The organism is Cupriavidus sp. H19C3 (genome assembly GCF_049393815.1).
GTDB lineage: Bacteria > Pseudomonadota > Gammaproteobacteria > Burkholderiales > Burkholderiaceae > Cupriavidus.
On sequence record NZ_CP184985.1, the window covers coordinates 3320001 to 3375314 of the forward strand.

The window sequence follows — 55314 nt, forward strand, 5'->3', positions numbered from 1 at the left end:
CATGGTTGGGGGGTCTATTGCTGATTACCCCGCCATAGCAAACTCCGAATACCGAAGAGTGCAATCACGGGAGACAGACATCGGGTGCTAACGTCCGGTGTCAAGAGGGAAACAACCCAGACCGCCAGCTAAGGTCCCCAAGATTGGCTAAGTGGGAAACGAAGTGGGAAGGCTAAAACAGTCAGGAGGTTGGCTTAGAAGCAGCCACCCTTTAAAGAAAGCGTAATAGCTCACTGATCGAGTCGTCCTGCGCGGAAGATGTAACGGGGCTAAGCCAGTCACCGAAGCTGCGGACGCAAGCAATTGCGTGGTAGGAGAGCGTTCTGTAAGCCTGTGAAGGTGTCTTGTAAAGGATGCTGGAGGTATCAGAAGTGCGAATGCTGACATGAGTAGCGATAAAGGGGGTGAAAGGCCCCCTCGCCGTAAGCCCAAGGTTTCCTACGCAACGTTCATCGGCGTAGGGTGAGTCGGCCCCTAAGGCGAGGCAGAGATGCGTAGCTGATGGGAAGCAGGTTAATATTCCTGCACCGTCGTATGATGCGATGGGGGGACGGATCGCGGAAGGTTGTCCGGGTGTTGGAAGTCCCGGTCCCTGCATTGGAGAAGGCGCTCAGGCAAATCCGGGCGCGGAATTCAAGGATGTGGGGCGAGCGGCTTTATGCTGCGAAGCAATCGGAAGTGGTTCCAAGAAAAGCCTCTAAGCTTCAGTCATACGAGACCGTACCGCAAACCGACACAGGTGGGCGAGATGAGTATTCTAAGGCGCTTGAGAGAACTCGGGAGAAGGAACTCGGCAAATTGGTACCGTAACTTCGGGATAAGGTACGCCCTGGTAGCTTGACTGGCCTGCGCCAGAAGGGTGAAGGGGTTGCAATAAAATGGTGGCTGCGACTGTTTAATAAAAACACAGCACTCTGCAAACACGAAAGTGGACGTATAGGGTGTGACGCCTGCCCGGTGCCGGAAGATTAAATGATGGGGTGCAAGCTCTTGATTGAAGTCCCGGTAAACGGCGGCCGTAACTATAACGGTCCTAAGGTAGCGAAATTCCTTGTCGGGTAAGTTCCGACCTGCACGAATGGCGTAACGATGGCCACACTGTCTCCTCCCGAGACTCAGCGAAGTTGAAGTGTTTGTGATGATGCAATCTCCCCGCGGCTAGACGGAAAGACCCCATGAACCTTTACTGTAGCTTTGCATTGGACTTTGAACCGGTCTGTGTAGGATAGGTGGGAGGCTTTGAAGCGAGGACGCTAGTTCTCGTGGAGCCGTCCTTGAAATACCACCCTGGTTTGTTTGAGGTTCTAACCTTGGCCCGTGAATCCGGGTCGGGGACAGTGCATGGTAGGCAGTTTGACTGGGGCGGTCTCCTCCCAAAGTGTAACGGAGGAGTTCGAAGGTACGCTTGGTACGGTCGGACATCGTACCTAAAGTGCAATGGCAAAAGCGTGCTTAACTGCGAGACCGACAAGTCGAGCAGGTGCGAAAGCAGGACATAGTGATCCGGTGGTTCTGAATGGAAGGGCCATCGCTCAACGGATAAAAGGTACTCTGGGGATAACAGGCTGATACCGCCCAAGAGTTCATATCGACGGCGGTGTTTGGCACCTCGATGTCGGCTCATCTCATCCTGGGGCTGTAGCCGGTCCCAAGGGTATGGCTGTTCGCCATTTAAAGAGGTACGTGAGCTGGGTTTAAAACGTCGTGAGACAGTTTGGTCCCTATCTGCCGTGGGCGTTGGAATCTTGACGGGGGCTGCTCCTAGTACGAGAGGACCGGAGTGGACGTACCGCTGGTGTACCTGTTGTCTCGCCAGAGGCATCGCAGGGTAGCTATGTACGGAAGAGATAACCGCTGAAAGCATCTAAGCGGGAAACTCGCCTGAAGATGAGGATTCCCTGGAGGCTTGACCTCCTTGAAGGGTCGTTCGAGACCAGGACGTTGATAGGCTGGGTGTGGAAGCGCAGTAATGCGTTAAGCTAACCAGTACTAATTGCCCGTAAGGCTTGATCCTATAACTGGTGTGTCTTGCCCAGTGACGAGTTCAGCTGTGCCGCCTTGGCCAGTACAAGCACAACCCCAATACACAAGCAGTACCCAACCTTTACTACACCCCGATTCGCCGCGCTGACCGCCTTCGCGTCAGCCCGGCAACCCCTCATGCCTGGTGACCATAGCGAGTTGGAACCACCCCTTCCCATCCCGAACAGGACCGTGAAACAACTCCGCGCCGATGATAGTGCGGACTACCCGTGTGAAAGTAGGTCATCGCCAGGCTCTTATCCTCAGAACCCCCCAGCTTTACCGCTGGGGGGTTTTGTCTTTTTGCGGCAACGATCAGCTCGAAGCGATCGTTGCGCATCAAGAGCGCGAAAAGGCGCGACCCCTATAGGTGAGAGCGTGATGTTTATCGCGCCGATTGTGGGCCGCTACCGCGCCGCTGGACAGTTCGGATCCAGTTCGGTGGCAAGCTCCCGGGGCCAGCCGCAAAGCCAATTCCCGCAAGGGAAAGCGCTTGACAGCCCTGACGAGCTCCACCATAATCGCAAGTTCTCTGCGGAGAGGTGCCCGAGTGGCTAAAGGGGGCAGACTGTAAATCTGTTGGCTTACGCCTACGCTGGTTCGAATCCAGCCCTCTCCACCAGAATGCAAGACAGCAACCCGGCAATGCCGGTGAAGCAGGAAGTAACCCGGGCGGGTGTAGCTCAATGGTAGAGCAGAAGCCTTCCAAGCTTACGACGAGGGTTCGATTCCCTTCACCCGCTCCAGTGTCGCGGTTGCCGTCAAGTAGTAGTCAAGTTTCGCCCATGTGGCTCAGTGGTAGAGCACTCCCTTGGTAAGGGAGAGGTCGGCAGTTCGATCCTGCCCATGGGCACCAAATACCCGCACTGGCAATTGCTACCGAGACAGGAGTCGCGAAATGGCAAAGGAAAAGTTCGAGCGGACCAAGCCGCACGTGAACGTTGGTACGATTGGTCACGTTGACCATGGCAAGACGACGCTGACGGCGGCGATCGCCACGGTGCTGGCTTCGAAGTTCGGCGGCTCGGCCAAGAAGTACGACGAAATCGACGCGGCGCCGGAAGAGAAGGCACGTGGTATCACGATCAACACGGCGCACGTGGAATACGAGACGGCGAACCGTCACTACGCGCACGTTGACTGCCCGGGCCACGCTGACTATGTGAAGAACATGATCACGGGTGCGGCGCAGATGGACGGCGCGATCCTGGTGTGCTCGGCCGCTGACGGCCCGATGCCGCAGACGCGTGAGCACATTCTGCTGGCGCGCCAGGTTGGTGTGCCGTACATCATCGTGTTCCTGAACAAGTGCGACATGGTGGACGACGCCGAGCTGCTCGAGCTGGTGGAAATGGAAGTGCGCGAGCTGCTGTCGAAGTACGAGTTCCCGGGCGACGACACGCCGATCATCAAGGGTTCGGCCAAGCTGGCGCTGGAAGGCGACAAGGGCGACCTGGGCGAAGAGGCGATCATGCGCCTGGCCGACGCGCTGGACACGTACATCCCGACGCCGGAGCGCGCGGTTGACGGTACGTTCCTGATGCCGGTGGAAGACGTGTTCTCGATCTCGGGCCGTGGCACGGTGGTGACGGGTCGTATCGAGCGTGGCGTGATCAAGGTCGGTGAGGAAATCGAAATCGTGGGTATCCGCCCGACGGTGAAGACGACCTGCACGGGCGTTGAAATGTTCCGCAAGCTGCTGGACCAGGGTCAGGCCGGTGACAACGTTGGCCTGCTGCTGCGCGGCACGAAGCGTGAAGACGTGGAGCGTGGTCAGGTTCTGTGCAAGCCGGGCTCGATCAAGCCGCACACGCACTTCACGGGCGAGGTGTACATTCTGTCGAAGGACGAAGGTGGCCGTCATACGCCGTTCTTCAACAACTACCGCCCGCAGTTCTATTTCCGTACGACCGACGTGACCGGCTCGATCGAGCTGCCGAAGGACAAGGAAATGGTGATGCCGGGTGACAACGTGTCGATCACGGTCAAGCTGATCGCCCCGATCGCCATGGAAGAAGGTCTGCGCTTCGCTATCCGCGAAGGCGGCCGTACCGTCGGCGCCGGCGTCGTGGCCAAGATCCTCGACTAAGCAGTAGCACTGGCGAGCGCGATACCAACCGGTCGCGTTCGTTTGCCAGAAGGGGTTGGCGGCAGCGCCGACCCCAAAGTTGTTTTAGGGGTATAGCTCAACTGGCAGAGCGTCGGTCTCCAAAACCGAAGGTTGGGGGTTCGATTCCCTCTGCCCCTGCCAAATCAATCAGCCGCGTCGCGAAGAGTAATCGTGACGCGGCTTAGTCTCGTTTGCGAAACATGGCCAATCCCAATGTCGAAACCGTAGGTGCCTCGAGCGGCAAGTGGCTGCTCGCGGTGGCGGTGCTCCTGGTGGTTGCCGGGGTCATCGGTTTCTACGTGCTGGCGCAGCAGCCTGCATACGTGCGCGGCGCAGCCCTGTTTGCCGGCCTGGCGGCCGGCGTCGTGGTGGCGCTGGTGTCCGCGCCCGGCAAGGACTTTGTCGGATTTGCCAAGGAATCGTATCGGGAAGTTCGCAAGGTCGTTTGGCCGACGCGCAAGGAAGCCGGACAGATGACGGGCCTCGTCTTTGCCTTTGTCGTCATCATGGCGCTGTTCCTGTGGTCGGCTGACAAGCTCATCGAGTGGGTCATCTTCTCGCTCGTACTGGGCTGGAAATAAGAGGTAGGACATGACGGATAACGCTCAGCAGGAAAACACCACCGCCGAATCGCCTTCGTCGAAGAAGCGCTGGTATGTCGTGCACGCTTATTCCGGCATGGAAAAGAGTGTGCAGCGCGCGCTGCAGGAGCGCATCGAACGCGCCGAGATGCAGGACAAGTTTGGCCGCATCCTGGTGCCTTCGGAAGAAGTCGTCGAGATCAAGGGCGGTCACAAGTCGGTAACCGAGCGTCGTTTCTTCCCGGGCTACGTGCTGGTGGAAATGGAAATGACCGACGAAACGTGGCACCTGGTGAAGAACACCAGCAAGGTGACCGGTTTCGTGGGCGGTGCGCGTAACCGACCAAGCCCGATTTCCCAGCGGGAAGTCGACAAGATCATGACCCAGATGCAGGAAGGGGTCGAGAAGCCGCGTCCCAAGACGCTGTTCGAAGTGGGCGAAATGGTGCGGGTCAAGGACGGCCCGTTCACCGACTTCAACGGCAACGTCGAGGAAGTGAACTACGAGAAGTCGCGCCTGCGCGTCTCGGTCACGATCTTCGGGCGCGCGACACCGGTCGAGCTTGAGTTCGGCCAGGTCGAGAAGGTGTAAGGAGCTTTGCCCGGCGCCTCCGCAAGGCGGGCGACGGGACGATCCGGACGATGATCCGGATCCAAAGAGGAGCGTGAGGTCACGCATGGCGTGGCGACAGCGCGTTACGACTCAACAGGATCTACCCCGAATCGGGAGATCCGTATGGAGTAAAGATGGCCAAGAAGATCGTTGGCTTTATCAAGCTGCAAATTCCGGCTGGTAAGGCAAATCCCTCCCCGCCCGTTGGTCCCGCACTGGGTCAGCGTGGTCTGAACATCATGGAGTTCTGCAAGGCGTTCAACGCCCAGACCCAGGGTATGGAACCCGGTCTGCCGGTGCCGGTGGTGATTACCGCCTTCGCCGACAAGAGCTTCACGTTCGTGATGAAGTCGCCCCCCGCGACCGTGCTGATCAAGAAGGCAGCCGGCGTGACCAAGGGCTCGCCGAAGCCGCACACCGACAAGGTGGGCAAGATCACCCGCGCCCAGGCTGAAGAAATCGCCAAGGCCAAGAATGCCGACCTGACCGCAGCCGACCTCGACGCCGCCGTGCGTACGATCGCCGGTTCGGCACGTTCGATGGGCATTACCGTGGAGGGTCTGTAAATGGCTAACGTTTCCAAGCGCGTCGCCGCCAACAAGGCGAAGATCGAGCGTACCAAGTTCTACCCGATCGACGAGGCCCTGGGCCTGGTGAAGGGTGCCGCCACTGCCAAGTTCGACGAATCGATCGACGTGGCCGTGCAGCTGGGCATCGACGCCAAGAAGTCGGACCAGGTGGTGCGTGGTTCCGTGGTGCTGCCGGCAGGTACCGGCAAGTCTGTGCGCGTGGCCGTGTTCGCCCAGGGCGACAAGGCTCAGGCGGCCAAGGACGCTGGCGCGGACGTGGTCGGCATGGAAGACCTGGCTGAACAGGTCAAGGCCGGCAACCTGAATTTCGACGTCGTGATCGCTTCGCCGGACACGATGCGTATCGTCGGTACGCTGGGCCAGATCCTCGGTCCGCGTGGCCTGATGCCGAACCCGAAGGTCGGTACCGTGACCCCCGATGTGGCCCAGGCCGTGAAGAACGCCAAGGCCGGTCAGGTTCAGTTCCGTGTCGACAAGGCCGGTATCATCCACGCCACTATCGGCCGCCGTTCGTTTGAGGACGCCGCGCTGAAGAGCAACCTGTCGGCACTGCTGGACGCGCTGGTCAAGGCCAAGCCGGCCTCGAGCAAGGGCGTGTACCTGCGCAAGATCGCCGTGTCGTCCACGATGGGCGTTGGTGTGCGCGTCGACCAGACTTCGCTGGCTGCCTGATCTTCGATCAGGCCTGACGGCTACAGGCTGACCGGATCCCGATAACACCGGTCGGACAGGAATTGATGGTCCCGCTTCAGGCGGGACCGGCTCCGGACCCACAGGGAAAGGAGTCAAGGCTTTGGGCAGTGGTGCTATTCGCCGATGCGATCGCGTCGGGGTGGCACCGCTGGTTATCAAAGACCGCTGGTGTCCGCGGGCGCAGTTGGCCACGCGGGCTTAATCGGAAGGTTGCGTACGGTGCGGTTCTGCCGACGTCGACCGCCCCGCCAGCGCAGATGGCGAACCCGAAGGGATTGAAGCATCCGGGTGACTGGGTGATTCGGGCCAATCGGACGCCGTTCGTTTGGACTGATGCCAGTGGCCGGCCTGATGGCCTGCCACCTGCATCGTTTTGGAGCTTAACCGTGCCACTCAATATTGAAGATAAGAAGGCCGTCGTTGCTGAGGTTTCGGCGCAAGTCGCCAACGCCCAGACCATCGTCGTCGCCGAATATCGCGGCATCACGGTTGGCGATCTGACCAAGCTGCGTTCCTCCGCTCGCCAGCAAGGCGTCTACCTGCGCGTTCTCAAGAACACGCTGGCCCGCCGCGCCGTCGAAGGTACGCCGTTTGCAGGCCTCGCGGAGCAAATGACCGGCCCGCTGATCTACGGTATTTCCGAAGATGCAGTGGCGGCGGCCAAGGTTCTGAACGACTTTGCCAAGACCAACGACAAGCTGGTCCTGCGCGCAGGGTCGTATGACGGCAAGGTGCTCGACGTCAACGCCGTCAAGGCGCTGGCAACGATCCCGAGCCGCGACGAACTGATTGCTCAGCTGCTTGGTGTCATGCAAGCGCCGGTGTCGGGCTTTGCCCGCCTGCTGGCCGCGCTGGCTGCCAAGAAGGAAGAAGGCGCTCCCGCGGAAGCGGCCTGAGCCTCGCGTCGTCTCGCATAGACAGATCGCATTACCGAATACCGAATCACATCTAGGAGTATTTCCATGGCAATCACCAAAGACGACATCCTCGAAGCCGTTGGCGCGATGTCCGTGATGGAGCTGAACGACCTGGTCAAGGCGTTCGAAGAGAAGTTTGGCGTGTCCGCCGCTGCGATGGCTGTTGCCGCCGCTCCGGGCGCTGGTGGTGGCGCTGCCGCTGCTGAAGAAAAGACCGAGTTCAACGTGATCCTGGCCGAAGTTGGCGCCAACAAGGTTGGCGTGATCAAGGCCGTGCGCGAAATCACCGGTCTGGGCCTGAAGGAAGCCAAGGACCTGGTCGATGGCGCACCGAAGCCCGTCAAGGAAGGCGTGGACAAGGCTGCTGCCGACGAAGCCAAGAAGAAGCTGGAAGACGCCGGCGCGAAGGTCGAAGTCAAGTAAGCTGTACGCGCGTGCCTCCGGGCACGCGAATGGGGCTGGCAAAGGGAAATTCCCGGCGCCAGCCTTTTTGCGCTTCTGTGGGGTGTGTTTGATGCGGCACCCGCATGGCTGTGGCGGCGATCGCTTCAGGCGGGTAGATCGCTTCAGGCGGGCAGAGCGAGAAAGTGGAGTTCAGTCGACGCGACGTCGGGTCGAATCGACTCAAAAGTGATGTAACGGATACTGCGCGGTGCCCGAATTGCGGCTGCCGCAGCAGAAGCCAAACATCAGTGGCACACTACATGGTTGCTGCTGATGTTTGTCTTCTGAACCGACTGCAGAAGACAAGTTTGGTCGGGTGTTCCCCGGGCGAGTACAGGCGTTGCGCCGCGCAACGACCACACCGCCCGCAGCGTGCGGACACCGTCAGCCAGAGGTTGGTAGCGGCCAACCGCCAAATCCCCTCCCAGTCGCTGAACACCTCAGGGTGGGACAGGTCCAGCCTGCCCTGCGATGATTCGGAGATCCCATGGCGTACAGCTTCACCGAAAAGAAGCGCATTCGCAAATCGTTTGCGAAGCGCGCGACGGTTCATCAGGTTCCATTCCTGCTTGCCACCCAGATTGAATCCTACACCCAGTTCCTGCAAGCGGATACGCCTGCCGCGCGCCGCAAGAGCGAAGGGTTGCAGGCCGCTTTCAACGCGATCTTCCCCATTTCCTCCCATAACGGGCTCGCCCGTATGGAGTTTGTGTCGTATCACCTGTCGAACCCGCCGTTCGACGTCAAGGAATGTCAGCAGCGTGGCCTGACGTTCCACTCGGCCCTGCGCGCCAAGGTTCGCCTGATCATCAACGATCGCGAGAACCCGGGCAAGGTCAAGGAAGTGAAGGAGCAGGAAGTGTACATGGGCGAGATTCCGCTCATGACCTCGACCGGCTCGTTCGTGATCAATGGCACCGAGCGTGTCATCGTGTCCCAGCTGCACCGTTCGCCTGGCGTGTTCTTCGAGCACGACAAGGGCAAGACGCACAGCTCGGGCAAGCTGCTGTTCTCGGCCCGGATCATTCCGTACCGTGGCTCGTGGCTCGACTTCGAGTTCGACCCGAAGGACATCCTCTACTTCCGCGTCGACCGCCGCCGCAAGATGCCGGTGACGATCCTGCTGAAGTCGATCGGCCTCACGCCGGAACAGATCCTCGCGCACTTCTTCGTGTTCGATAACTTCACGCTGCAGGCCGAAGGCGCGCAGCTGGAGTTCGTGCCCGAGCGTCTGCGCGGTGAAGTCGCGCGCTTCGACATCGTCGACAAGAACGGTCGCGTCGTCGTGGAGAAGGACAAGCGTATCAACGCGAAGCATATTCGCGACCTGGACTCGGCTGGCACCAAGCTGATCAGCGTGCCGGAAGACTACCTGCTCGGCCGCGTGCTGGCGAAGAACATCATCGACCCGGACACGGGCGAAGTGATCGCCAACGCCAACGACGAGCTGACCGAGTCGCTGCTCGAGAACCTGCGCGAAGCCGGCGTCAAGGAAATCCAGACGCTGTACACCAACGACCTCGACCAGGGCCCGTACATGTCGCAGACGCTGCGCGTGGACGAGACCGCCGACCAGACCGCCGCGCGTATCGCGATCTATCGCATGATGCGCCCGGGCGAACCGCCGACCGAGGAAGCCGTGGAAGCGCTGTTCCAGCGCCTGTTCTACAGCGAGGAATCGTACGACCTGTCGCGCGTTGGCCGCATGAAGGTCAACAGCCGCCTGTCGCGCCCGAGCGGCGAAGGCAGCATGGTGCTGCAGGACGAGGACATCCTCGAGACCATCAAGATCCTGGTCAACCTGCGTAACGGCAAGGGCGAAGTCGACGATATCGACCACCTCGGCAATCGTCGCGTGCGTTGCGTCGGCGAACTGGCGGAAAACCAGTTCCGCGCCGGCCTGTCGCGCGTGGAGCGCGCCGTCAAGGAACGTCTGGGCCAGGCCGAGACGGAAAACCTGATGCCGCACGACCTGATCAACTCGAAGCCGATCTCGTCGGCGATTCGCGAGTTCTTCGGCTCGTCGCAGCTGTCGCAGTTCATGGACCAGACCAACCCGCTGTCGGAAATCACGCACAAGCGTCGTGTTTCGGCACTGGGCCCGGGCGGTCTGACGCGTGAGCGCGCGGGCTTTGAAGTCCGTGACGTGCACCCGACCCACTATGGCCGCGTGTGCCCGATCGAAACGCCGGAAGGTCCGAACATCGGCCTGATCAACTCGCTGGCACTGTATGCCCGCCTGAACGAATACGGCTTCCTCGAGACGCCGTACCGCAAGGTCGTGGACAGCAAGCTGACCGACCAGGTGGACTACCTGTCGGCCATCGAGGAAGGCAAGTACGTGGTGGCCCAGGCCAACGCGACGGTCGACGCCGACGGCAACCTGATCGACGAACTGGTCTCCGCCCGCGAAGGCTCCGAGCGTGAGACCCGTATGGTCACGCCGGACCGCGTGCAGTACATCGACGTGGCGCCGTCGCAGATCGTGTCGGCCGCCGCCTCGCTCGTGCCGTTCCTCGAGCACGATGACGCAAACCGCGCACTGATGGGCGCGAACATGCAGCGTCAGGCCGTGCCTTGCCTGCGTCCGGACAAGCCGCTGGTGGGCACCGGCATCGAGCGTACCGTTGCGGTCGACTCGGGCACCGCCGTGCAAGCCATGCGTGGCGGCCTGGTGGACTACGTCGATGCGATGCGTATCGTGATCCGGGTGAACGACGACGAAGCCGTGGCCGGCGAAGTCGGCGTGGATATCTACAACCTGATCAAGTACACGCGCTCGAACCAGAACACCAACATCAACCAGCGTCCGATGGTCAAGGTGGGCGACACCGTGGCCCGCGGCGACGTGATTGCCGATGGCGCCTCGACCGACCTCGGCGAACTGGCGCTCGGCCAGAACATGCTGGTGGCGTTCATGCCGTGGAACGGCTACAACTTCGAAGACTCGATCCTGATCTCCGAACGCGTGGTGGCCGAAGACCGCTACACCTCGATCCACATCGAGGAACTGTCGGTCGTTGCCCGCGACACGAAGCTGGGACCCGAGGAAATCACGCGCGACATCTCGAACCTCGCCGAAGCGCAACTCGCGCGCCTGGACGAGTCGGGCATCACGTACATCGGCGCTGAGGTGGAAGCCGGCGACGTGCTGGTGGGCAAGGTCACGCCGAAGGGCGAAACCCAGCTCACGCCGGAAGAGAAGCTGCTGCGCGCGATCTTCGGCGAAAAGGCATCGGACGTGAAGGACACCTCGCTGCGCGTGCCGTCGGGCATGAGCGGCATCGTGATCGACGTCCAGGTCTTCACCCGCGAAGGCGTGACGCGCGACAAGCGTGCCCAGTCGATCATCGATGACGAACTGAAGCGCTACCGCCTGGACCTGAACGACCAGCTGCGTATCGTGGAAGGCGACGCGTTCCAGCGTCTGGAACGCCTGCTGCTCGACAAGACCGTCAACGGTGGTCCGAAGAAGCTGGCCAAGGGCGCCAAGCTGACGCGCGAGTACCTGGCCGACCTCGACAAGTATCACTGGTTCGACATCCGTCCGGCCGACGAGGAAGTTGCTGCCCAACTGGAAGCCGTCAAGGAAGCCATCGAGCAGAAGCGTCACGAGTTCGATCTGGCCTTCGAGGAAAAGCGCAAGAAGCTCACGCAGGGCGACGAACTGCCGCCGGGCGTGATCAAGATGGTCAAGGTGTACCTGGCCGTGAAGCGCCGCCTGCAGCCTGGCGACAAGATGGCCGGCCGTCACGGTAACAAGGGTGTGGTGTCGAAGATCGTGCCGATCGAAGACATGCCGTACATGGCGGACGGTACGCCGGCCGACATCGTGCTGAACCCGCTGGGCGTGCCGTCGCGGATGAACGTGGGCCAGATTCTGGAAACCCACCTGGGTTGGGCCGCACGCGGCCTGGGCCAGCGCATCGGCGACATGCTGCGCGCGCAGGCCAAGGCGCAGGAACTCCGCGCGCTGCTCGCGCAGATCTACAACGAGAGCGGCAAGCCGGAAGACCTGGAAAGCCTGTCCGATGCCGAAGTGCTGGAGCTGGCCACGAACCTGAAGAAGGGCGTGCCGTTCGCGACGCCGGTGTTCGACGGGGCGCATGAGGCCGAAATCCGCCGCATGCTGGATCTGGCGTACCCGGACGACATCGCGCGCGAGAAGGGCCTGACCGCTTCCAAGCAACAGGTCACGCTGTACGACGGCCGCACCGGTGAAGCGTTCGAGCGTCCGGTCACGCTGGGTGTGATGCACATGCTGAAGCTGCACCACCTGGTGGACGACAAGATGCACGCGCGTTCGACCGGTCCGTACTCGCTGGTGACGCAGCAACCGCTGGGCGGCAAGACGCAGTTCGGTGGTCAGCGTTTCGGTGAGATGGAAGTGTGGGCACTGGAAGCATACGGCGCGTCCTACGTGCTGCAGGAAATGCTGACGGTCAAGTCCGATGACGTGAACGGCCGTACCAAGGTGTACGAAAACATCGTCAAGGGCGAGCACTCGATCGATGCCGGCATGCCGGAATCGTTCAACGTGCTGGTGAAGGAAATCCGCTCGCTGGGTATCGATATCGATCTCGATCGCTACTGATCGCTGATCGCAAGTCGCGATACCCGGCCAGGCAGAATTTCCCACAGGATGAATGCCACCCCTCCGGACAGACTCCGGGCGGGTGGCGAAACAAGGAGTTGCAATGAAAGCATTGCTCGATCTCTTTAAGCAGGTTCAGCAGGAAGAGCAGTTCGACGCGATCAAGATCGGTCTCGCCTCGCCCGAGAAGATCCGTTCGTGGTCGTACGGTGAAGTCAAGAAGCCCGAGACGATCAACTACCGTACGTTCAAGCCCGAGCGCGACGGTCTGTTCTGCGCCAAGATCTTCGGCCCGATCAAGGACTACGAGTGCCTGTGCGGCAAGTACAAGCGCCTCAAGCATCGTGGCGTGATCTGCGAGAAGTGCGGCGTGGAAGTGACGCTGGCCAAGGTGCGCCGCGAGCGCATGGGCCACATCGAACTGGCTGCGCCGACCGCGCACATCTGGTTCCTGAAGTCGCTGCCGTCGCGTCTGGGCATGGTGCTCGACATGACGCTGCGCGACATCGAACGCGTGCTGTACTTCGAGGCGTTCGTGGTGCTCGAGCCGGGCATGACGCCGCTCAAGAAGAGCCAGATCATGTCCGAGGACGACTACATCGCCAAGTGCGACGAGTACGGCGAGGGCGAGTTCGTGGCCATGATGGGTGCCGAGGGCATCCGTGAACTGCTGCGCGGCATCGATATCGAGAAGCAGATCGAACAGATCCGCGCCGAGCTGCAGGCCACGGGTTCCGAAGCCAAGATCAAGAAGTTTGCCAAGCGCCTGAAGGTGCTGGAGGCCTTCCAGCGTTCGGGCATCAAGCCCGAGTGGATGATCCTCGAGGTGCTGCCGGTGCTGCCGCCCGAGTTGCGCCCGCTGGTGCCGCTCGACGGTGGCCGCTTCGCGACCTCGGACCTGAACGACCTCTATCGTCGCGTCATCAACCGTAACAACCGTCTGAAGCGCCTGCTGGAGCTGAAGGCGCCCGAGATCATCGTGCGCAACGAAAAGCGCATGCTGCAGGAGGCCGTGGACTCGCTGCTGGACAACGGCCGTCGCGGCAAGGCGATGACCGGCGCCAACAAGCGTCCGCTGAAGTCGCTCGCGGAAATGATCAAGGGCAAGGGCGGTCGTTTCCGTCAGAACCTGCTGGGCAAGCGCGTCGACTACTCGGGCCGTTCGGTCATCGTGGTGGGCCCGACGCTCAAGCTGCACCAGTGCGGCCTGCCCAAGCTGATGGCGCTGGAGCTGTTCAAGCCCTTCATCTTCCACAAGCTGGAAACGATGGGCATCGCCACCACCATCAAGGCGGCGAAGAAGGAAGTGGAAAGCCAGACGCCGGTGGTGTGGGACATCCTCGAAGAGGTGATCCGCGAGCATCCGGTCATGCTGAACCGCGCGCCGACGCTGCACCGCCTGGGCATCCAGGCGTTCGAGCCGGTGCTGATCGAAGGCAAGGCCATCCAGCTGCACCCGCTCGTCTGCGCGGCGTTCAACGCCGACTTCGACGGTGACCAGATGGCCGTTCACGTGCCGCTGTCGCTGGAAGCGCAGATGGAAGCCCGCACCCTGATGCTGGCGTCCAACAACGTGCTGTTCCCGGCCAACGGCGATCCGTCGATCGTGCCGTCGCAGGACGTGGTGCTGGGTCTGTACTACACGACCCGCGACAAGATCAACGGCCGCGGCGAGGGCATGACCTTTGCCGACATCAGCGAAGTGATCCGCGCCTACGAGAACAAGGAGGTCGAACTGGCTTCCCGCGTGAACGTGCGTATCACCGAGTATGAGCTGGTGGACAAGGACGCCGAGGGCGACGCGCGCTTTGCGCCGAAGATCACGCTGCAGGCCACCACGGTCGGCCGCGCGATCCTGTCCGAGATCCTGCCGAAGGGCCTGCCGTTCTCGGTGCTGAACAAGCCGCTGAAGAAGAAGGAAATCTCGCGCCTGATCAACACGGCGTTCCGCAAGTGCGGCCTGCGCGAGACCGTGATCTTTGCCGACAAGCTGCTGCAGTCGGGCTTCCGCCTGGCCACGCGCGCCGGTATCTCGATCGCGATCGACGACATGCTGGTGCCGCCGCAGAAGGAGAAGATCATCTCCGAAGCGGCTGCCAAGGTGAAGGAATACGACAAGCAGTACATGTCGGGTCTGGTGACGGACCAGGAGCGTTACAACAACGTCGTGGACATCTGGGGCGCCGCCGGCGACCAGGTGGGCAAGGCGATGATGGAGCAGCTCCAGCACGAGGACGTGGTTGACCGCGAGGGCAAGACCGTCAAGCAGGAATCGTTCAACTCGATCTACATGATGGCCGACTCGGGTGCGCGTGGCTCCGCCGCGCAGATCCGTCAGCTGGCTGGCATGCGGGGCCTGATGGCCAAGCCGGATGGCTCGATCATCGAGACGCCGATTACGGCGAACTTCCGCGAAGGCCTGAACGTTCTGCAGTACTTCATCTCGACCCACGGTGCCCGTAAGGGCCTGGCCGATACGGCACTGAAGACCGCGAACTCGGGTTACCTGACCCGTCGTCTGGTCGACGTGACGCAGGATCTGGTCGTGGTCGAAGACGATTGCGGCACCACCAACGGCGTGGCCATGAAGGCCCTGGTCGAAGGCGGTGAAGTGATCGAAGCCCTGCGCGACCGTATCCTCGGCCGTGTGACCGTGGCCGACGTGGTGAATCCGGAAACGCAGGAAACCGCGATCGAGACCGGCACGTTGCTCGACGAAGACCTCGTGGACCTGATCGACAGCCTCGGCGTGGACGAAGTCAAGGTCCGCACCCCGCTGTCGTGCGATACGCGCTACGGCCTGTGCGCCAAGTGCTACGGCCGTGACCTCGGCCGCGGCGTGCTGGTGAACTCGGGTGAAGCGGTGGGCGTGATCGCCGCACAGTCGATCGGCGAGCCGGGTACCCAGCTGACCATGCGTACGTTCCACATCGGTGGTGCGGCATCGCGTGCGGCAGTGGCCTCGAGCGTGGAAGCCAAGGCGACCGGTACGGTCCGCTTCACGGCGACCATGCGTTACGTGACCAACGCCAAGGGCGAACTGATCGTGATCTCGCGTTCGGGCGAGACGCTGATCACGGACGACCACGGCCGCGAGCGCGAGCGCCACAAGATCCCGTACGGCGCCACGCTGCTGGTGCAGGACGGCCAGGCGATCAAGGCCGGCACGCAGTTGGCCACGTGGGATGCGCTGACGCGTCCGATCGTCTCGGAATACTCGGGCACCATCAAGTTCGAGAACGTCGAGGAAGGCGTGACCGTCGCCAAGCAGATGGACGAAGTGACGGGCCTGTCGACGCTGGTGGTCATCGATGCCAAGCGCCGTACCGCCGCCACCAAGGGTCTGCGCCCGCAGGTGAAGCTGCTCGACGGCAACGGCCAGGAAGTCAAGATTCCGGGCACGGATCACTCCGTGACCATCGGCTTCCAGGTCGGCGCGCTGATCACGGTGAAGGACGGCCAGCAGGTGCACGTGGGTGAAGTGCTTGCGCGTATCCCGACCGAGTCGCAGAAGACCCGCGACATTACCGGTGGTCTGCCGCGGGTGGCCGAGCTGTTCGAAGCGCGTTCGCCGAAGGACGCCGCCGTGCTGGCGGAAGTCACCGGTACCACGTCGTTCGGCAAGGACACCAAGGGCAAGCAGCGCCTGGTCATCACGGATCTCGACGGCAACGCCCACGAGTTCCTGATCGCCAAGGAAAAGCAGGTGCTGGTGCACGATGGCCAGGTGGTGAACAAGGGCGAAATGATCGTCGAGGGTCCGGCGGATCCGCACGACATCCTGCGCCTGAAGGGCATCGAGGAACTCGCGCACTACATCGTCGACGAAGTGCAGGACGTGTACCGTCTGCAGGGCGTGAAGATCAACGACAAGCATATCGAAGTGATCGTGCGTCAGATGCTGCGTCGTGTGCAGATCGTCGATGTGGGCGACACCAAGTTCATCCCGGGTGAACAGGTGGAGCGTTCGGAGCTGCTCGACGAGAACGATCGCGTGATCGCCGAAGGCAAGCGTCCGGCCACGTACGAGAACCTGCTGCTCGGTATCACCAAGGCGTCGCTGTCGACCGACAGCTTCATCTCGGCGGCATCGTTCCAGGAAACCACGCGCGTGCTGACGGAAGCCGCGATCATGGGCAAGACCGACGACCTGCGTGGTCTGAAGGAAAACGTGATCGTCGGCCGTCTGATCCCGGCCGGTACCGGCCTGGCCTACCACCGTGCCCGCAAGGCACGCGAGGCTGCGGAGCGCGAACGCGCCCAGGCGATCTCGGACGAAGAGCAATCGCTCTTCATCGAGCCGCCGGTGGTGCAGGCGACCGAGGGCGACGGCGACAACGTCTGATCCTGCGCGGTTCTCACCGATTGGTGAACGAAAGCCCGGCTACCCAGCCGGGCTTTTTTTCGTCTGTACGGCGCGTCGGTCGCGCATGGATTTAGGAGAATTGCGATTTCTGTAATGCATTGCCGCGAGGAAGCTAGAGGGCTTTGATGTCCTGTTGGAGCAGTCATGTTCATCGCAGCGTCGCGGCCGGTGAGGGGGCGTTACCTCCTTGCCCGGTACGTCATTCCTCTGATTTGCCTTCTGTTCTCGGCGGGTGCTGCCCCGATGGGCGATCAGGCTTCCGTTTCCGGGCCACATGGCGTGGAAGCCAGGCCTTGGCTGGACCTTTCCGGCAGCGCGCCAAGCCCGGATCTGGCCGATCCGAGCGCGCGCGACGCGGTCGCGCACGATTGCGCGAGTGGCAAGGCGGCGCGGCCGCGCGACTGCGACCAGCTCGATGCGTGGCGGCGGCGCGCGGCCGCACCCGGCGCCCCTGACCGGCCGACGCCGATGACATGGGGCACGCAAACGCCGTGGCCGAGCGACACCGGATTTCCGCCGGCCGGTGGCCCCGGCCCGGGCATGCCGATGCCGTGTAATTCAAGCCAGCGCGCTTGCCCACCGTAAGCGCGCACGGGGACGGCTCGGCTTAGTGGTATGGTTACGGCTTTTCCGGCTTCCGCAATTCTGCTGTCTATGTCGCGCGCGTTGGCGATTCTCAAGGATGTATTCGGCTACCACGCCTTTCGCGGCCGGCAGGCGGAGATCATCGAACATGTGGCGGACGGCGGCGATTGCCTGGTGCTGATGCCAACGGGTGGTGGCAAGTCGTTGTGCTACCAGATACCCGCTCTGTTGCGCCAGCGCGCGGGCGAGGGCACCGGCATCGTGGTGTCACCGCTGATCGCGCTGATGCAGGACCAGGTGGCCGCGCTGACCGAGGCTGGCGTGCGCGCCGCGGTGCTGAACTCGACGTTGAGCAGCAGCGAGGCTTCCGCGGTGGAGCGCGACCTGCTGGCCGGCCGGCTCGAGATCCTGTACGTGGCGCCCGAGCGCCTGATGACGCCGCGCTTCCTCGACCTGCTGGAGCGCACGCGCGTCGGTGTCTTTGCGATCGACGAAGCGCACTGCGTCTCGCAATGGGGCCACGATTTCCGGCCCGAGTACATCCAGCTGTCGGTATTGCACGAGCGCTTTCCGCGCGTGCCGCGCATTGCGCTGACGGCGACGGCCGATGCGGTCACGCGCGACGAGATCGTAGAGCGGCTGGCGCTGGACGACGCGCGCGTGTTCGTCTCCAGCTTCGACCGGCCCAACATCCGCTACCGCATCGTCGAGAAGGACAACGCGCGCCAGCAACTGCTGGCGTTTATCAAGGCCGAGCATATGACCGGCGCCGGCACGCACGACAGCGGGATCGTCTACTGCCTGTCGCGCAAGAAGGTCGAGGAAACCGCGAGCTGGCTGTCTGGCCACGGTATCAACGCGCTTGCCTACCACGCGGGCATGGATGCCGAGATTCGCCAGCACCACCAGGCCCGCTTCCGCGAGGAAGAAGGCATCGTGATGGTGGCGACGATCGCGTTCGGCATGGGCATCGACAAGCCCGACGTCCGCTTTGTCGCACACCTGGATCTGCCCAAGAGCATGGAAGGCTATTACCAGGAAACCGGGCGCGCCGGGCGTGACGGCTTGCCTGCCAATGCGTGGATGGCATACGGGCTTGGCGACGTGGTACAGCAGAAACGGATGATCGACGAGTCCGAGGCTGACGACGCGCACAAGCGCGTGTCCTCGGCCAAGCTCGATGCGCTGCTTGGATTGTGCGAGACGCCGGGCTGCCGTCGCGTGCGCATCCTGGCGTATTTCGACGAGGCCGCCGAGCCCTGCGGCAACTGCGATACCTGCCTGGAGCCACCCGCCACGTGGGATGGTACGCGCGAGGCGCAGATGGCGTTGTCGTGCGTCTACCGCACCGCGCAGGCGAGCCGCGTGCATTTTGGCGCCACGCATCTGATCGACGTGTTGCGCGGCAATGCTTCCGAGAAGGTGCGGCAGTGGGGACATGACAAGGTGTCTACCTTCGGCATCGGCGCGGACCGCTCGGTGGCCGAGTGGCACGCGATCTTCCGCCAGCTGATCGCCCATGGCCTGCTCGTGATCGATCACGGTGGGCACGGCGCGCTGCTGCTGGGCGAGTCGGCACGCGCGGTGCTCAAGGGGGAGCGCACCATCACGCTACGCAGGCAGGTGAGCAAACCGGGGCGCGCGGCTGGCGGGAGCGGGGGCGGCGCCCGCGGCAGCCGGACCGATCCGACCGCCGGCATGGACGCCGACGCGTTGGCCAACTGGGAGGCGCTGCGCCGCTGGCGGACCGAGACCGCGCGCGAACACGGGGTGCCGGCCTACGTGATCTTCCACGATGCCACGCTCGCCGAACTGGCGCGCAGTGCGCCGGACTCGCTCGCCGACCTGGCTGAGGTGCCGGGCATCGGCGCGTCCAAGCTGGAACGCTACGGCGACGCCCTGCTCAAGACGCTGCGCGCGCTGGGCTGAAGCCGCCCCGGCCGGGCGACGTGGACACACACGGTGGCATCGGTCGAGGCAGGTATACCTCCAAGGCGCTTGACCATTGTCAGGGCCGCGGCTATGATGCCAGATTCGAGTTTTTGGCTTTGGATTTCGCTCGCCCTTCGGAAGTGTGAACAGCCGTTCGCGTCCGGGGTGGGGTCAGCGGGATCCTGGCGGGCTCTCGCTCTTTGGCAAGTCTGTCTGCACAGGTCGCTGATCGATACCTTGCAGCCCTTCCCGTAGAGCGTTCTGCTCGCCCTTCCCGTCCAAAATTCGTAGTGCCCCTCCGACCGATGATCCGGCCGAGGGGTGTTTTTGTAAAACCAAGCTGGATTGAACAATGCCAACTATCAACCAACTGGTTCGCAAGCCGCGCGTCTCGGAAATCACCAAGAGCAAGAGCCCCGCGCTTGAGAACTGCCCGCAGCGTCGCGGCGTGTGCACCCGCGTGTACACCACGACGCCTAAGAAGCCGAACTCGGCACTGCGTAAGGTCGCCAAGGTGCGCCTGACCAACGGTTTCGAGGTCATCTCGTACATCGGCGGTGAAGGCCACAACCTGCAGGAACACTCGGTCGTGCTGATCCGCGGCGGCCGTGTGAAGGATCTGCCGGGTGTGCGTTACCACATCGTCCGTGGCTCGCTCGACCTGCAAGGCGTGAAGGACCGCAAGCAGGCGCGTTCGAAGTACGGCGCGAAGCGTCCGAAGGCAGCCTAAGCGGCAGCCTGGGCATAACGCCCGAAGCAACAGCCGATGGCCTGTGGCGTATGCGTCATGGTGCTGTCACCAGGCGGCGGTACAACGGAGCGTTTTTTTGCGCCGTGCCGTCGAGTAAGTGGTCACCCGGCGAATTTGCTGCGAATTTAACGGGTTGCAAGCTAGTTGGTGACCGGAGAGCGGATATCTCAGACCGCGCTCTCAACTGAATCTAGAGGAAAGAAGATGCCACGTCGTCGTGAAGTCCCCAAGCGGGAAATCCTGCCGGATCCGAAGTTCGGTAACGTTGAAGTTGCCAAGTTCATGAACGTGCTGATGCTGGACGGCAAGAAGTCGGTCGCCGAACGTATCGTGTACGGCGCGTTCGACCAGATCGAGAAGAAGGCAGGCAAGGCCCCCATCGAAGTGTTCTCCGTTGCGATCAACAACGTGAAGCCGGTGGTGGAAGTGAAGAGCCGTCGCGTGGGCGGCGCCAACTATCAGGTTCCGGTCGAAGTCCGTCCGTCGCGTCGTTTGGCATTGGCGATGCGTTGGCTGCGCGAGGCCGCGAAAAAACGCAGCGAGAAGTCGATGGCGCTGCGCCTGGCAGGTGAACTGCTCGAAGCAGCCGAAGGCCGTGGCGGCGCGATGAAGAAGCGCGACGAAGTGCACCGCATGGCCGAAGCCAACAAGGCGTTCTCGCATTTCCGCTTCTAAAGCACGCGAAAACACTGTTGGTTGCCGGGCGGGCTGTGTCATGACACATCTCGCCCGTTTGTGTTAAGGGCGCAGGCAAAGAGATGCCCGCGCCTCATGGACGAATAGAGGATTAAAGTGGCTCGTAAGACTCCCATTGAGCGCTACCGCAATATCGGTATCTCGGCTCACATTGACGCGGGTAAAACCACCACGACCGAGCGGATCCTGTTCTACACCGGTGTGAACCACAAGATCGGTGAAGTGCACGACGGCGCGGCCACCATGGACTGGATGGAGCAGGAGCAGGAACGCGGCATCACCATCACGTCCGCTGCTACCACCGCCTTCTGGAAGGGCATGGGCGGCAACTACCCCGAGCACCGTTTCAACATCATCGACACCCCGGGCCACGTGGACTTCACCATCGAGGTGGAGCGTTCCATGCGCGTGCTGGATGGCGCCTGCATGGTGTACTGCGCCGTGGGTGGCGTGCAGCCGCAGTCGGAAACCGTATGGCGTCAGGCCAACAAGTACGGCGTGCCGCGTCTGGCGTTCGTCAACAAGATGGACCGTACCGGCGCGAACTTCTTCAAGGTCTACGACCAGCTGAAGACTCGCCTGAAGGCCAACCCGGTGCCCGTGGTGGTGCCGATCGGCGCTGAAGACGGCTTCCAGGGCGTCGTCGATCTGCTGGAAATGAAGGCGATCATCTGGGACGAAGCCAGCCAGGGCGTGAAGTTCGAGTACCAGGACATCCCGGCCGAACTGCAGGCGACCGCTGACGAATGGCGCGAAAAGATGGTCGAATCGGCCGCCGAAGCCAGCGAAGAGCTGATGGAAAAGTATCTGGGCGGCGAAGAGCTGACCCGCGCCGAGATCGTCAAGGCGTTACGTGACCGTACCATCGCCTGCGAAATCCAGCCGATGCTGTGCGGCACCGCGTTCAAGAACAAGGGCGTGCAGCGTATGCTCGACGCCGTGATCGACTTTCTGCCGTCGCCGGTCGACATTCCGCCGGTCAAGGGCGTGGACGAAAGCGATGACGAGAAGAAGCTCGAGCGCAAGGCCGACGACAACGAGAAGTTCTCGGCGCTGGCATTCAAGATCATGACCGACCCGTTCGTCGGCCAGCTGATCTTCTTCCGTGTGTACTCGGGCAAGATCAATTCGGGCGACACCGTGTACAACCCGGTGAAGCAGAAGAAGGAGCGTCTGGGCCGCATTCTGCAGATGCACGCCAACCAGCGCGAAGAAATCAAGGAAGTGCTGGCCGGCGACATCGCCGCCGCGGTGGGCCTGAAGGACGCGACCACGGGCGACACGCTGTGCGACCCGAGCGCCCCGATCGTGCTCGAGCGCATGGTGTTCCCGGAGCCGGTGATTTCGCAGGCTGTGGAGCCGAAGACCAAGGCCGACCAGGAAAAGATGGGTATCGCCCTGAACCGCCTGGCCGCTGAAGATCCGTCGTTCCGCGTGCGTACCGATGAAGAATCGGGCCAGACCATCATTTCGGGCATGGGCGAGCTCCACCTCGAAATTCTGGTCGACCGCATGAAGCGCGAGTTCGGCGTGGAAGCCAACATCGGCGCGCCGCAAGTGGCCTACCGCGAAACCATTCGCAAGAAGGCCGAGGACGTCGAAGGCAAGTTCGTCAAGCAGTCGGGCGGCCGCGGCCAGTATGGTCACGCCGTGATCACGCTGGAGCCGCAGGAGCAAGGCAAGGGCTTCGAGTTCATCGACGCCATCAAGGGCGGTGTGATTCCTCGCGAATACATCCCGGCGGTGGAAAAGGGTATCGTCGACACGCTGCAGTCCGGTATTCTGGCGGGCTTCCCGGTGGTGGACGTGAAGGTCACGCTGACGTTCGGTTCGTACCACGATGTGGACTCGAACGAAAACGCGTTCCGCATGGCCGGCTCGATGGCTTTCAAGGAAGCCATGCGCAAGGCCAGCCCGGTACTGCTCGAGCCGATGATGGCCGTGGAAGTGGAAACGCCGGAAGACTACACGGGTACCGTGATGGGCGACTTGTCGTCCCGCCGCGGCATCGTGCAGGGCATGGACGACATGGTTGGCGGCGGCAAGATCATCAAGGCCGAGGTCCCGCTGTCGGAAATGTTCGGCTATTCCACCGCGCTGCGCTCGGCCACGCAAGGCCGCGCGACGTACACGATGGAATTCAAGCACTACGCCGAGGCACCGAAGAACATCGCCGAAGCCGTGATGACGGCCAAGGGCAAGCAATAAAAACGCTTTGCCGCCACGCGCGATCCGCGTGGCGGCGCTATGAATCGAATCAGACTGTATTCCATCAGGAGCTGAAAAATGGCAAAGGAAAAGTTCGAGCGGACCAAGCCGCACGTGAACGTTGGTACGATTGGTCACGTTGACCATGGCAAGACGACGCTGACGGCGGCGATCGCCACGGTGCTGGCTTCGAAGTTCGGCGGCTCGGCCAAGAAGTACGACGAAATCGACGCGGCGCCGGAAGAGAAGGCACGTGGTATCACGATCAACACGGCGCACGTGGAATACGAGACGGCGAACCGTCACTACGCGCACGTTGACTGCCCGGGCCACGCTGACTATGTGAAGAACATGATCACGGGTGCGGCGCAGATGGACGGCGCGATCCTGGTGTGCTCGGCCGCTGACGGCCCGATGCCGCAGACGCGTGAGCACATTCTGCTGGCGCGCCAGGTTGGTGTGCCGTACATCATCGTGTTCCTGAACAAGTGCGACATGGTGGACGACGCCGAGCTGCTTGAGCTGGTGGAAATGGAAGTGCGCGAGCTGCTGTCGAAGTACGAGTTCCCGGGCGACGACACGCCGATCATCAAGGGTTCGGCCAAGCTGGCGCTGGAAGGCGACAAGGGCGACCTGGGCGAAGAGGCGATCATGCGCCTGGCCGACGCGCTGGACACGTACATCCCGACGCCGGAGCGCGCGGTTGACGGTACGTTCCTGATGCCGGTGGAAGACGTGTTCTCGATCTCGGGCCGTGGCACGGTGGTGACGGGTCGTATCGAGCGTGGCGTGATCAAGGTCGGTGAGGAAATCGAAATCGTGGGTATCCGCCCGACGGTGAAGACGACCTGCACGGGCGTTGAAATGTTCCGCAAGCTGCTGGACCAGGGTCAGGCCGGTGACAACGTTGGCCTGCTGCTGCGCGGCACGAAGCGTGAAGACGTGGAGCGTGGTCAGGTTCTGTGCAAGCCGGGCTCGATCAAGCCGCACACGCACTTCACGGGCGAGGTGTACATTCTGTCGAAGGACGAAGGTGGCCGTCATACGCCGTTCTTCAACAACTACCGCCCGCAGTTCTATTTCCGTACGACCGACGTGACCGGCTCGATCGAGCTGCCGAAGGACAAGGAAATGGTGATGCCGGGTGACAACGTGTCGATCACGGTCAAGCTGATCGCCCCGATCGCCATGGAAGAAGGTCTGCGCTTCGCTATCCGCGAAGGCGGCCGTACCGTCGGCGCCGGCGTCGTGGCCAAGATCCTCGACTAAGCATCCTGCCGGGGCATGCCTGCGGGCATGACCCCTTTATCCCGGGCCACGGGCCCATCGCTCTTTAAGGAACAATCATGCAGAACCAGAAGATCCGTATCCGCCTGAAGGCTTTCGACTATCGCCTGATCGACCAGTCGGCTGCCGAAATCGTGGATACCGCCAAGCGTACCGGCGCCATCGTCAAGGGTCCCGTGCCCCTGCCGACCCGCATCCAGCGCTTCGACATCCTGCGTTCGCCGCACGTCAACAAGACCAGCCGCGATCAGTTCGAGATTCGCACGCACCAGCGTCTGATGGACATCGTCGATCCGACCGACAAGACCGTGGACGCGCTGATGAAGCTCGACCTGCCGGCCGGCGTGGACGTCGAAATCAAGGTGTAAGCTCGCTTGCCCCGCAAAAACGGCGAACTCCGGTTCGCCGTTTTTGTTTTCCAGGACCGCGAAGTATCCCTTGCGCCGCAATGGCGCAACCACCTCTCGCCCATCACGGTAAAAAGTCGATGATGGTTGTTGTTCTTTCCAAACTACTGCGATATAGTGTACGGCTACCCGTTTCTTCGGGTAGTGGGCGACCATTCTGGTCACGCGCAATCTTGTTCGCGCAGCCCGCTCGCACAGTTTTCGTGTATCAATCAGCCCCGGCCAATCGTAGCTGGGAATGGAGCAAACCATGAGCCTTGGCCTTGTAGGTCGCAAGGTTGGCATGACCCGTATTTTCACGGATGACGGTGATTCGATTCCCGTGACCGTGGTAGAGGTCGGCGACAACCGCGTGACGCAAATCAAGACGGACGAGACCGACGGTTACACCGCGGTTCAAGTCACCTTCGGCAGCCGACGCGCCAGCCGTGTCACCAAGCCGCTGGCGGGTCACCTCGCCAAAGCCGGCGTAGAAGCCGGCGAAGTCATCAAAGAGTTCCGTATCGATGCCGCAAAGGCTGCCGAGCTGCAAGCCGGCGCCGCGCTGTCGGTCGAGCTGTTCCAGGTCGGTCAGAAGATCGACGTCCAGGGCGTGACCATCGGTAAGGGCTACGCCGGTACCATCAAGCGCTACCACTTCGCGTCGGGTCGTGCCACCCACGGTAACTCGCGTTCGCACAACGTGCCGGGTTCCATCGGTATGGCGCAGGATCCGGGCCGTGTGTTCCCCGGCAAGCGCATGACGGGCCATCTGGGTGACGTCACCCGCACCGTTCAAAACCTCGAGATCGCCAAGATCGACGCGGAGCGCAAGCTGCTGCTGGTCAAGGGTGCCATCCCGGGTTCGAAGGGCGGCAAGGTCATCGTTACCCCGGCCGTCAAGGCCAAAGCTTAAGGAGCGCATCAATGGAACTCAAGCTCCTCCAGGACAATGGCCAGATCGGCGCCGGCGTTGCCGCGTCGCCCGAAGTGTTCGGCCGTGACTACAACGAAGCCCTCGTTCACCAGATCGTCGTCGCTTACCAGGCCAACGCGCGTAGCGGTAACCGTAAGCAGAAGGATCGTGAAGAGGTCAAGCACACGACCAAGAAGCCGTGGCGCCAGAAGGGTACGGGCCGTGCTCGTGCCGGTATGTCCTCGTCGCCGCTGTGGCGCGGGGGTGGCCGTATCTTCCCGAATTCGCCGGAAGAGAACTTCAGCCAGAAGGTCAACAAGAAGATGTTCCGTGCCGGCATGCGCTCGATTTACTCGCAGCTCGCACGTGAAGGTCGTATCAACGTGGTGGACGGTTTCACCGTCGAGGCGCCCAAGACCAAGCTCTTGGCCGACAAGTTCAAGGCCATGGGCCTGGACTCCGTGCTGATCATCACCGACAGCCTCGATGAAAACCTCTACCTGGCTTCGCGCAACCTGCCGCACGTGGCAGTTGTCGAGCCGCGCCAGGCGGATCCGCTGTCGCTCGTGCACTACAAGAAGGTGCTCGTGACCAAGGCGGCTGTCGCGCAGATCGAGGAGTTGCTCAAATGACGCAAGTAGCCAAGAACGATCATCGTTTGATGCAGGTGCTGCTCGCGCCGGTGGTTTCCGAAAAGGCAACCCTGGTCGCCGACAAGAATGAGCAGGTCGTGTTCGAAGTGGCCCGCGATGCCAACAAGCTCGAGGTCAAGGCCGCCGTCGAACTGCTGTTCAAGGTCGAGGTGCAGTCCGTTCAGATCCTGAACCAGAAGGGCAAGCAAAAGCGTTTCGGTCGCTTCATGGGTCGTCGTAACCACGTGAAGAAGGCCTACGTTTCGCTGAAGCCGGGTCAGGAAATCAATTTTGAAGCGGAGGCCAAGTAATCATGGCACTCGTCAAGACCAAGCCGACGTCCCCGGGTCGTCGCTCGATGGTGAAGGTGGTCAACAAGGACCTTCACAAGGGCGCCCCGCACGCTCCGCTGCTGGAAAAGCAATTCCAGAAGTCGGGTCGTAACAACAATGGTCATATCACCACCCGTCACAAGGGCGGTGGTCACAAGCACCATTACCGCGTGGTCGATTTCAAGCGCAACGACAAGGACGGCATCCCCGCCAAGGTCGAGCGCCTGGAATACGATCCCAACCGTAGCGCCAACATCGCGCTGATCCTGTTCGCCGATGGCGAGCGCCGCTACATCATCGCCACCAAGGGCATGGTTGCCGGTCAGGCGCTGATGAACGGCTCGGAAGCGCCGATCAAGGCCGGTAACAACCTGCCGATCCGCAACATCCCGGTCGGTACCACGATCAACAACGTGGAAATGCTGCCTGGCAAGGGCGCGCAGATCGCGCGCGCTGCTGGTGGTTCCGCAGTGCTGCTGGCCCGCGAAGGCCTGTACGCTCAAGTGCGTCTGCGCTCCGGTGAAGTGCGTCGCGTGCATATCGAATGCCGCGCCACCATCGGTGAAGTCGGCAACGAAGAGCACAGCCTGCGCGTCATCGGCAAGGCCGGTGCGACCCGCTGGCGCGGTATCCGCCCGACGGTCCGCGGCGTGGTGATGAACCCGATCGACCACCCGCACGGTGGTGGTGAAGGTCGTACCGCTGCTGGTCGCGATCCGGTATCGCCGTGGGGTACCCCGACTAAGGGCTACCGCACCCGCAGCAACAAGCGCACTGCCAGCATGATCGTGCAGCGCCGCCACAAGCGTTAATCGGTAGGTAGGAGCTAAAGATATGACTCGTTCCGCTAAAAAGGGTCCGTTCTGCGACGCCCACCTGCTGAAGAAGGTGGAAGCTGCAGTTGGCGGCAAGGACAAGAAGCCCATCAAGACCTGGTCGCGCCGCTCGACCATCATGCCGGAGTTCATCGGCCTGACGATCGCCGTGCACAACGGCCGTCAACACGTGCCGGTGTACGTGACGGAAAACATGGTTGGCCACAAGCTCGGCGAATTTGCGCTCACGCGCACGTTCAAGGGCCACGCGGCTGACAAGAAAGCGAAGAGGTAAGGTGCCATCATGGAAGTGAAAGCGATTCATCGCGGTGCCCGCATCTCCGCCCAGAAGACGCGTCTGGTCGCCGACCAGATCCGTGGTCTGCCGATCGAGCGCGCGCTCAACATCCTGGCGTTCAGCCCGAAGAAGGCCGCCGGGATCGTGAAGAAGGTGGTCGAATCGGCCATCGCCAACGCCGAGCACAACGAAGGCGCCGATATCGACGAACTGAAGGTCAAATCGATCTACGTCGACAAGGCAACCTCGCTCAAGCGCTTCACGGCACGGGCGAAGGGCCGCGGCAACCGCATCGAGAAACAAACCTGTCACATCACTGTGACGCTCGGCAACTAAGGAGTCACGATGGGACAGAAGATTCATCCGACTGGCTTCCGTCTGGCCGTCAGCCGTAACTGGGCTTCGCGTTGGTACGCCAACAACACGAAGTTCGCCGGCATGCTGAAAGAAGACATCGAAGTTCGCGACTTCCTGAAGAAGAAGCTCAAGAACGCATCGGTTGGCCGCGTCGTGATCGAGCGCCCCGCCCGCAATGCCCGTCTTACCATTTACAGCTCGCGTCCGGGCGTGGTGATCGGCAAGAAGGGTGAGGACATCGAACTGCTCAAGGCCGAGCTGCAGCGTCGCATGGGCGTGCCCGTGCACGTGAACATCGAGGAAATCCGCAAGCCGGAAACCGATGCGCAGCTGATCGCCGACTCGATCACCCAGCAGCTCGAGCGCCGCATCATGTTCCGTCGCGCCATGAAGCGCGCGATGCAGAACGCGATGCGCCTGGGCGCCCAGGGTATCAAGATCATGAGCTCGGGTCGTCTGAACGGTATCGAAATCGCCCGTACCGAGTGGTACCGCGAAGGCCGTGTGCCCCTGCATACCCTGCGCGCTGACATCGACTACGGCTTCTCCGAAGCAGAAACCACCTACGGCATCATCGGTGTCAAGGTGTGGGTCTACAAGGGGGATCACCTCGGCCGCAACGAAGCGCCCGTGGTGGAAGAACCGCAAGACGAACGTCGTCGTCGTCCGGCACGTCCGGAAGGCCGTCGTCGTGATGGCGAAGGTGGCCGTCCGGCGGGCAACCGTCGCGGTGGCGCCGGTGCCGGTCGCCGCGCTGCGCCTGGCGCAGATGCGAAGAGTGGAGAATAACGATGCTGCAACCGAAGCGCAGAAAATATCGCAAGGAGCAGAAAGGCCGCAACACGGGTAAGGCTACCCGTGGCAACGCCGTGTCTTTCGGCGAATTCGGCCTGAAGGCGATGGGCCGTGGCCGCCTGACGGCCCGCCAGATCGAGTCGGCCCGTCGTGCCATGACCCGCCACATCAAGCGTGGCGGCCGCATCTGGATCCGGATTTTCCCGGACAAGCCGATTTCGAAGAAGCCCGCTGAAGTCCGTATGGGTAACGGTAAGGGCAATCCGGAGTACTACGTGGCTGAGATTCAGCCGGGCAAGATGCTGTACGAAATGGATGGCGTGAGCGAAGAGCTGGCGCGTGAGGCGTTCCGCCTCGCCGCGGCCAAGCTGCCGATCGCCACGAACTTCGTGGTGCGTCAGGTCGGGACGTAAGGAGAGCAGGGATGAAAGCATCCGAACTTCGCGGCAAGGACGCCGCCGGGCTGAACCAGGAGCTCTCCGAGCTGCTGAAGGCCCAATTTAGCCTGCGCATGCAAAAGGCCACCCAACAGCTGCAGAACACCAGCCAGCTGAAGAAGGTGCGCAAGGACATCGCGCGGGTGCAAACCGTGCTGAAGGAAAAGGCGAGCTCGAAATGACTGAAACTGCAAAAACGGAATCGTCGCTTCGCCGCACGCTGGTTGGCCGGGTCGTGAGCGACAAGATGGACAAGACCGTAACGGTCCTGATCGAAAACCGCGTCAAGCACCCGCTGTATGGCAAGTACGTGCTGCGTTCCAAGAAGTATCACGCACACGACGAAGCCAACCAGTACAAGGAAGGCGACAAGGTTGAAATCCAGGAAACGCGCCCGCTCTCGCGGACCAAGTCCTGGGTGGTTTCCCGGCTGGTAGAAGCTGCACGCGTCATCTGAGAACAACGTTCTTAGACTGACTTGCAAGGTCCAGGGTTATGTTGCTATAATCCTGGACTTCCGCTTTATTGCGTTCGCCTTTGTTGTACCACCCGGGCGGGCCTTTGGGGCGAGCCAAGCCCAGATGAATTGCCGCATGTCGTCGTAAGCATGCGCGGTGCGTCTGGTGACTACCGACTTCAAAGTTGATCAACCCAAACGGTACTGGCGCAAAGCCGGGGCCGACGGGACCAAGACTGACCGACAGGCGTCCGCCTGACGGATTAAGTTGGGAAGATAACACCATGATTCAGACAGAAAGCCGGCTCGAAGTGGCCGATAACACTGGTGCGCGCGAAGTGCTGTGCATCAAAGTGCTGGGTGGGTCCAAGCGCCGCTACGCGAGCGTGGGCGACATCATCAAGGTGACCGTCAAGGACGCAGCGCCGCGCGGTCGCGTGAAGAAGGGCGACATCTACAACGCCGTCGTCGTGCGTACCGCCAAGGGCGTGCGCCGCGCGGACGGTTCGCTCGTCAAGTTCGACGGCAATGCCGCCGTCCTGCTGAACAACAAGCTCGAGCCGATCGGCACCCGTATCTTCGGGCCGGTGACTCGTGAACTCCGTACCGAGCGCTTCATGAAGATCGTGTCGCTCGCGCCGGAAGTGCTGTAAGGAGCCGCCATGAACAAGATTCGCAAAGGCGATGAAGTCATCGTTCTGACCGGCAAGGACAAGGGCAAGCGCGGTGTCGTGCAGGCTGTGCTTGGCGACAAGGTAGCCGTGGAAGGCGTGAACGTCGCGAAGAAGCACGCTCGCCCGAACCCGATGCTGGGCACCACCGGTGGTGTGGTCGACAAGGTCATGCCCCTGCATATTTCCAACGTTGCGCTCGTGGATGCCAATGGCAAGCCGTCGCGCGTCGGCATCAAGGTGGAAGACGGCAAGCGCGTGCGCTTCCTGAAGACCACCGGCGCCGTCGTCGCCGCCGCTTGATTCTGGGCACGGATAGGAGTTGAGCATGGCAGCCCGTCTGCAAGAGTTTTACAAAGAAAAGGTTGTGCCGAAGCTGATCGAGCAGTTCGGCTACAAGTCGATCATGGAAGTGCCGCGCATCACCAAGATCACCCTGAACATGGGTCTTGGCGAAGCGATCAATGACAAGAAGGTCATTGAACTGGCCGTTGGCGACCTGACGAAGATCGCCGGTCAGAAGCCGGTCGTGACGAAGGCCAAGAAGGCTATCGCCGGCTTCAAGATCCGCCAGGGCTATCCCATCGGTGCGATGGTGACCCTGCGCGGCGAGCGCATGTTCGAATTTCTCGATCGTTTCGTGACCGTGGCGCTGCCGCGTGTGCGTGACTTCCGTGGTGTGTCGGGCCGTTCGTTCGATGGTCGTGGCAACTACAACATCGGTGTGAAAGAGCAGATCATTTTCCCCGAAATCGAGTACGACAAGATCGACGCACTGCGTGGTCTGAACATCAGCATCACGACGACGGCGAAGAACGACGAGGAAGCGAAGGCGCTCCTCGGTGCGTTCAAGTTCCCGTTCCGTAATTAAGGGGTAACCGTGGCTAAACTGGCTCTGATTGAACGTGAGAAGAAGCGCGCCAAGCTCGTGGCGAAGTACGCCCCGAAGCGCGCTGCCCTCAAGGCCATTATCGACGACCAAGAAAAGTCGGAAGAAGAGCGTTATCTGGCGCGTCTCGAGCTGCAACAGCTCCCGCGCAACGCGAACCCGACCCGCCAGCGTAACCGCTGCGCGATCACCGGTCGTCCCCGCGGCACCTTCCGTAAGTTTGGCCTGGCGCGTAACAAGATCCGCGAAATCGCCTTCAAGGGCGAAATCCCGGGTCTGACGAAAGCCAGCTGGTAATTACGCACAGGCTACAGGAGAAACAGTATGAGCATGAGCGATCCTATCGCCGATATGCTGACGCGCATCCGCAACGCCCAAGGCGTGCAGAAGGCGTCCGTTGTCATGCCCTCGTCGAAGCTGAAAGCAGCAATCGCCAAGGTCCTGAAGGACGAAGGCTATATCGACGACTTCGCCGTCAAGGAAGATGGCGGCAAGGCACAACTGACCATCGGTCTGAAGTACTACGCGGGCCGTCCGGTCATCGAACGCATCGAACGCGTGTCGAAGCCTGGCCTGCGCGTCTACAAGGGCCGTGCAGAGATTCCGCAGGTGATGAACGGCCTCGGCGTGGCGATCATCTCGACCCCCAAGGGTCTGATGACCGACCGCAAGGCACGTGCCACCGGCGTGGGCGGCGAAGTTCTTTGCTACGTCGCGTAAGGAGTAACCATGTCCCGTGTAGGTAAGGCTCCCATCGCGCTGCCGAAAGGCGCCGAAGTGAACGTGGCAGGCGGCGTGCTCTCCGTGAAGGGCCCGCTCGGTACGCTGTCGCAACCGATTCACAGCCTGGTGAAGGCCAATGTCGAAAACGACACGCTGACCTTCGCACCGGCTGACGAATCGCGTGAAGCAAACGCCCTGCAAGGCACCATGCGCGCCCTGGCGGCGAACATGGTCAAGGGCGTGACCACCGGTTTCGAGCGCAAGCTCACCTTGGTTGGCGTGGGCTACCGTGCCCAGCTGCAGGGTACTGCGCTGAAGCTCCAGCTTGGTTTCTCGCACGACGTGATCCATGAGATGCCGGCCGGCGTGAAGGCGGAAACGCCGACGCAGACCGAGATCATCATCAAGGGTGCGGACAAGCAGAAAGTCGGTCAGGTTGCCGCGGAAGTCCGCGCGTACCGTCCGCCCGAGCCCTATAAGGGCAAGGGTGTTCGCTACGCCGACGAGCGCGTCATCCTGAAAGAAACCAAGAAGAAGTAAGGGGTGCAATGATGAACAAGAAAGACGCTCGTTTGCGCCGTGCACGTCAGACCCGCGCCAAGATCGCGGAACTGAAGGTGAATCGTCTGACCGTGTTCCGCACGAATTCGCATATCTACGCTCAGGTCTACTCGCCGTGCGGCACCCAGGTGGTGGCGTCGGCTTCGACGGCCGAGGCGGAAGTACGCAAGGAACTGACCGGCAGTGGCGCCACCGTCGCCGCCGCCACCGTGGTTGGCAAGCGCGTCGCCGAGAAGGCGAAGGCTGCCGGCGTGGAAATCGTCGCGTTCGATCGCGCCGGCTTCCGTTTCCACGGCCGCGTGAAGGCCCTGGCTGACGCTGCGCGCGAAGCCGGCCTGAAGTTCTAAGCGAGAGAGAGATACGTCATGGCAAAGATGCAAGCAAAAGTCCAGCAGGACGAACGCGACGACGGCCTCCGCGAGAAGATGATCTCGGTCAACCGCGTCACCAAGGTGGTGAAGGGCGGCCGGATCCTCGGTTTCGCCGCGCTGACCGTGGTTGGTGATGGCGATGGCCGCATCGGCATGGGCAAGGGCAAGGCGAAGGAAGTGCCCGTCGCCGTGCAGAAGGCAATGGACGAAGCCCGTCGCAAGATGGTGAAGGTTTCGCTCAAGAACGGCACGCTGCAACACGAAGTCGTGGGCAAGCACGGCGCCGCCAAGGTGCTGATGATGCCGGCCAAGGAAGGTACCGGCGTGATCGCCGGCGGCCCGATGCGCGCGATCTTCGAAGTGATGGGCGTGACGAACGTGGTGACCAAGTCGCACGGTTCGACCAATCCCTACAACATGGTTCGCGCCACCCTCGACGGCCTGCAGAAGATGAGCACGCCGAGCGAAATCGCTGCGAAGCGTGGCAAGTCGGTCGAAGACATCCTCGGCTAAGGTGAACGAAATGTCGCAGAAAACCGTAAAAGTGCAACTCGTGCGCAGCCTGATCGGCACGCGCGAGGATCATCGCGCCACCGTTCGTGGCCTGGGCCTGCGCCGCCTGAACTCGGTGTCGGAACTGCAGGACACGCCCGCTGTGCGCGGCATGATCAACAAGGTCTCGTACCTGGTCAAGGTTCTGGCCTGATACCGGGAACTCGGAGAGCAACATGCAACTGAACAACCTGAAACCGGCCGCCGGTTCGAAGCACGCCAAGCGTCGCGTCGGCCGCGGTATCGGCTCCGGCCTGGGCAAGACCGCCGGTCGTGGTCACAAGGGTCAGAAGTCGCGTTCGGGCGGCTTCCACAAGGTGGGCTTCGAAGGCGGTCAAATGCCGCTGTATCGTCGTCTGCCGAAGCGTGGTTTCACCTCGCTGACCAAGGCGTTCACCGCCGAGGTGACCCTGCGTGACATCGAGCGCCTGGAAGCTGCTGAAGTGGACCTCCTGGTCCTGAAGCAGGCTGGCCTCGTGGGCGAGCTGGTCAAGAGCGCCAAGGTCATCAAGGCCGGCGAACTGACCCGCAAGGTGACGATCAAGGGTCTGGGCGCCACCGCTGGTGCCAAGGCCGCGATCGAAGCCGCTGGCGGCCAGATTGCCGAGTAATCACGCAGCTAGCCATCGCAGCACAGGCGAGTCATAGTCGGAGCATCGTTTGGCCACGGCGAAACCTAACGCAAGCACGCAAGCCAGGAATACGGCGAAGTACGGCGACCTCAAGCGCCGGCTGATGTTCCTGGTGCTGGCCCTGATCGTCTACCGCATCGGCGCGCATATTCCGGTGCCGGGGATCGATCCGGATCAGCTCGCGAAGCTTTTCCAGAGTCAGTCGGGTGGCATCCTCGGGATGTTCAACCTGTTCTCGGGCGGTGCGCTGTCGCGCTTTACCGTCTTCGCGCTCGGCATCATGCCGTACATCTCGGCCTCGATCATCATGCAATTGCTGACGATCGTGCTGCCGCAGCTGGAGTCGCTGAAGAAGGAAGGGCAGGCAGGGCAACGGAAGATCACGCAGTACACGCGCTACGGCACGGTGGTCCTGGCCACGTTCCAGGCGCTGTCGATCGCGGTCGCACTCGAGTCCCAGCCTGGGCTGGTGCTCGATCCGGGCCTGATGTTCCGGGCTACGGCAGTGATCACGCTGGTGACCGGCACGATGTTCCTGATGTGGCTCGGTGAACAGATCACGGAGCGTGGTCTGGGCAACGGCATCTCGATCATCATCTTCGGCGGTATCGCGGCGGGCCTGCCCAACGCGATCGGCGGACTGTTCGAACTGGTCCGCACGGGTTCCATGAGCATCATCGCGGCGATCCTGATCGTGGCGATCGTTGCCGGTGTGACCTTTGCCGTGGTGTTCATCGAGCGTGGCCAGCGCAAGATCCTGGTGAACTATGCCAAGCGTCAGGTCGGCAACAAGGTGTACGGCGGTCAGTCGTCGCACCTGCCGCTGAAGCTGAACATGGCTGGGGTGATTCCGCCGATCTTTGCATCGTCGATCATCCTGTTCCCGGCAACGATCGCGGGCTGGTTCACGTCTGATTCGACGGGTGCGGTCGGCCGGTTCATCAAGGACCTCGCCGCCACGCTGTCGCCGGGTCAGCCGGTGTACATCCTGCTGTATGCGGCTGCGATCATTTTCTTCTGCTTCTTCTATACGGCCCTGGTGTACAACAGCCGAGAAGTTGCAGATAACCTGAAGAAAAGCGGTGCCTTCATTCCGGGTATTCGTCCGGGCGAGCAGACGACGCGCTATATCGACAAGATCCTGGTGCGACTGACGCTAGCTGGCGCGATCTACATCACGCTGGTCTGCCTGCTGCCTGAATTCCTGGTGCTGCGCTGGAACGTTCCGTTCTATTTCGGCGGAACCTCTCTGCTGATCATCGTGGTGGTCACGATGGACTTCATGGCGCAAGTGCAGTCGTACGTCATGTCGCAGCAGTATGAGTCGCTGCTGAAGAAGGCGAATTTCAAGGGTAACCTGACTCTGCGCTGATGCTGGGTCGGTACAGGCTCTAGGTATGGCAAAAGACGACGTCATCCAGATGCAGGGGGAGGTCCTGGAAAACCTTCCCAACGCGACATTCCGCGTCAAGCTCGAAAATGGCCATGTAGTGCTGGGCCATATCTCCGGCAAGATGAGAATGAACTACATCCGGATCCTTCCGGGTGACAAGGTGACCGTTGAATTGACGCCATATGATCTGTCACGCGCGCGCATCGTCTTCCGGACGAAGTGAAGCGAACAGGAATTGAAGGAAGAGGAAAATCATGAAAGTGCTGGCTTCTGTGAAGCGCATTTGCCGCAACTGCAAAATCATCAAGCGCAACGGTGTGGTGCGCGTGATCTGCTCGTCGGATCCCCGCCACAAGCAACGCCAAGGCTAATCGGAAAGAGGATTGACGAATGGCACGTATCGCAGGGGTTAACATCCCCAACCACAAGCATACCGAGATCGGCCTGACGGCCATTTACGGTATCGGCCGCTCGCGCGCCCGCAAGATTTGCGAGGCCACCGGTGTTCCGTTTGACAAGAAGGTCAAGGACCTGACCGACGCCGACCTGGAAAAGCTTCGTGACGAAGTGGGCAAGGTTACGGTTGAGGGTGACCTGCGCCGCGAGACCACGATGAACATCAAGCGTCTCATGGACCTTGGTTGCTATCGTGGCGTCCGCCACCGCAAGGGCCTGCCGATGCGCGGCCAGCGTACCCGCACCAACGCCCGTACCCGCAAGGGTCCGCGTAAGGCCGGCGTGGCTCTGAAGAAGTAAAGCCGAAGGCATAGGAACAGACACATGGCAAAAGGTCCGAATAACGCCGCCCAGCGCGCGCGTAAGAAGGTCAAGAAGAACGTCGCCGACGGCATTGCGCACGTCCACGCCTCGTTCAACAACACCATCATCACGATCACCGACCGTCAGGGCAATGCCCTGTCGTGGGCGACCGCCGGTGGCCAGGGCTTCAAGGGTTCGCGTAAGTCGACCCCGTTCGCTGCCCAGGTTGCTGCCGAGAACGCCGGCCGCGTGGCGCAAGACCAGGGCATCAAGAACCTGGAAGTGCGCATCAAGGGCCCGGGCCCTGGCCGCGAATCGGCTGTGCGTGCCCTGAACGCGCTCGGCATCAAGATCGCCGTGATCGAAGACGTGACGCCGGTGCCGCACAACGGCTGCCGTCCGCCGAAGCGTCGTCGTATCTAAGCGCTTGCTGCGCGTGGGGCGCCATGCCGGTGCCCTGCCGATGTGGTAGTATCGCGCGTTGACCTGCTGCAACTTGTTGCGGCAGGTTTTCGTTTTGCGCGTCGACGCGCTTTCTGAGAGCGGTTCTGCCGGCCGCGGGAAGCGTGGCGTTTCAGTTGTCTATCGTTTCTGCTTTTGCGTCAGTTCGTGATCGGCTCTTGAACCCTGGGTTCGCGCCGGCATGGATGCTCCATAAGCCCACCGTCCGTCACATCTGGTGACGGACTCGCGGCGTGTCCCGGCATGAACGGGCGCGGCGCCGCGATCGATCAAAGGAAGATAAAGTGGCACGTTATACCGGCCCGAAGGCCAAACTTTCCCGCCGTGAAGGCACCGACCTGTTCCTGAAGAGCGCCCGTCGCTCGCTCGCCGACAAGTGCAAGCTGGACAGCAAGCCGGGCCAGCACGGCCGCACCTCGGGTGCCCGTACCTCCGACTATGGCAACCAGCTGCGTGAAAAGCAGAAGGTCAAGCGCATCTACGGCGTGCTCGAGCGTCAGTTCCGCCGCTACTTCGCGGAAGCCGATCGCCGCAAGGGCAACACCGGCGAAAACCTGCTGCAACTGCTGGAATCGCGCCTGGACAACGTGGTCTACCGCATGGGCTTCGGCTCGACCCGCGCCGAAGCGCGCCAGCTGGTATCGCACAAGGCCATCCTGGTGAACGGCCAGGCCATGAACGTGCCGTCGGCCCAGATCAAGTCGGGCGACGTGGTGGCCGTGCGCGAGCAGTCGCGCAAGCAGGTCCGTATCGCTGAGGCGCTGTCGCTGGCCGAACAAAGCGGCTTCCCGACCTGGGTCGCGGTTGACGCCAAGAAGTTCGAAGGCACCTTCAAGCAAGCCCCGGATCGCGCCGATATCTCCGGCGATATCAACGAGAGCCTGATCGTCGAATTGTATTCGCGTTAATCGCCGGATCGATCTACGAACGACTCCGCGCTTGCCTTCCCCGCAAGGCTTCGTTTCAGCCCGACGCGCGCCACGCGCGGTCGGGCTTATTGCCCATCGCATGATGGGTTTTTCAGGTTCCAAACGTCAGCCTTATCGGTGTAACGAGCCGAGGGTATTGAAAAGGACAACCTAATGCAAACAGCACTCCTCAAGCCAAAAATCATCGCCGTCGAACCGCTTGGCGATCATCACGCCAAGGTCGTGATGGAGCCGTTCGAGCGCGGCTACGGCCATACGCTCGGTAACGCCCTGCGTCGCGTGCTGCTGTCGTCGATGGTCGGCTACGCGCCGACCGAGGTCACGATCGCTGGGGTGGTGCACGAGTATTCCACCATTGATGGCGTCCAGGAAGACGTCGTCAACCTGCTCCTCAACCTGAAGGGCGTGGTGTTCAAGCTGCACAACCGCGACGAAGTCACGGTATCCCTCCGCAAGGACGGCGAAGGCGTCGTCACGGCGGCCGATATCGAACTGCCGCACGACGTCGAGATCATCAACCCGAACCACGTCATCGCCCATCTGTCGGCCGGCGGCAAGCTGGACATGCAGATCAAGGTCGAGCAAGGCCGTGGCTATGTGCCGGGCAACGTGCGCAAGTTCGGTGACGAGGCTGGCAAGGTCATCGGCCGCATCGTGCTGGACGCTTCCTTCTCGCCGGTACGCCGCGTGTCGTACGCCGTCGAGTCGGCGCGTGTGGAACAGCGTACCGACCTGGACAAGCTGGTGATGAACATCGAAACCGACGGCGTGATCTCGCCGGAGGAAGCGATTCGCCAGTCGGCCCGTATCCTGGTGGACCAGCTGTCGGTGTTTGCTGCCCTGGAAGGCACCGAGTCCGCCGCCGAGGCTGCCTCGAGCCGTACGCCGCAGATCGACCCGATCCTGCTGCGCCCGGTCGACGACCTCGAGCTGACCGTACGTTCGGCCAACTGCCTGAAGGCCGAAAACATCTACTACATCGGCGACCTGATCCAGCGTACCGAGAACGAACTGCTCAAGACTCCGAACCTGGGTCGCAAGTCGCTCAACGAGATCAAGGAAGTCCTCGCCTCGCGTGGCCTGACTCTCGGCATGAAGCTCGAGAACTGGCCGCCTGCTGGCCTGGAGAAGTAATCGGCGGGCGGGGCCGCGGCAACGCGGTCCGGCCTGTTGCCTCGCCGCCGGCAATGTCGCCGGCGGTATGAAAAGCCTACCGGCCCGCGCCATGGCCTTCGTGCTATGGCGATAGAAGAGCTGGTCAAACACTGTTATCGAAAGGAATCATCATGCGTCACCGTCATGGTTTGCGGAAACTGAACCGCACCTCGTCGCACCGTCTCGCGATGCTGCGCAACATGTCCAACTCGCTGTTCCAGCACGAGCTGATCAAGACCACGCTGCCGAAGGCCAAGGAACTGCGCAAGGTCGTCGAGCCGCTCATCACGCTGGCCAAGAAGGACACCGTTGCCAATCGCCGTCTGGCATTTGCCCGTCTGCGCGACCGCGACATGGTCACCAAGCTGTTCACGGAACTGGGCCCGCGTTACAACGCCCGTCCGGGTGGCTACACCCGTATCCTGAAGTTCGGTTTCCGTCAGGGCGACAACGCGCCGATGGCGCTGGTCGAACTGGTCGACCGTCCGGAAATCACCGAAGCGCCGGCTGAGGAAGCCGCCGAATAAGGTGCCGGACCCGGCAGCCTGTTTCATCGACAGGCCTGCACGTACCGCTACAATCGAGCCAGGCTGTTGCCTGGCTCTTTTGTTTTAAGGAATCGATCGTGACGACAGTGCCGGAAACCGAAGACACGGTCCTCGTGGCCATCACCACGTTGCCCGACGAGGCCACCGCGGCACGTGTGGCGCGCGCCCTGCTGACGGCGCGTGTGGCCGCCTGTGTGAATCGGCTGGCGCCGTGCGAGTCGGAGTACTGGTGGCAGGGCCAGCTCGAACAGGCGCAGGAATGGCCGCTGCTGATCAAGACCACGCAAGGCCGCTACGCGGCGCTGGAGGCGACGCTGCGAGCGGTTCACCCCTATGATGTGCCGGAGCTCGTGGCATGGCCGGTGGCGGCCGGACTGCCGTCGTACCTGCAGTGGGTGCGGGCGGAGGCGCGCGGGGCGGCGGATGTGTAACCGCGGCGCGCTGCCGGGCGATACAAGACAGGACAGATTTCAGGAATGAGGGGTATGGGGATGCACTGGGAGACCGCGCAGGCGGTCGGCAACGGGCTTCGTTGGATGCGGCGGATTGCCGCAGGGCTGCTGCTGACATTGGCCTGTGCGCTGCTGTATCAGGGCATGGCCCGTGCCGCCAGCGAGGATGACTTCCTGCCGCCCGAGCAGGCCTTCCGCTTTGCCGCGCGCCAGCTCGACGACCGCACGGTGGAAGTGCGCTTTGATGTGGCGGACGGTTACTACCTTTATCGCGAGCGCTTTGCCTTTGCCGCGCAGCCCGCAACGGTGCGCCTGGGGACGCCCGAGTTTCCGCATGGCAAGGTGAAATTCGACGAGACCTTCAACAAGGAGATGGAGACCTACCGTGGCACCGTGACCCTGCGTGTGCCGGTGGAGGCCGCGCCCGCCGATGGGCGCTGGACGCTGACCGTGACGTCGCAGGGGTTGCGCCGACAAGGGGCTGTGCTACCCCCCGCAGGCGCATGTATTTCGCGTCGGCGGCTCACCGCTGTCCAACCTGTTTGGCGACCGCGCCGCGCCGGTGTCATCCGCGCAGTCGAAGGCGGAAGCGAATGCCGCCGCGCCGGACCAGTCGGTCGCACCGTCCGCCCAGGCCACGGGCCCGTCCGCCGCAGCCGCGGCGCAGCCTGGCGCCGCCACGGAAAGCGACCGGATCGCCCGTACGCTGGCCAGCCGCAACCTTGGCCTGATCGGGGCGCTGTTCTTCGGGCTCGGCTTGCTGCTGACGTTCACGCCATGCGTGCTGCCGATGGTCCCCATCCTGTCCTCGATCGTGGTGGGCGAGCATGTGACGCGCGGACGGGCATTGATGGTGTCGATCGCTTACGTGCTGGGCATGGCGGTGGTCTACACCGCGATTGGTGTGGCCGCCGGGCTGATCGGCGAAGGGCTGGCCGCCGCGCTGCAGACGCCGTGGGTGCTCGGTGCCTTTGCCGTGTTGATGGTGGCGCTGGCGCTCTCCATGTTCGGACTCTACGAATTGCAGTTGCCGCAGCGCTGGCAGACGCGGCTGACGGAGTCGTCGAACCGGCGCCCGGGCGGCCAGATGGCGGGCGCGGCGGCCATGGGAGCGATTTCCGCGCTGATCGTGGGGCCCTGCGTGACGGCACCGCTGGCCGGTGCGCTGGCCTATATCGCGCAGACCGGCGATGCCGTCACGGGCGGCAGCGCGTTGTTTGCGATGGCGCTCGGCATGGGCGTGCCGCTGGTGCTGGTGGGCGTCGGGGCGGGCAATCTGCTGCCGCGCGCGGGGCGCTGGATGGAAGCGACCAAGCGTTTCTTCGGCTTTCTGCTGCTGGGTGTGGCGGTGTGGATGGTGGCGCCGGTGTTGCCGGCCTGGCTGGTGATGCTCGCGTGGGCGGCGTTGCTGCTGGTGGGAGCGGTATTCCTGGGCGCCTTCGATGCACTGGGTCCGGACCCGCGCAGCCTGGCGCGCCTGGGCAAGGGGCTCGGTATCCTCGCCGCGCTGGCCGGGGCGATCGTGCTGGTGGGGGTCGCGTCGGGCGGGCGCGATCCACTGCAGCCGCTGTCGCATCTGAGCTTGGGCGGGCCCGCCAGTGCGGGCGAGACGCGCGAGTCGGGGGCGCGCTTCGAGCGCGTTCGCAGCGTGGCCGAACTCGATGCGCGTGTGGCGCAGGCGGCCGCCGCGGGTCGTCCGGTAATGCTCGATTTCTATGCCGACTGGTGCGTCAGCTGCAAGGAGATGGAGAAATTCACGTTCTCGGATCCGAAGGTAGCCGCGCGCATGGGGCAGATCGTGCTCCTGCAGGCCGACGTGACCGCCAATAACGCGGATGATCGGGCGCTGCTCAAGCGCTTCGGGCTGTTCGGCCCGCCGGGCATCATCCTGTTTGGGGCCGATGGCAAGGAGCGGCCGGTGCGGGTGATCGGCTATCAATCGGCACCCCAGTTCCTCGATAGCCTTGAGCGGGCATTTGGCGCCACGGCTGGCGCGATATCCGGCTCGACTGCCCGTGCGCCTGCTGACGCCACTGCCGACTCAACTGCCGACGCCACGGCCGACGCCACTGCCAGCGCGGCCGCCTAGACCGCCGCGCAAATCCGGGTCCGTCGCCATCATGCGCGGCCCGGCCGCCGCACGCTAACGATCGAGCCAGCGTCCCAGCCCCCAGAGCGCACCGATGGCGGCCACCACGCCGCCCATCAGCCCGATCGACCACCAGAAACCCTGCGGCTCGCGCAGCCATGGCATGCGCTCGAAGTTCATGCCGAAGATGCCGGTGATCAGCGTGAGCGGCATGAACAGCGCGGTCAGTACCGTCAGCGTGCGCATGGTGCGGTTGGTGCGATGCGCGACCGCGGAGAAGTGGATCTGCACCGCGGACTCGATCGAGTCCTCGAGCCGTCGTGCATGCGCGAGCACGCGATGGATATGCTCCATCAGATCGGTCAACCGCACCAGCAGCACTTCGTCGCGCGCCGCCGCTTGCTGTGGCGCGCCGCCGTGGAGCGGATGCGAGGTGCCGTCGCCGCGCGCCAGCAGGCCGCCGGTACTTCGTACACCGGGCTGGTCGGCGCTGCGGGGGGCGCTGCCTTCCTCGCTGTACCGGTTGTCCAGCAGGCTGTCGCGGAATTCCTGCAGTGCGTCGCGCTGCTCCTCGCTCAGGTGTTCCAGCCGGCGCAACTGGATACGCGCATCGAGCAACCCTTCCCAGCTTGAGAACCCGCGCCGCGGATTGAGCAGCGCGCGCTGCCAGCGGTCCAGCTGGCGCGTCAGCGGCGCGCGCAGCTCCAGATAGCGGTCGACCATCGCGTTGAGCAGCCGCAGCATCAGGTCCTCGGGGCGCGTGGGCGGCCGCACGCCATGCAGCAGCGAGGCCTGACCATTGCCTTGCACGCGTGGTGCCTGGCACAGATCGAGCAGCCGCTGGCGGACCTGGTCGATGGTGCGCGACGGTCCGGGGCGCACCGTGACGAGTACCGTATCGAACACGAAGAACGTGACCGGCTGCGTATCGATGCGCGCGAGCGCGGGCAGGAAACCCGCGGGATGCTTGCGCGGCGCCTTCTGCGCCGCCGCCTGGGCGGGCGCAGCGGGCGCAGCAGGCGATGAGGCCGAGGGCGCTGACGGTGACGTCGCCAGCGCGGGCGCCGGCGACGATGGGGACAATGATGGTGATGTTGGCGAAGCCGGCTGCGCCCCGTCGGCTTCCGCGAACTGCCGGCTCGTCTCGAGCGTGAGCTTGCGGAAGATCACCATGTCGTACGCATTGGTCGTATCGAAGAACGACGGGTGCGACGGGTTGGTGGCGTCGATCAGATGCAGGTCCAGGATCGGCGCCCCGGTCAGCGCGACAAGATTGTCGCGCCAGGCGGCGGGCGCGGGCGCGACCTCGTCGGTGCTGCAGTCGGCCCAGACGAAACGCGCGGCCGCGTTGCCGGCCAGGAACACCTGTGCCGCCTCGAGCGTGGCAAGCGGATGGACCTGGCTTGCCGAGAAGCCGAGCAGTTGCATCGGGGGCGTATCAGTCCCGCAGCAGGCGGGCGGCGTCGCGCGCGAAGTAGGTCAGGATGCCGTCCGCGCCGGCGCGGCGGAACGCGAGCAGCGATTCCAGCATCACCTTGTCATGATCGAGCCAGCCGTTCTGGGCGGCCGCCTTGAGCATCGCGTACTCGCCGCTGACCTGATAGACGTAGGTCGGGAAGCGGAACTCGTCCTTTACGCGGCGCACGATATCGAGGTACGGCATGCCGGGCTTGACCATGACCATATCCGCGCCTTCCATGATGTCCTGCGCAACTTCGCGCAGGGCTTCGTCGGTATTGGCCGGATCCATCTGGTATGTCATCTTGTTGCCCTTGCCGAGATTGGCGGCAGAGCCGACCGCATCGCGGAAGGGGCCATAGAACGCCGACGCATACTTGGCCGAGTAGGCCATGATGCGCGTGTGGATGTGCTGGTTCTCTTCGAGCGCGGCACGGACCGCGCCGATGCGGCCGTCCATCATGTCGGACGGCGCCACGATGTCGACGCCAGCCTCGGCTTGCGTGAGGGCCTGCCGTACGAGGATATCGACGGTGATGTCGTTGATCACGTAGCCGTTGTCGTCGAGCACGCCGTCCTGGCCGTGGCTCGTGTACGGATCGAGTGCGACGTCGGTCAGGATGCCGAGTTCGGGAAAGCGGTCCTTGAGCGCGCGCACCGCGCGCGGCACCAAGCCTTCGGCGCGCGTGGCTTCGATGCCGTCGGGCGTCTTCAAACCGGGGTCGATGACCGGGAACAGGGCCATCACCGGGATGCCCAGCTTGACGCAGTCTTCCGCAATCGGCAGCAGCAGGTCTACCGATACACGCTCGACGCCGGGCATCGATGCCACCGACTGACGCTGGTTCTGGCCTTCGAGGATAAAGACGGGATAGATCAGGTTGTCGGCGGAGAGCCGATTCTCGCGCATCATGCGGCGCGAGAAGTCGTCGCGGCGCATGCGACGGGGACGATATTCGGGGAACGTGGACATGGATTTTCCGGAGAGCCGTCGCGATCCCAGGCGCGTCGCACGCCACCGCGTTGCAGCGCGTCAGATCACGTTGAAAGAAAAACTAAACTTTTGTGTGTGCCCGCTATCATACTCGCGGACACTCTGTGCTGCGCTCCGCGTGGCACGGTGTCCCCCGCTACTCCTCCCTGAGCGGGTACCCGCCCCAAACGGCGGGAAAGTTCGTCCCCGTTGCTTGCCAACGGGGTTTTTTTTGACGCTTTTGCGTCATGCCGACGGCGCGCTGCCCGCGCCGGCATCAGCCGGCTGGGCTTCGGGCAAGCCGAGCCAGCCAGCGATGACGCGCTGCGCTTCCTCGATGCCGCGACGCTTGATGCTCGAGAACAGTTGCGCGGTCAGCGGCACCGGCGTCTCCATCTGCTCGGCATAGCCAGCCAGCATCTGGCGCGTCTCGCGCAGGGCCTTGGCATTCTCGCTGTTGGTCAGCTTGTCCGCCTTGGTCAGCAGCACGTGCACCGGCCGGCCGGTCGGCAGAAACCACTCGACCATCTGGCAATCGAGATCGGTAAAGGGCCGGCGCGCGTCCATCATCAGGATCAGCCCGGCAAGTTGCGGCCGCGTCTGCACATAGTCGCTCAGCAAGCCTTGCCAGTGAAACTTGGCTGAGCCCGATACCTCCGCATAACCATAGCCGGGCAGGTCGACCAGGAAGCCGAGCGGATCCGTGGCCTTGGCCGGCGCCACCGTGAAGTAGTTGATGTGCTGCGTGCGTCCGGGCGTGCGCGACGAGAAGGCGAGGCGCTTCTGGTTGCACAGGATGTTGATTGCCGTGGACTTGCCGGCGTTGGAGCGGCCGGCAAACGCCACCTCCGGCACGGCGGTCGCGGGGAGGTCGCGCAGGTGGTTGACGGTGGTAAAGAAGCGGGCCTGATGTAGAAGGGACATGCGAGAGGGGAGAAGGGGCGGCTGGCGGCACTTGTGGTATCTCGTCACAGTGACGAGCAGCCGTCAATCCGGAAAGCGATTTATTGTACAATACGCCGGTTTACGGTCTCCTGAGCGGGTGACGTGTGACATCCTTCCGCGCTGCTGTTGGGGCGCTGCTGTTGGGGCGCTTCTGTTGAGGCGTAGTACAGGCGTAATACAGGCGCTGCTGTGCAAGCCCGTGGCACAAGCTGCCGGGCAAGCCCCGGGGCAGACAGAGGATCGCACGGAACGTTACAGGACGCATGTCGCGGCGGTGCGCCGTCGTGACGACCCAGTGGGCCCAGTGCCAACGGCGTTTCCCACCGCCGCGCACCGGGTCGGCCGGCCTTGCATTCGGTATTCATAACAATTCTGACAAGGTGTGCGAATGAACCGCATTGCGAATTTTCTGGCTGTCGTGGCACTCGCTGTTCCGGGGCTGACCATGACGGGACTGGCTTCCGCCGCAGAGCAGGCTCCCGCCAAGGGGGATCCCGCCAAAGGCGAAACGCTCTACTCGCAAGGCGCGCCCGATCGCAATGTTCCTGCCTGTCTGAGCTGCCATGGCGCGGCCGGCAACAGCGGCGCCGCCGCCAACCCCAAGCTGGCGGGACAACAGGCCGAATACGTGCACAAGCAGCTGGCCGACTTCAAGGCCAAGACGCGCAATAACGCCATCATGACGCCGTATGCATCGGTGCTGACCGATCAGGAAATGCGGGATGTCGGCGCTTACCTCGCCAAGCAGCAGCTCAAGCCCGCCACGGCGAAGAACAAGGACACCATCGAAGCCGGCCAGAAGATCTACCGCGCCGGCATCGCGGCCAAGGGCGTCCCGGCCTGTGCCGGCTGCCACGGACCGACGGGTGCCGGCATTCCGGCGCAATATCCGCGTATCGGCGGCCAGTATTCCGAATATACCGAGTCCCAACTGGTAGCATTCCGCCAGGGTACCCGCAAGAACAACGCCGTGATGGCTACGATCACCGCCCGCATGTCGGATGCGGAGATCAAGGCCGTGGCGGATTACGTCGCTGGCGTGCGCTGACGTTTTGCCGTGCCGGACGCCGGTCGATGAAACCCGGCGTCATGCCAACAATCGAAGAGGGTGGCCTGCTTGCGAGCAAGTCCACCCTTTTGTTTTTTTAACCGTCCATCCCCATCAGCGGCCGGCCGAGCGTCACTGACGAGCGCAACCGAATAGCGCAACTGACGAGCCTTGCGAGCCCCTGACGAGACGCTGACGAGCCTTCTACGCGTTACCGCAACATGTCGACCGCTTCCACTTCGGGCCTGCACCTGAAGACCTCCCACCGCGTGCTGCGCGACGCCGTCGAGCTGCTGTCCTCGATGCGCTTTGCGATCACCCTGCTCACGGTGATCGCCATCGCCAGCGTGATCGGGACCGTGCTCAAGCAGAACGAGCCGTATCCGAACTATGTGAACCAGTTCGGGCCGTTCTGGGCGGACCTGTTCCATGCGCTTTCGCTGCAGAAGGTCTACAGCTCGTGGTGGTTCCTGCTGATCCTGGCCTTCCTGGTGGTGTCCACTTCGTTGTGCATCGCGCGCAATGGGCCGCGCATGATCGCCGACATGCGTTCGTGGAAAGACCACGTGCGCGAGCGCAGCCTGCGCGCATTCCATCATCGCGGCGAATTCGAGGCCACGCGCACGCGTGCGGACGCCATCGCGCATCTGACCGCGCTGTTGCGCAACCGCGGCTACCGCGTCAAGCCGGTGGAGCATGAGGGCGCCACGCTGCTCGCGGCCAAGGCCGGTGCCGCCAACAAGCTTGGCTATATCCTCGCGCACACCGCGATCGTGGTGATCTGCATCGGCGGGCTGCTCGACGGCGACATGCTGATCCGCGCGCAGATGTGGTTCGGTGGCAAGACGCCGATCCGGGGCAACGCGGTCATCAACGACATTCCGCCCGAGCATCGGCTGTCGGCGGGCAATCCCGGTTTCCGCGGCAATGCGTTCGTACCCGAGGGTGCCACGGTGTCGACGGCGATTCTCAATATCGCCGATGGCGCGCTGGTGCAGGACCTGCCCTTTACCCTGACGCTCAAGAAGTTCACGGTGGACTTCTACTCCACCGGCATGCCCAAGCTGTTCGCCTCGGACGTGGTGGTGACGGATCGTGCCACGGGCAAGCAGACCGCGGCCACCATCAAGGTCAACGAGCCGCTGATCGTCGACGGTATCGCGATCTACCAGTCGAGCTTCGAGGATGGCGGCTCGCGCCTGAAGTTTGTCGGTTATCCGATGTCCGGGCCGTCCGGCCAGACCTTTCCGTTCACGGGCACGGTGGGCAACAGCGTGACGCTGTCCGGCACCGGCACCAGCGCCGATACCGACAGCATTACGGTCGAGTTCAGCGACTTCCGGCTGATGAACGTCGAGAACGTGACGGACGCATCGGGCAAGAATGACGCGCGCGGCGTCGCGCGCAAGTCGGCCGGCGACACGCTGGCGGCGCACCTGGGTGCGGCGGCCAACACCGAACGCCAGAAGGAGCTGCGCAACGTCGGCCCGTCGGTCCAGTACAAGTTGCGCGACCGCAACGGACAGGCGCGCGAGTTCAACAACTACATGGTGCCGGTGCAACTCGATGGGCAATCGGTGTTCCTGGCTGGCATGCGCGAGTCGCCGGACGAGCCGTTCCGCTATCTGCGTATCCCCGCCGACGACCAGGGTTCGGTCGCGGACTGGATGCGGTTGCGCGCGGCGCTGCAGGATCGCGGCATGCGTGGCGAGGCGGCGCGACGCTTTGCCGAAAGCTCGATGCCGGGCAAGGAAAAGGAAACCCTGCGCGGACAGCTGGCGGAAAGCGCCTTGCGCGCCATGGACCTGTTTGCCGGCGCCACCCGCACGCAGGCCGATGCGCCGCCGGGTGGGTTTGCGGCGATCGCCTCGTTCCTGGAACGTACCGTGCCGGCCGGAGAGCAGCAGAAGGCGGCCGACGTGCTGTTGCGCATCCTGAACGGCAGCATGTGGGAACTGTGGCAGCTCGCGCGCGAAAAGGACGGGCAGCCGGCGGTGGCCAACGACGTCAAGAGCAGTGCCTTTCTGCAACAAGCCGTCAATTCCCTGTCGGACAGTTTCTTCTACGCCGCACCGGTTTTCCTGCAGCTCGACGACTTCGAGCAGGTGCGCGCGAGCGTGTTCCAGATGACCCGTGCGCCCGGTAAGAACATCGTGTATCTTGGGTGCCTGCTGCTGGTACTTGGCGTATTTGCGATGTTCTACATCCGCGAGCGCCGGGTATGGATCTGGGTCAAGGATCGGTACGAGGGTCGCGGCAGCGAGGTATTGATGGCGATGTCGACGCAACGCCGGACGCTCGATTTCGAGCGGGAGTTCGCGGCACTGCGCGACGACGTCGGCCGTGCCGCCGGCGCTGCCGGAGCCGCGGGCGCCGCGGGTACCGGGAGCGCGCAGGAACCGTCCGAGCCCGGCCCGCCGTCTGCGCGGTGACCGCACCCCCGAAGACGGGTATGCGCAATATCGAGGCGGCGTGATGTGGGCGCGCCATCGTTATCGTAAAAAGGCTCCGCGATTGGCCAATACGCGGATTGCGGAGCGCTAACGAACCACAAGAGCAGGAATGCCATGTCCTCCAATGTGAATCACGCCAGCCATGGGCTGCGTCCGGCGGCATCGTCGGCGCGGCCGGGCACTCCCCGGCCGCCACCGAGGCCTATCTCGAACCCTCGTTCCTGCGCCGCCTGTCGTGGGTGGACTGGGTGTATGCGGTGCTGCTCGTCATCGGCGCCGGGTTTGCGCTGTCGCGCTACGGTCAGTGGATGAACATCTACGACAAGGCCGTGCTGATCGGCGCCGTGCCCACCTTCGCGCTGCTGGGCTGGCACTGGAAGGCGGTGCGGCCGCTGATGGCGACGCTGGCCGTGCTCGCGATCGGTGCGGTGCAGATCTACCAGGGCGACCTCGCGCGCGCCGAGCAGGCGTTCTTCCTCAAGTATTTCCTGTCGAGCCAGTCGGCCATCCTGTGGATGAGCGCGCTGGTGTTCCTGTCGACGCTGTTCTACTGGGTGGGCCTGACCACGCGTTCGGGCACGGGCTACAGCATCGGCAGCAAGCTGTGCTGGGGCGCGGTGGTGCTCGGCTTTACCGGGCTGCTGGTGCGCTGGTACGAGTCGTACCTGATCGGCCCGGATATCGGGCACATCCCGATTTCGAACCTGTACGAAGTATTCGTGCTGTTCACACTGATCACGTCGCTGTTCTATCTCTACTACGAGCGCCGCTACGCCACGCGTCCGCTCGGCCCGTTCGTAATGCTGGTGGTATCGGCGGCGGTGGGTTTTCTGCTCTGGTACACGGTCAGCCGCAATGCCCAGGAGATCCAGCCGCTGGTGCCCGCGCTGCAAAGCTGGTGGATGAAGATCCATGTGCCGGCCAACTTTATCGGCTACGGTACCTTCTCGCTGGCGGCCATGGTGGCGGTGGCGTACCTGCTGAAGCAGCGCGGCATCCTGGCCGAGCGCCTGCCGTCGCTGGAGCTGCTCGACGACGTCATGTACAAGGCGATCGCGGTCGGCTTTGCGTTCTTTACCATCGCCACCATCCTGGGGGCGCTGTGGGCGGCCGAAGCCTGGGGCGGCTACTGGAGCTGGGACCCGAAGGAGACCTGGGCGCTGATCGTGTGGCTCAACTACGCGGCCTGGCTGCATATGCGCCTGATGAAGGGGCTGCGCGGCACCATGGCGGCCTGGTGGGCGCTGGTCGGATTGCTGGTGACGACCTTTGCGTTCCTCGGCGTGAACATGTTCCTGTCGGGTCTGCATAGCTACGGCGAACTGTGACGTCGGCGCGGTCACGCGCACCGACCCACACGCCGGTCAAAGAACCTGTCGCATGGCGGCAGGTTTTTTTTCGACCGTTCCCTGCATTAATGTGACGCGTTTGCCGCATGCGCGGCACGAAGTCGTCACATCTGGCAAAAAAGCGGAAACCTGGCGGAATAAAGGCATCACATTGGGTGTTTACTGAAGGGAGCGGCGCCGACTGTCGGTGCCGGAACCGAGAAGGAGGATTCACCATGGCTTTCCACCGTCGTACCGCGGTATCCCTGCTCCGTCCCGCCGGCCTCGTGCTGGCATCCGCTTCCGTACTGCTGGCCGCCTGTGCCGGTTATGGCGGCGCGAGCGGCGGCAACATGCCGCCGACCGTCAAGGTAAGCAATGGCGCGCTGACCGATCCCCAGGGCCTGACGCTGTACACGTTTGACCGCGATACCGCCAACAGCGGCAAGAGCGTCTGCAATGCCACCTGCGCGACCAACTGGCCGCCGCTGCTGGCCAGCCCGGGCACCAGCGCCACCGGCGACTACACGATCATCACGCGTGATGACGGCACGCGCCAGTGGGCCTACAAGGGCCACCCGCTGTACCGCTTTGCGAAGGATGCCAAGGCCGGGGATCGGACCGGTGACAACGTGCTGGGCGTCTGGCACGTGGCCAAGCCCTGATCGGCGGTCAGTCGGCCAGGCAGGCGGCCTTCCGGCATGGACGGTTTCGACAGCCAGCTGGTCGCGCTGGCGCCGCGCTTGCGGCGCCACGCGCGCGGCCTGACCGGCGATGCCGCGCTGGCCGACGACCTCGTACAGGACACGCTGGAGCGGGCGTTGCGCTATCGCTGGCGCTTTCGCCTGCGCCACGGCGCCTTGTGGGGCGACGGCGCGGATGGATTGCTGCCGTGGTTGCTGACCCTGATGCACCGGATTCGCCTGAATGCGATCAGAAGGAAGGACCTCGTGACCGTGACCGATACGCTGCCCGATATCGCGTCGCCCGCGCCCGATCCGGGCCTGCGCCGCGACCTGCTGCGGGCACTCGGACACCTGCCGGAGGCGCAGCGTGCGGTGCTGCTGCTGGTGAGCCTGGAACAGTTTTCCTATGCGGAGGCGGCCGAGGTGCTGGAGGTGCCGGTGGGCACCGTGATGTCGCGGCTGGCGCGTGCACGCGAGCATATGCGCCGGCTGCTCGAGGGAGAGGGCGCCGCCGATGGCGTGCCGGGCGCCGCCACGGCCTTGCAGCGAGTCAAATGATGGCTGCCGTCAGCGAAGCCGAACTCCATGCCTATGCCGACGGCCACTTGACCGGGCCGCGTCGCGCGGCCGTGGAGGCCCATCTGGCGGCCGACGCCGAAGCCGCGCGCAAGGTGGCGGCGTGGCGCGCGCAGGCGCAGGGCCTGCATGCGGCGCTCGACAATGTTCTGAATGAAGCGGTGCCGCTGGCGGCGTTGCCACCGGCATTGCGTAACGATGGTGCCGAGCGCGGCTCCTTTGGTCAGGCCGGCAGGCGCAGGCGCGGGCCCGCGCTGGCATGGCCGCTGGCGTTGGCGGCGAGCGTGGCATCGCTCGCGCTCGGCGGCGCCGGCGGCTGGCTGGTGCGCGACCGGCTCGATGCGGGCAGCCTTGACGTGGCGGCGCTGCCGCCGGGCGAGCGCTTTGCGCGCGAGGCGCTGGCCAGCCACGTGGTCTACGCACCGGAAGTGCGGCACGTGGTGGAGGTGGCGGCGCAGGATGAAGCCCATCTGGTGGCCTGGCTGTCCAAGCGGCTCGGCACGCCGTTGCAGGTGCCCGACCTGCGCGCGCACGGCTTTCACCTCATCGGCGGCCGGCTGGGCGTTGCCGAAGGCGGGCCGAGCGCGATGCTGATGTATGAGGCGGACGACGGCACGCGTCTGTCGCTGCAACTGCGCCGCATGGCGGCGGGAACGCCGGATACCGCGTTCCGGCTCGAACGGATGCGGCAAGGGCCGGGCGGCCAGCCGACGCCCGCCGGCGGTGCGATGGCGTTTTACTGGGTCGACCGCGATGTCGGCTTTGCGCTGGCCGGACCGCTGGAGCGCACGCGCCTGCTGGCGCTGGCGCAGACGGTCTACCAGCAGTACCAGCGCGGCTAAAGGTCGCATGCGGGCGCCGTCAGGGACTGCCTGAGGCCTGGCCCGGGTGTCACCAGGGCCGCACCGGGGGCCGGAAGGCTCATAGGAAGCCCCATAGGAAGCCCCATGGGGAGCCGCATAGGAAGCCGCATAGGAAGCCGCATGGGAAGCCTCATTGGAAGGCCACTGGCGGACCACGCGCGCCACCCGCCGACATGGCGAAAAAATAGCTGTCAGGATTTGCCGCACCAACCGACTAAGCCGTAAGTCCAACGATGCAATACGGCCAAACGATGTGGCGGGCATGGCATCCATGTCCGTCTGGTCTCTAACGAGGTTTACCGATGCTGATCCCTTCCCCCAAATGGCTCCGTGGCGACGACATCTCCGCCGCGGAAATCACGCCCCGCAATGTCTTTGAAGCCCGCCGGCGGCTGCTTACGCTGGCCGCGGCCGGGGTGGCGGGCGGTACGCTCGCGCCCTGGTTTGCGCGTCAGGCCCATGCACAGGGACATGGCGCCAAACTCGCCGCCACGCCGAACAGCGCCTACGCCATCGCGGAAAAGCGCACGTCCTACGAGGACGTGACGACGTATAACAACTTCTACGAGTTCGGCACCGACAAGTCGGACCCTGCCCGCTACGCCGGCACGCTGCGCCCGCGCCCGTGGCAGGTGGCCGTGGAAGGGCTGGTCAAGCAGCCCAAGGTCTACGACCTCGACGAGCTGCTCAAGCTGGCGCCGATGGAAGAGCGCGTGTATCGCCTGCGCTGCGTCGAGGGCTGGTCCATGGTGATCCCATGGATCGGCTATCCGCTGGCGGAGCTGATCAAGCGCGTGGAACCGCAACCTGGCGCCAAGTTCGTGCAGTTCATCACGCTGGCCGACAAGAAGCAGATGCCCGGTGTCTCGCGTTCGGTGCTGGAATGGCCGTACAGCGAAGGCTTGCGCATGGACGAGGCGATGCATCCGCTCGCGCTGTTGACGTTTGGCCTTTATGGCGAGGTGCTGCCGAACCAGAACGGCGCGCCGGTACGCATGGTGGTGCCATGGAAGTATGGCTTCAAGAGCGCCAAGTCGATCGTGAAGATCCGCTTTGTCGACAAGCAGCCGCCCACGAGCTGGAATATCGCGGCGCCGAACGAATACGGGTTCTATTCGAACGTGAACCCGGCGGTCGACCATCCGCGCTGGAGCCAGGCCACCGAGCGGCGTATCGGCGAGGACAACGGCGCGGGCGGGTTTGCCGCGCTGTTTGCGCCCAAGCGCAAGACGTTACCGTTCAACGGCTACGGGCAGCAGGTGGCCTCGCTGTACGCGGGCATGGACCTCAAGAAGTTCTTCTGATGCGGGAGCCGGACATGAGCGCTGAAAGCACGGCAACGCCGCCGGGCGTATCAAGGGCGGCATCGCGGGCGGTATCGAGGGCGTCCCCGCGCAGCCCGGCTGCGGCGGGCGGCCTCGCCATGCTGTCGCCGGCGCGCCTGCGCGCGGTCAAGGTGGTGGTGTGGCTACTGGCACTGCTGCCGTTCCTGCGCCTGGTGTACCTTGGCGCGACCGCGCAGTTCGGCGCCAATCCGCTCGAATTCGTGACGCGCTCGACCGGCACGTGGACGCTCGTGATGCTGTGTGTGACGCTGGCCATCACGCCGTTGCGGCGATTGAGCGGCTGGAACTGGGTGGTGCGGCTGCGTCGCATGCTGGGCCTGTTTGCCTTTTTCTACGGCCTGCAGCACTTCCTGCTCTGGCTTGCCGTCGATCGCGGCTTCGACCTCGCGTACATGCTCAAGGACGTGATCGAGCGCCCGTTCATCACGGTAGGATTCGCCGCGTTCGCGCTCATGGTGCCGCTCGCGCTGACCTCGACCAACGGCATGGTGAAGCGCCTTGGCGGCAAGCGCTGGCAGGTGCTGCACAAGGCGGTGTACGGGATTGTCGTGCTGGCTATTTTGCACTACTGGTGGCACAAGGCTGGCAAGCACGACTTCAGCGAAGTCTCGATCTACGCGGCCGTGGTGTTCGTGCTGCTGGCGGCGCGGGCCTGGTGGTGGGCGCGCAAGCCGCGCGCGGCCGCCTGAGAGTGGCGCCGCGCATGGCCGGGCGGGGATGACCTCCGGTCCGATCCCGCCCGTTGCCGGTTTCAGTCCTGCAGCAGCCGCTCGTTGCGGAACAGGTCCTCGGGGCGCTCGCGCTCGCGTACCAGATGCACGGCCTCGCCGTCGACGAGCACTTCCGCGGCGCGTCCGCGCGAGTTGTAGTTGGAGCTCATGACAAAGCCGTACGCGCCCGCGGACATCACCGCGAGCAGGTCGCCCGGTTGCACCGCCAGCGCGCGGTCGCGGCCGAGCCAGTCGCCCGACTCGCATACCGGACCGACCACGTCGTAGACCACCGGCGTGTCGGCGCGCGGCGTCACCGCGTCGATACGGTGGAACGCTTCGTACATCGCCGGCCGCGCGAGATCGTTCATGGCCGCATCGACGATGCAGAAATTCTTGGCCGCGCCGGGCTTGAGGAACTCCACGCGGGTCAGCAGGGCGCCGGCATTGCCGACCAGCGAGCGGCCCGGCTCGAACAGGACTTCGCGATGGCCATGGCCGCGCGCCGTCACGCGCTCCAGCAGCGTGGTGGCGAAGCCGGTGATATCGGGCGGCGTTTCGTCGTCGTACGTAATGCCGAGGCCGCCGCCCACATCGATATGCTCGAGGTCGATTCCTTCGCGCGCAAGCGCTTCCACCACGTCGAGCACCTTGTCGAGCGCTTCCAGGTACGGTGCCACCTCGGTGATCTGCGAGCCGATATGACAGTCGATGCCGGTCACATCGAGGTGCGGCAGCGCCGCCGCGGCACGATAGGTCGGCAGGACATCGTCGAACGCCACGCCGAACTTGTTGCCCTTGAGGCCGGTGGAGATGTACGGGTGCGTCCTGGCATCGACATCCGGGTTGATGCGCAGAGAGACACGCGCGCGCTTGCCGACGCGGCCCGCCACCGCGTTGAGGCGGTCCAGTTCCGGAATCGATTCCA

57 protein-coding genes, 4 tRNA genes, 2 rRNA genes and 1 pseudogene (2 of these 64 running past the window's edge) are annotated in these 55314 nt (G+C 63.3%); 60 read left to right on the forward strand and 4 right to left on the reverse strand.

What is annotated here, in order from left to right; genetic code table 11:
* From DFLDMN_RS15305 to dsbD, 52 genes and pseudogenes are all read left to right on the forward strand, one after another.
* Positions 1-2014: ribosomal RNA gene (locus DFLDMN_RS15305) — 23S ribosomal RNA — on the forward strand (it extends 865 nt beyond the left edge of the window).
* Between the two features lie 149 nt (positions 2015-2163).
* Positions 2164-2277: ribosomal RNA gene (gene rrf, locus DFLDMN_RS15310) — 5S ribosomal RNA — on the forward strand.
* Positions 2278-2558: 281 nt separating this feature from the next.
* Positions 2559-2644 (forward strand) — tRNA-Tyr (locus DFLDMN_RS15315).
* A 50-nt stretch (positions 2645-2694) separates the two neighbouring features.
* Positions 2695-2768: transfer RNA gene (locus DFLDMN_RS15320), tRNA-Gly, on the forward strand.
* A gap of 35 nt (positions 2769-2803) precedes the next feature.
* Positions 2804-2878 (forward strand) — tRNA-Thr (locus DFLDMN_RS15325).
* Between the two features lie 42 nt (positions 2879-2920).
* Entirely contained in the window at positions 2921-4111 is a 1191-nt protein-coding gene (tuf, locus tag DFLDMN_RS15330) for an elongation factor Tu (protein WP_423195764.1), read from the forward strand.
* A gap of 86 nt (positions 4112-4197) precedes the next feature.
* Positions 4198-4273, forward strand: a tRNA-Trp gene (locus DFLDMN_RS15335).
* Between the two features lie 59 nt (positions 4274-4332).
* Entirely contained in the window at positions 4333-4713 is a 381-nt protein-coding gene (gene secE / locus DFLDMN_RS15340; RefSeq protein ID WP_423195765.1) for a preprotein translocase subunit SecE, read from the forward strand.
* 10 nt (positions 4714-4723) lie between these two features.
* Positions 4724-5305, forward strand: a complete 582-nt coding sequence (nusG, locus tag DFLDMN_RS15345) for a transcription termination/antitermination protein NusG (protein ID WP_423195766.1) — start codon at positions 4724-4726, stop codon at positions 5303-5305.
* Positions 5306-5460: 155 nt separating this feature from the next.
* Positions 5461-5892: a 50S ribosomal protein L11 gene (gene rplK, locus DFLDMN_RS15350; RefSeq protein ID WP_109585070.1), complete on the forward strand. Its 432-nt coding sequence runs from the start codon at positions 5461-5463 to the stop codon at positions 5890-5892.
* Positions 5893-6588: a 50S ribosomal protein L1 gene (rplA, locus tag DFLDMN_RS15355; protein WP_423195767.1), complete on the forward strand. Its 696-nt coding sequence runs from the start codon at positions 5893-5895 to the stop codon at positions 6586-6588.
* A 407-nt stretch (positions 6589-6995) separates the two neighbouring features.
* Entirely contained in the window at positions 6996-7505 is a 510-nt protein-coding gene (rplJ, locus tag DFLDMN_RS15360) for a 50S ribosomal protein L10 (RefSeq protein ID WP_423195768.1), read from the forward strand.
* A 66-nt stretch (positions 7506-7571) separates the two neighbouring features.
* The gene (gene rplL / locus DFLDMN_RS15365) at positions 7572-7949 is read left to right on the forward strand and encodes a 50S ribosomal protein L7/L12 (RefSeq protein ID WP_423195769.1); all 378 of its coding nucleotides are present in this window, start codon (positions 7572-7574) and stop codon (positions 7947-7949) included.
* Positions 7950-8457: 508 nt separating this feature from the next.
* A complete protein-coding gene (rpoB, locus tag DFLDMN_RS15370) occupies positions 8458-12564 on the forward strand; it encodes a DNA-directed RNA polymerase subunit beta (RefSeq protein ID WP_423195770.1) in 4107 nt (1368 codons plus the stop codon).
* Between the two features lie 103 nt (positions 12565-12667).
* Entirely contained in the window at positions 12668-16909 is a 4242-nt protein-coding gene (gene rpoC / locus DFLDMN_RS15375; protein WP_423195771.1) for a DNA-directed RNA polymerase subunit beta', read from the forward strand.
* A gap of 165 nt (positions 16910-17074) precedes the next feature.
* On the forward strand, positions 17075-17515 hold the full coding sequence (locus DFLDMN_RS15380) for a hypothetical protein (RefSeq protein WP_423195772.1): 441 nt from the start codon (positions 17075-17077) through the stop codon (positions 17513-17515).
* 69 nt (positions 17516-17584) lie between these two features.
* Entirely contained in the window at positions 17585-19444 is a 1860-nt protein-coding gene (recQ, locus tag DFLDMN_RS15385; protein WP_423195773.1) for a DNA helicase RecQ, read from the forward strand.
* 355 nt (positions 19445-19799) lie between these two features.
* Positions 19800-20177 carry a 30S ribosomal protein S12 gene (gene rpsL / locus DFLDMN_RS15390; RefSeq protein WP_423195774.1) on the forward strand — a complete coding sequence of 126 codons (378 nt, stop codon included), beginning with the start codon at positions 19800-19802 and terminating at the stop codon, positions 20175-20177.
* A 225-nt stretch (positions 20178-20402) separates the two neighbouring features.
* A complete protein-coding gene (gene rpsG, locus DFLDMN_RS15395; protein WP_006576502.1) occupies positions 20403-20873 on the forward strand; it encodes a 30S ribosomal protein S7 in 471 nt (156 codons plus the stop codon).
* A 117-nt stretch (positions 20874-20990) separates the two neighbouring features.
* A complete protein-coding gene (gene fusA, locus DFLDMN_RS15400) occupies positions 20991-23102 on the forward strand; it encodes an elongation factor G (RefSeq protein WP_423195775.1) in 2112 nt (703 codons plus the stop codon).
* Between the two features lie 78 nt (positions 23103-23180).
* The gene (gene tuf, locus DFLDMN_RS15405) at positions 23181-24371 is read left to right on the forward strand and encodes an elongation factor Tu (RefSeq protein WP_423195764.1); all 1191 of its coding nucleotides are present in this window, start codon (positions 23181-23183) and stop codon (positions 24369-24371) included.
* 77 nt (positions 24372-24448) lie between these two features.
* Positions 24449-24757 carry a 30S ribosomal protein S10 gene (gene rpsJ, locus DFLDMN_RS15410; RefSeq protein WP_006160488.1) on the forward strand — a complete coding sequence of 103 codons (309 nt, stop codon included), beginning with the start codon at positions 24449-24451 and terminating at the stop codon, positions 24755-24757.
* 289 nt (positions 24758-25046) lie between these two features.
* On the forward strand, positions 25047-25691 hold the full coding sequence (rplC, locus tag DFLDMN_RS15415) for a 50S ribosomal protein L3 (RefSeq protein ID WP_423195776.1): 645 nt from the start codon (positions 25047-25049) through the stop codon (positions 25689-25691).
* Positions 25692-25702: 11 nt separating this feature from the next.
* Entirely contained in the window at positions 25703-26323 is a 621-nt protein-coding gene (gene rplD / locus DFLDMN_RS15420; RefSeq protein ID WP_195431120.1) for a 50S ribosomal protein L4, read from the forward strand.
* Positions 26320-26634 carry a 50S ribosomal protein L23 gene (rplW, locus tag DFLDMN_RS15425; RefSeq protein WP_109585082.1) on the forward strand — a complete coding sequence of 105 codons (315 nt, stop codon included), beginning with the start codon at positions 26320-26322 and terminating at the stop codon, positions 26632-26634. The genes rplD and rplW overlap by 4 nt, the downstream gene beginning before the upstream one ends.
* Positions 26635-26636: 2 nt before the next feature.
* A complete protein-coding gene (rplB, locus tag DFLDMN_RS15430) occupies positions 26637-27467 on the forward strand; it encodes a 50S ribosomal protein L2 (protein WP_423195777.1) in 831 nt (276 codons plus the stop codon).
* A gap of 22 nt (positions 27468-27489) precedes the next feature.
* Complete coding sequence (gene rpsS, locus DFLDMN_RS15435; RefSeq protein ID WP_011299309.1) at positions 27490-27765, forward strand: 30S ribosomal protein S19; 276 nt, start codon at positions 27490-27492, stop codon at positions 27763-27765.
* 9 nt (positions 27766-27774) lie between these two features.
* A complete protein-coding gene (gene rplV / locus DFLDMN_RS15440; RefSeq protein WP_061956552.1) occupies positions 27775-28104 on the forward strand; it encodes a 50S ribosomal protein L22 in 330 nt (109 codons plus the stop codon).
* 9 nt (positions 28105-28113) lie between these two features.
* Positions 28114-28914, forward strand: coding sequence for a 30S ribosomal protein S3 (rpsC, locus tag DFLDMN_RS15445; RefSeq protein ID WP_423195778.1), 801 nt, complete (start codon positions 28114-28116; stop codon positions 28912-28914).
* A gap of 2 nt (positions 28915-28916) precedes the next feature.
* Positions 28917-29333 (forward strand): 50S ribosomal protein L16, encoded by a 417-nt coding sequence (rplP, locus tag DFLDMN_RS15450; RefSeq protein ID WP_006576240.1) that lies wholly within the window; start codon positions 28917-28919, stop codon positions 29331-29333.
* An 11-nt stretch (positions 29334-29344) separates the two neighbouring features.
* Positions 29345-29539, forward strand: a complete 195-nt coding sequence (rpmC, locus tag DFLDMN_RS15455) for a 50S ribosomal protein L29 (protein WP_423195779.1) — start codon at positions 29345-29347, stop codon at positions 29537-29539.
* Positions 29536-29814: a 30S ribosomal protein S17 gene (gene rpsQ / locus DFLDMN_RS15460; protein WP_150373512.1), complete on the forward strand. Its 279-nt coding sequence runs from the start codon at positions 29536-29538 to the stop codon at positions 29812-29814. Before rpmC ends, rpsQ begins: the two co-directional genes overlap by 4 nt.
* A gap of 284 nt (positions 29815-30098) precedes the next feature.
* A complete protein-coding gene (rplN, locus tag DFLDMN_RS15465; RefSeq protein ID WP_006576237.1) occupies positions 30099-30467 on the forward strand; it encodes a 50S ribosomal protein L14 in 369 nt (122 codons plus the stop codon).
* Between the two features lie 9 nt (positions 30468-30476).
* Positions 30477-30788, forward strand: coding sequence for a 50S ribosomal protein L24 (rplX, locus tag DFLDMN_RS15470; protein ID WP_423195780.1), 312 nt, complete (start codon positions 30477-30479; stop codon positions 30786-30788).
* A gap of 25 nt (positions 30789-30813) precedes the next feature.
* The gene (rplE, locus tag DFLDMN_RS15475) at positions 30814-31356 is read left to right on the forward strand and encodes a 50S ribosomal protein L5 (RefSeq protein ID WP_423195781.1); all 543 of its coding nucleotides are present in this window, start codon (positions 30814-30816) and stop codon (positions 31354-31356) included.
* Between the two features lie 9 nt (positions 31357-31365).
* Positions 31366-31671 (forward strand): 30S ribosomal protein S14, encoded by a 306-nt coding sequence (gene rpsN / locus DFLDMN_RS15480; protein WP_423195782.1) that lies wholly within the window; start codon positions 31366-31368, stop codon positions 31669-31671.
* Between the two features lie 27 nt (positions 31672-31698).
* Positions 31699-32094 (forward strand): 30S ribosomal protein S8, encoded by a 396-nt coding sequence (rpsH, locus tag DFLDMN_RS15485; RefSeq protein WP_423195783.1) that lies wholly within the window; start codon positions 31699-31701, stop codon positions 32092-32094.
* 9 nt (positions 32095-32103) lie between these two features.
* Entirely contained in the window at positions 32104-32637 is a 534-nt protein-coding gene (gene rplF / locus DFLDMN_RS15490; RefSeq protein WP_423195784.1) for a 50S ribosomal protein L6, read from the forward strand.
* Positions 32638-32648: 11 nt separating this feature from the next.
* Positions 32649-33005, forward strand: coding sequence for a 50S ribosomal protein L18 (gene rplR, locus DFLDMN_RS15495; protein WP_423198436.1), 357 nt, complete (start codon positions 32649-32651; stop codon positions 33003-33005).
* Positions 33006-33023: 18 nt separating this feature from the next.
* Positions 33024-33542 carry a 30S ribosomal protein S5 gene (gene rpsE, locus DFLDMN_RS15500; protein WP_011299302.1) on the forward strand — a complete coding sequence of 173 codons (519 nt, stop codon included), beginning with the start codon at positions 33024-33026 and terminating at the stop codon, positions 33540-33542.
* 10 nt (positions 33543-33552) lie between these two features.
* On the forward strand, positions 33553-33735 hold the full coding sequence (rpmD, locus tag DFLDMN_RS15505; protein WP_008642953.1) for a 50S ribosomal protein L30: 183 nt from the start codon (positions 33553-33555) through the stop codon (positions 33733-33735).
* A 22-nt stretch (positions 33736-33757) separates the two neighbouring features.
* Positions 33758-34192 (forward strand): 50S ribosomal protein L15, encoded by a 435-nt coding sequence (rplO, locus tag DFLDMN_RS15510; protein ID WP_423195785.1) that lies wholly within the window; start codon positions 33758-33760, stop codon positions 34190-34192.
* Between the two features lie 49 nt (positions 34193-34241).
* A complete protein-coding gene (secY, locus tag DFLDMN_RS15515) occupies positions 34242-35585 on the forward strand; it encodes a preprotein translocase subunit SecY (protein WP_423195786.1) in 1344 nt (447 codons plus the stop codon).
* A 25-nt stretch (positions 35586-35610) separates the two neighbouring features.
* On the forward strand, positions 35611-35829 hold the full coding sequence (gene infA, locus DFLDMN_RS15520; protein WP_010812378.1) for a translation initiation factor IF-1: 219 nt from the start codon (positions 35611-35613) through the stop codon (positions 35827-35829).
* Positions 35830-35860: 31 nt separating this feature from the next.
* Positions 35861-35977, forward strand: coding sequence for a 50S ribosomal protein L36 (gene rpmJ / locus DFLDMN_RS15525; RefSeq protein WP_008642959.1), 117 nt, complete (start codon positions 35861-35863; stop codon positions 35975-35977).
* Positions 35978-35996: 19 nt separating this feature from the next.
* Positions 35997-36362 carry a 30S ribosomal protein S13 gene (rpsM, locus tag DFLDMN_RS15530; protein WP_423195787.1) on the forward strand — a complete coding sequence of 122 codons (366 nt, stop codon included), beginning with the start codon at positions 35997-35999 and terminating at the stop codon, positions 36360-36362.
* Between the two features lie 24 nt (positions 36363-36386).
* Positions 36387-36788 carry a 30S ribosomal protein S11 gene (gene rpsK, locus DFLDMN_RS15535; protein WP_008642963.1) on the forward strand — a complete coding sequence of 134 codons (402 nt, stop codon included), beginning with the start codon at positions 36387-36389 and terminating at the stop codon, positions 36786-36788.
* 323 nt (positions 36789-37111) lie between these two features.
* Positions 37112-37735, forward strand: a complete 624-nt coding sequence (gene rpsD, locus DFLDMN_RS15540) for a 30S ribosomal protein S4 (RefSeq protein ID WP_423195788.1) — start codon at positions 37112-37114, stop codon at positions 37733-37735.
* 174 nt (positions 37736-37909) lie between these two features.
* Positions 37910-38890 (forward strand): DNA-directed RNA polymerase subunit alpha, encoded by a 981-nt coding sequence (locus DFLDMN_RS15545; protein ID WP_109585098.1) that lies wholly within the window; start codon positions 37910-37912, stop codon positions 38888-38890.
* A 152-nt stretch (positions 38891-39042) separates the two neighbouring features.
* A complete protein-coding gene (gene rplQ / locus DFLDMN_RS15550) occupies positions 39043-39438 on the forward strand; it encodes a 50S ribosomal protein L17 (RefSeq protein ID WP_011299296.1) in 396 nt (131 codons plus the stop codon).
* Between the two features lie 98 nt (positions 39439-39536).
* Entirely contained in the window at positions 39537-39890 is a 354-nt protein-coding gene (cutA, locus tag DFLDMN_RS15555) for a divalent-cation tolerance protein CutA (RefSeq protein ID WP_423195789.1), read from the forward strand.
* Positions 39891-39950: 60 nt separating this feature from the next.
* Positions 39951-41892 (forward strand): annotated as a pseudogene (dsbD, locus tag DFLDMN_RS15560) (protein-disulfide reductase DsbD); the annotation flags it as partial.
* A gap of 162 nt (positions 41893-42054) precedes the next feature.
* Here the strand turns inward: dsbD and DFLDMN_RS15565 are convergent.
* The 3 genes from DFLDMN_RS15565 to yihA form a co-directional block, all read right to left on the reverse strand.
* The gene (locus DFLDMN_RS15565) at positions 42055-43428 is read right to left on the reverse strand and encodes a magnesium transporter CorA family protein (RefSeq protein ID WP_423195790.1); all 1374 of its coding nucleotides are present in this window, start codon (positions 43426-43428) and stop codon (positions 42055-42057) included.
* 10 nt (positions 43429-43438) lie between these two features.
* A complete protein-coding gene (hemB, locus tag DFLDMN_RS15570; protein ID WP_423195791.1) occupies positions 43439-44431 on the reverse strand; it encodes a porphobilinogen synthase in 993 nt (330 codons plus the stop codon).
* A 246-nt stretch (positions 44432-44677) separates the two neighbouring features.
* The gene (gene yihA, locus DFLDMN_RS15575) at positions 44678-45355 is read right to left on the reverse strand and encodes a ribosome biogenesis GTP-binding protein YihA/YsxC (protein WP_423195792.1); all 678 of its coding nucleotides are present in this window, start codon (positions 45353-45355) and stop codon (positions 44678-44680) included.
* A gap of 409 nt (positions 45356-45764) precedes the next feature.
* Here yihA and DFLDMN_RS15580 point away from each other — a divergent pair, with 409 nt between their 5' ends.
* The 8 genes from DFLDMN_RS15580 to msrQ all read left to right on the forward strand — a co-directional run bounded on the left by DFLDMN_RS15580 (position 45765) and on the right by msrQ (position 54365).
* Positions 45765-46424 (forward strand): c-type cytochrome, encoded by a 660-nt coding sequence (locus DFLDMN_RS15580; RefSeq protein WP_423195793.1) that lies wholly within the window; start codon positions 45765-45767, stop codon positions 46422-46424.
* 221 nt (positions 46425-46645) lie between these two features.
* Complete coding sequence (locus DFLDMN_RS15585) at positions 46646-48856, forward strand: cytochrome c biogenesis protein ResB (protein ID WP_423195794.1); 2211 nt, start codon at positions 46646-46648, stop codon at positions 48854-48856.
* A gap of 182 nt (positions 48857-49038) precedes the next feature.
* Positions 49039-50205 (forward strand): c-type cytochrome biogenesis protein CcsB, encoded by a 1167-nt coding sequence (gene ccsB / locus DFLDMN_RS15590; RefSeq protein ID WP_423198437.1) that lies wholly within the window; start codon positions 49039-49041, stop codon positions 50203-50205.
* A 236-nt stretch (positions 50206-50441) separates the two neighbouring features.
* The gene (locus DFLDMN_RS15595; protein ID WP_423195795.1) at positions 50442-50870 is read left to right on the forward strand and encodes a hypothetical protein; all 429 of its coding nucleotides are present in this window, start codon (positions 50442-50444) and stop codon (positions 50868-50870) included.
* A gap of 36 nt (positions 50871-50906) precedes the next feature.
* Positions 50907-51449 (forward strand): RNA polymerase sigma factor, encoded by a 543-nt coding sequence (locus tag DFLDMN_RS15600; protein WP_423195796.1) that lies wholly within the window; start codon positions 50907-50909, stop codon positions 51447-51449.
* A complete protein-coding gene (locus DFLDMN_RS15605) occupies positions 51446-52309 on the forward strand; it encodes a zf-HC2 domain-containing protein (RefSeq protein WP_423195797.1) in 864 nt (287 codons plus the stop codon). Before DFLDMN_RS15600 ends, DFLDMN_RS15605 begins: the two co-directional genes overlap by 4 nt.
* A 323-nt stretch (positions 52310-52632) precedes the next feature.
* Entirely contained in the window at positions 52633-53634 is a 1002-nt protein-coding gene (msrP, locus tag DFLDMN_RS15610; protein WP_423195798.1) for a protein-methionine-sulfoxide reductase catalytic subunit MsrP, read from the forward strand.
* 14 nt (positions 53635-53648) lie between these two features.
* Positions 53649-54365, forward strand: a complete 717-nt coding sequence (gene msrQ, locus DFLDMN_RS15615; protein WP_423195799.1) for a protein-methionine-sulfoxide reductase heme-binding subunit MsrQ — start codon at positions 53649-53651, stop codon at positions 54363-54365.
* Positions 54366-54427: 62 nt separating this feature from the next.
* Here msrQ and lysA read toward each other — a convergent pair whose 3' ends face one another.
* Positions 54428-55314: the 3' portion of a diaminopimelate decarboxylase gene (gene lysA / locus DFLDMN_RS15620; protein ID WP_423195800.1), read on the reverse strand. The gene runs 373 nt beyond the window's last position; 887 of the gene's 1260 nt are visible here — the last part of the coding sequence; the start codon falls outside the window, past its right edge — the gene reads right to left on this strand; it ends in the stop codon at positions 54428-54430.

What these genes read in the sequence shown, in the direction of transcription:
- secE (WP_423195765.1), top strand. Translation starts at nt 4,333, where the DNA reads ATGGCCAATCCCAATGTCGAAACCGTAGGTGCCTCGAGCGGCAAGTGG.
- rpmD (WP_008642953.1), top strand. Translation starts at nt 33,553, where the DNA reads ATGTCGCAGAAAACCGTAAAAGTGCAACTCGTGCGCAGCCTGATCGGC.
- DFLDMN_RS15565 (WP_423195790.1), bottom strand. Translation starts at nt 43,428, where the DNA reads ATGCAACTGCTCGGCTTCTCGGCAAGCCAGGTCCATCCGCTTGCCACG.
- yihA (WP_423195792.1), bottom strand. Translation starts at nt 45,355, where the DNA reads ATGTCCCTTCTACATCAGGCCCGCTTCTTTACCACCGTCAACCACCTG.
- rpsH (WP_423195783.1), top strand. Translation starts at nt 31,699, where the DNA reads ATGAGCATGAGCGATCCTATCGCCGATATGCTGACGCGCATCCGCAAC.
- rpsK (WP_008642963.1), top strand. Translation starts at nt 36,387, where the DNA reads ATGGCAAAAGGTCCGAATAACGCCGCCCAGCGCGCGCGTAAGAAGGTC.
- rplD (WP_195431120.1), top strand. Translation starts at nt 25,703, where the DNA reads ATGGAACTCAAGCTCCTCCAGGACAATGGCCAGATCGGCGCCGGCGTT.
- msrP (WP_423195798.1), top strand. Translation starts at nt 52,633, where the DNA reads ATGCTGATCCCTTCCCCCAAATGGCTCCGTGGCGACGACATCTCCGCC.
- rpsL (WP_423195774.1), top strand. Translation starts at nt 19,800, where the DNA reads ATGCCAACTATCAACCAACTGGTTCGCAAGCCGCGCGTCTCGGAAATC.
- DFLDMN_RS15595 (WP_423195795.1), top strand. Translation starts at nt 50,442, where the DNA reads ATGGCTTTCCACCGTCGTACCGCGGTATCCCTGCTCCGTCCCGCCGGC.
- rpoC (WP_423195771.1), top strand. Translation starts at nt 12,668, where the DNA reads ATGAAAGCATTGCTCGATCTCTTTAAGCAGGTTCAGCAGGAAGAGCAG.
- rplN (WP_006576237.1), top strand. Translation starts at nt 30,099, where the DNA reads ATGATTCAGACAGAAAGCCGGCTCGAAGTGGCCGATAACACTGGTGCG.
- DFLDMN_RS15545 (WP_109585098.1), top strand. Translation starts at nt 37,910, where the DNA reads ATGCAAACAGCACTCCTCAAGCCAAAAATCATCGCCGTCGAACCGCTT.
- DFLDMN_RS15605 (WP_423195797.1), top strand. Translation starts at nt 51,446, where the DNA reads ATGATGGCTGCCGTCAGCGAAGCCGAACTCCATGCCTATGCCGACGGC.
- rpsQ (WP_150373512.1), top strand. Translation starts at nt 29,536, where the DNA reads ATGACTGAAACTGCAAAAACGGAATCGTCGCTTCGCCGCACGCTGGTT.
- rplV (WP_061956552.1), top strand. Translation starts at nt 27,775, where the DNA reads ATGGAAGTGAAAGCGATTCATCGCGGTGCCCGCATCTCCGCCCAGAAG.
- rplC (WP_423195776.1), top strand. Translation starts at nt 25,047, where the DNA reads ATGAGCCTTGGCCTTGTAGGTCGCAAGGTTGGCATGACCCGTATTTTC.
- rplK (WP_109585070.1), top strand. Translation starts at nt 5,461, where the DNA reads ATGGCCAAGAAGATCGTTGGCTTTATCAAGCTGCAAATTCCGGCTGGT.
- rpsS (WP_011299309.1), top strand. Translation starts at nt 27,490, where the DNA reads ATGACTCGTTCCGCTAAAAAGGGTCCGTTCTGCGACGCCCACCTGCTG.
- hemB (WP_423195791.1), bottom strand. Translation starts at nt 44,431, where the DNA reads ATGTCCACGTTCCCCGAATATCGTCCCCGTCGCATGCGCCGCGACGAC.
- rplF (WP_423195784.1), top strand. Translation starts at nt 32,104, where the DNA reads ATGTCCCGTGTAGGTAAGGCTCCCATCGCGCTGCCGAAAGGCGCCGAA.
- infA (WP_010812378.1), top strand. Translation starts at nt 35,611, where the DNA reads ATGGCAAAAGACGACGTCATCCAGATGCAGGGGGAGGTCCTGGAAAAC.
- tuf (WP_423195764.1), top strand. Translation starts at nt 23,181, where the DNA reads ATGGCAAAGGAAAAGTTCGAGCGGACCAAGCCGCACGTGAACGTTGGT.
- DFLDMN_RS15585 (WP_423195794.1), top strand. Translation starts at nt 46,646, where the DNA reads ATGTCGACCGCTTCCACTTCGGGCCTGCACCTGAAGACCTCCCACCGC.
- rplL (WP_423195769.1), top strand. Translation starts at nt 7,572, where the DNA reads ATGGCAATCACCAAAGACGACATCCTCGAAGCCGTTGGCGCGATGTCC.
- rpsJ (WP_006160488.1), top strand. Translation starts at nt 24,449, where the DNA reads ATGCAGAACCAGAAGATCCGTATCCGCCTGAAGGCTTTCGACTATCGC.
- rplP (WP_006576240.1), top strand. Translation starts at nt 28,917, where the DNA reads ATGCTGCAACCGAAGCGCAGAAAATATCGCAAGGAGCAGAAAGGCCGC.
- rpsM (WP_423195787.1), top strand. Translation starts at nt 35,997, where the DNA reads ATGGCACGTATCGCAGGGGTTAACATCCCCAACCACAAGCATACCGAG.
- rplO (WP_423195785.1), top strand. Translation starts at nt 33,758, where the DNA reads ATGCAACTGAACAACCTGAAACCGGCCGCCGGTTCGAAGCACGCCAAG.
- rplX (WP_423195780.1), top strand. Translation starts at nt 30,477, where the DNA reads ATGAACAAGATTCGCAAAGGCGATGAAGTCATCGTTCTGACCGGCAAG.
- rplW (WP_109585082.1), top strand. Translation starts at nt 26,320, where the DNA reads ATGACGCAAGTAGCCAAGAACGATCATCGTTTGATGCAGGTGCTGCTC.
- nusG (WP_423195766.1), top strand. Translation starts at nt 4,724, where the DNA reads ATGACGGATAACGCTCAGCAGGAAAACACCACCGCCGAATCGCCTTCG.
- tuf (WP_423195764.1), top strand. Translation starts at nt 2,921, where the DNA reads ATGGCAAAGGAAAAGTTCGAGCGGACCAAGCCGCACGTGAACGTTGGT.
- rpoB (WP_423195770.1), top strand. Translation starts at nt 8,458, where the DNA reads ATGGCGTACAGCTTCACCGAAAAGAAGCGCATTCGCAAATCGTTTGCG.
- DFLDMN_RS15380 (WP_423195772.1), top strand. Translation starts at nt 17,075, where the DNA reads ATGTTCATCGCAGCGTCGCGGCCGGTGAGGGGGCGTTACCTCCTTGCC.
- rpsE (WP_011299302.1), top strand. Translation starts at nt 33,024, where the DNA reads ATGGCAAAGATGCAAGCAAAAGTCCAGCAGGACGAACGCGACGACGGC.
- rplB (WP_423195777.1), top strand. Translation starts at nt 26,637, where the DNA reads ATGGCACTCGTCAAGACCAAGCCGACGTCCCCGGGTCGTCGCTCGATG.
- rpmC (WP_423195779.1), top strand. Translation starts at nt 29,345, where the DNA reads ATGAAAGCATCCGAACTTCGCGGCAAGGACGCCGCCGGGCTGAACCAG.
- DFLDMN_RS15600 (WP_423195796.1), top strand. Translation starts at nt 50,907, where the DNA reads ATGGACGGTTTCGACAGCCAGCTGGTCGCGCTGGCGCCGCGCTTGCGG.
- rpsC (WP_423195778.1), top strand. Translation starts at nt 28,114, where the DNA reads ATGGGACAGAAGATTCATCCGACTGGCTTCCGTCTGGCCGTCAGCCGT.
- rplQ (WP_011299296.1), top strand. Translation starts at nt 39,043, where the DNA reads ATGCGTCACCGTCATGGTTTGCGGAAACTGAACCGCACCTCGTCGCAC.
- rpsG (WP_006576502.1), top strand. Translation starts at nt 20,403, where the DNA reads ATGCCACGTCGTCGTGAAGTCCCCAAGCGGGAAATCCTGCCGGATCCG.
- DFLDMN_RS15580 (WP_423195793.1), top strand. Translation starts at nt 45,765, where the DNA reads ATGAACCGCATTGCGAATTTTCTGGCTGTCGTGGCACTCGCTGTTCCG.
- rplA (WP_423195767.1), top strand. Translation starts at nt 5,893, where the DNA reads ATGGCTAACGTTTCCAAGCGCGTCGCCGCCAACAAGGCGAAGATCGAG.
- rpmJ (WP_008642959.1), top strand. Translation starts at nt 35,861, where the DNA reads ATGAAAGTGCTGGCTTCTGTGAAGCGCATTTGCCGCAACTGCAAAATC.
- msrQ (WP_423195799.1), top strand. Translation starts at nt 53,649, where the DNA reads ATGAGCGCTGAAAGCACGGCAACGCCGCCGGGCGTATCAAGGGCGGCA.
- rplR (WP_423198436.1), top strand. Translation starts at nt 32,649, where the DNA reads ATGAACAAGAAAGACGCTCGTTTGCGCCGTGCACGTCAGACCCGCGCC.
- rplE (WP_423195781.1), top strand. Translation starts at nt 30,814, where the DNA reads ATGGCAGCCCGTCTGCAAGAGTTTTACAAAGAAAAGGTTGTGCCGAAG.
- recQ (WP_423195773.1), top strand. Translation starts at nt 17,585, where the DNA reads ATGTCGCGCGCGTTGGCGATTCTCAAGGATGTATTCGGCTACCACGCC.